A 43,305-nucleotide genomic window follows, 5' to 3' on the forward strand; every position below is an offset into this window, starting at 1 on the left:
ATAAAGCTGCATAGAATTCGATCCCCCCTAACCCCCCTTAAAAAGGGGGGAACCGGAAAAACATCTATCAAAGTCCCCCTTTTCAAGGGGGATTTAGGGGGATCAAGATATGTGCAACTTCACATTAAATTGGTATTAGATGTTTTGGTTTAACGTGGTAGTATGTAATACAATATACTTTACCCAAATAAACTGACATAATTAACAGCAAAGTTACGTCTGATTTTAACTAAGTATAAATACACTAAAATATACAGTTTTCATAAAATTTCCAATAAGTTGCTCTGGTCGCTACACACAAACAGATAATGTTCAGTTAAGCTGTAAGCGCTATGATTGAGCTTTATTAAACGTTTTATGCATTGGTTGTTATCTGGGCCGTTGAGTACAGAAGCATTGACGGTTAACATTGCAGGGTTGCCTGCATCGTTACAAGGTAAAAAGCTGGTGCAGTTGTCAGATTTTCACTACGATGGTTTGCGGCTGTCGGAAGAGATGTTAGAAAAAGCGATCGCACTTACTAACGAAGCTGAACCAGATTTAATTCTATTAACTGGGGACTACGTAACTGACGATCCTACACCAATTCACCAACTGGTACTTCGACTCAAAAATCTGCAAAGTAGCAGTGGTATCTATGCTATCCTTGGCAATCACGATATTTATTACAAACAGGCAAAAGCCGAAGTTACAGAAGCCCTTACTAGTATTGGAATTCACGTCCTTTGGAACGAAATTGCCTATCCATTAGGAAAAGAATTACCACTCGTTGGACTGGCTGATTATTGGTCACGGGAGTTTCACCCCGCACCAGTTATGAACCAGCTAAACCCCGACACACCCTGCATCGTTTTATCCCATAACCCAGATACTGCGGAGATATTACAAGCATGGCGAGTCGATTTACAATTATCTGGTCATACTCACGGTGGTCAAATCTTGATTCCCGGAATTGGCCCTGCGGCGTTGTTTTACGAAAAGCTTGTAGAAAAAATACCCAGAAAAGTGCGGCGTCGAGTCCCATTTTTAGAAGAAAATGTTTCTGTAGTCAGACATTGGGAATGGGTGCAGGGTTTGCATCGGCTAGGAAAAAATCAACTATATGTAAATCGTGGTTTGGGAACTTACCTCCCAGGACGCTTATTTTGCCGCCCAGAAGTTACTATAATCACCCTACAAGGTGAGTAGTTAATTACCAAATTTAACAAAAAAGAACGCAATTTCAGCAGGTATTCTGGCTAATGAGTGCCTGCAAACTCAGGCATAACCTGCTACTTTCATCGCCAAAATTTAAATCAATGAATTAATTGTATCTGAAGTAGATGACATAAATTATTGCATTTTATCAAGTTATATTTTTATTTTTGGTAAGCTGTAAACGCTGGTATGAGGAGTATCGGTTAACTTATGCATTGGTTGTTTACGGGACATTTAAGAGTAGATAAAATAACGGTTAAGATTGCAGAACTTCCTGCATCTTTACAAGGTACAACATTAGTACAGTTGTCAGATTTTCATTACGATGGTTTGCGACTGTCGGAAGAGATGTTAGAAAAAGCGATCGCACTTACTAATGAAGCTGAACCAGATTTAATTCTATTAACTGGTGACTACGTAACTGACGATCCCACACCAATCCATCAATTGGTACTTCGACTCAAACATCTGCAAAGTCGCTGTGGTATGTACGCTGTACTTGGAAACCACGATATCTATTACAGCCACTCCAAAGCAGAAGTTACACAAGCGTTAACCAGCATTGGAGTACATGTGCTTTGGAATGAAATCGCCTATCCACTAGGAAAAGAATTACCATTGGTAGGACTAGCTGATTATTGGTCGCAGGAATTTTACCCCGCACCAGTGATGAATAAACTAGATTCGCTTACACCGCGAATCGTTTTATCTCATAACCCAGATACAGCCAAGATATTGCAACAATGGCGCGTAGATTTGCAACTATCTGGTCATACCCACGGTGGTCACATCGTCATTCCAGGCATTGGCCCTCTAGTACTCTATTACAAAAAGCTACTCAAACAAATTCCCAAAAAATTACGGCGTTGGGTAACATTTTCATTAGGAGACTGCTCGAAAGTAGTTCGATATTGGGAGTGGGCGCAAGGGTTTCACAAGGTGGAAGAAAATCAACTATATGTCAATCGTGGTTTAGGAACTTATAAACCAGGACGTTTATTTTGTCCGCCTGAAGTGACTGTAATTACTTTAATTGGTCATTAGTTATTGGGCATTGGGCACTTGTACTGAGCGGAGTCGAAGTATTGGGCATTGGGCATTGGGCATTGGTCATTGGGCATTGTTGGTTGGCGTTGCTGAATCAGAGTATGAATTGACATTTTTCGATATAAATAAACAATGTTTCTTTGCACCTTTGCGTGAGCCTAATTCATACTTTCAATCAGCAACGCCCATTGGTATAAATAAATGACAAAGGACAAAGGACAAATGACAAATGACAAATGACAGAAACCGCCTGAAGCTACGATGGGTAAATCTCAATAGCTTGGGGCGGTTTCTTGAAGATTGGAGAATTCAGAAATGACTAACTCAAAATAAGGTGGACAGTATTTGCGATCGCTTTACTCAGAATTGCACATCCTTAATATTCCAACTAGGCAGGCATTTTCTGGCTGTGCGTCTTAAAACCTCCAAAACGAACTCATTGAACTTAAGGCAAAAACACATTCAATGGATGTCACAACTTCAGAGCGATCGCAATAAGATTAGAGCAGGAGGCACAGGCTCTAACTTGAAAGTTTTTGTTTAACTTTTAACCTGTTTGTACCTTGGTCTTAATCTAGCATTGTGTTTGTTTAGCTACAAGACACCTTTACTAAACTTGAATCCCATTAATTTATCGCAACAATTCAGAAATATTGCTTAAAATTTGTCCCACTTGGTAATATTGGCATTCACGCCAACATTACCAAGTCGGCTGAAAGTTCAGAAGCCGTTATTGAGCAGAACCACCTGCGGCAGAAGAATCGCTATTAGATGTACTGTTTGACTTGTCTACTCCTTGAGGTGTAGTACTTTTAGAGGTGTCACTTTTTGTACCAGGAGCAACAGTATTAGTAGAACTATCGTTCTGCGAAGCCGGACTATTAGTAGTTGGACTCGTCACCGGACTTTGTGTCGCTTTCGGGGCTGGCTGGATTACAGAAGGTGCTTTTTCTGCCGCAGGCTGCTGGGGTGGAATAGTAATGTTAATATCCGGTTGGCGAGGTGCAGATGGAGGTGTAACTTGCTGTTGGGGAACAGTAACAGGAACAGGAACAGTAACAGGAACAGGGACTTCCTTAGTGGTTTCTTTGATTATTGTTTGTGGTTGAGGAGATGCACTGGGAGTTGGATTACTCTTACTGGGTACAGGAACCGCGACCGGCACAATATTGTTAACTGCTGCGTTATTCTGCTGGTTGAAGTACCAGACCCCACCTATAACCAAACCAAGCAAGGAAGTAATGATAATACCCAACAACAAACCACCACTAGCATTGTTTTCATCACGCTGGGCTAAATCTGCTTGCTGGTAGCTACGCTCAACATTTCGACCATGTACGTAACCGTTAGTGTAAGAGTTGGGATTAGTTGTATTGTTCTTAAGTGTTTCAGTGGTTCGTGTCAAGTCAGTATGAGTATTACCATTAATATCAGTGTAAGATTCTTGCCTAACTTCACTGTTTTTGATTTCGCGTTCATTGGGAATAGACATAGCCGTTGATTTAACTCCTCAGATACGATATTGACAAACTAAAGCTTTGTGAAAACAAGGGATTTTAATGAACTAAAAATATATGTTGCTGATAAAGATTGAGTCTTATTTGCTACTCAACTGTTGGTAATCTCAGAATAACCTCTGCGATTAAACAACTGGCTCTATCTCCAGGGAGTTAATACTTAATCTTTAGAGAGTTAATACTTAATCAAGAGAAAGAGTATCCCAAAGATAGATGTTATTAAACTGTCAGATGATGGTTTGATAAAAAATCTAGCAATTTACTAAAATCATCTAAATTTTTAATTTGTCGTTAAATATCGCAGCGCCAAAGCTTGGTTGTCATATCTCGACTACCACTAACTAAAGTTTTGCCATCAGGACTGAAAGCGACGGAGTTAACCCAATCTGAATGGTTATCCAAAGTGTAAAGTTCTTGTCCCGTGTTAACATCCCATATCTTCACAGTACAATCTGCACTACCACTAGCAAGATGCTGACCATCGGGACTAAAAGCGATTGCACAAATATAGCTGCGATGTCCAGCAAGAGTGTTAATTAGCTTACCTGTACTACTGTTCCATAGCTTGATAGTCTGGTCATAACTGCCACTAGCTAAAATTTGCCCATCAGGGTTAATAGCGACACACATCACCCAACCTGAATGTCCGTTGAGAGTTTGCAGCAGTTTGTTACTCTTCAAATTCCACAGCTTAATGGTATTATCCGCACCGCCACTGACAAAAATCTGTTGTTTTGGGCAAATAGCAAGGGAGTAAACTAAGCCAGAATGACCTTTGAGAACTTGCAATAATTGTCCCATCTCTATATGAGAAACCTTGATAGTAGTGTCTGTACCCCCACTTAGGATAGTCTGATCATCTGGACTAATGATTACAGAAAAAACTGGGGTTGAATGTACTTTGAGTGTCTTGAGTAATTTACCTGTAGATACTTGCCAAATGACTATGCTGCTGTCATCACTGCTACTAACCAGAGTTTGGCTATCTGGGCTAAAGACTAGGCATCTTACCCATTTTGTATGTTCAGTGAGAGTATGTAGTAATTTACCTGTGTCGAGGTGCCAAATCTTGATAGTATTGTCACTACTTCCACTAGCCAAAGTTTGCCCATCTGGACTGATTGCAGTTGTCAAAACCCAGTTCAGATGAGTCAGGGTGTGTACACATTTCCACGGTAAAGGTTGAGACTGTGATTCAGGTGCTGGCGGCGTTGGTGGCTTTGGCGGTTGCGATGTCGGTTGAGGTGGTGGTGGTGACGTTGGTGGCTTTGGCGGCGGCGATGTCGGTTTGGGTGGTGGTGGCTTTGGCGATGCTTTTTTCTGTTTCAGTTCTAGTTCTCTGGCATTTTTAATATCTGACTTGGCTCTATTTTCATATCCTAGTTTCGAGCAAGCAAGCCCTCGGTATTTGTAGGCTTCAAAGTAGTTGGGGTTGAGACGAATCGCTTGGGTAAAGTTTTCAATTGCTTCAGTATATTTTCCTTTTTGAGCTTTCTCCATACCCAGTTTGTAGAAACTTTCAGCATTGGATGGAGTGAAATCAATTTTGGTAGAAGTGGAAGCAGCTTGATTTGTCTCATTTGGCTGATAAGACTTTAATCTTGCATAAGCTTGATTGATTTCTTTGATTTTTTCTTCTGCTTCTAGCTTTTGCTGCGGTTCAAGAAAACAATCTGGATGCCAAGTCTTAGCCATCTGGCGGTAAGCTTGCTTGACTTCATCAGCAGATGCACCTGGTTTTAACCCAAGGATATCGTAAATATAATTTATATCGAAGCGATCGCTCATACTCAGAAATCAGCAGCAAATCTTACTACACTTAGTATTCCCAAGTATAAGTAGTATTTAACTCTAGTCTGGTGTTGCCGCCTAAAGTGTCTTAAACTATATTCTTCGCTTCTTTATCTCCAACGCCGATTTAGCCGCAGGAAACTTTTTATTCTCTGACAAAATCTTTCTACTAGAGGTCTAGGTTTTGATACATATCTAGGCGATCGCGATCTTTGGGTACTCCCCGGATTTCTTAACTCTTCTTCTATTTGTGCAGCTTTATTTAAATCTGAAGCGGCTCTATATTCGTATCCCAATTGTGAGCAAACTAGTCCACGATATTTATACGCGTCAATATAGTGAGGATTGAGACGAATTGCGTGGGTAAAATCTGCGATCGCATCCTCATATCTTCCTTGAGTAGCATTTTCTACTCCTAAAGTGTAGAAAGTTTCTGCATCCCAACGATTGACAGATACTTTTGGGGGATTTTTAGGCGAAGATGAAGATGGATTTTTAGAAATAGGAGGCTCAGATGGAATTTCGGATTTGAGCCTGTTGTAAGCTGCGTTGATTGATTTGATTTTTTCCTCAGCTTCCTGTTTTTGCCTTTGCTCGACAAAGCGATCGGGATGCCAAATTTTCACCAGTTTACGGTAAGTTCGCTTCACCTGTGCTTGAGAGGCACCGGGTTTCAGCCCAAGAATTTCATAAGCATCATTAATATCGAAGCGATCGCGCATACTGAAAAAATCGGCAATTAGATAAATCTATGTTAACTATTCCCCAAAATTCTCTCCAAACGCCCCATTCTGGTTATCACTGGGATGGCAGTAGCCGTCGCTTCTTTGAAGGCTGGTATTACCGCGTCACCTTGCCGGAAATTGGGCAAACATTTGCTTTTATGTACTCTATTGAAGATCCCATCGGCGGTAAACCTTACAGTGGCGGTGCAGTCCAAATCCTCGGCCCGGATGATGAGTATCTCTGCCGTACTTTTCCTGATGTCAACAAATTTTGGGGTAGTCGGGATGTTTTGGGTTTAGGTCATTGGGGTAAAAATAATTTGCAAGTTTCTCCCTTATACTTACTCCCAGCAGAGTTTGAGTATCACGTTCAAGAGGGATATCAAGCTACAGCCACCTTGAATCAGGGAATAATTCGCGATCGCGCCACCAATAATTATTGCCGCTGGCAGTATGAAATTCAACCAGTATACGGTTGGGGCAATCAAAATGGCATTCAGCAATCAACCGCAGGCTGGCTGTCATTCTTGCAGATTTTTGAACCTGGATGGCAAATTTTGATGGCTCACGGTTTAGCCAGTGGGAAGATTGACTGGAATGGCAAAATCTACGAATTCACTAACGCCCCAGCCTACGGCGAGAAAAATTGGGGTGGTGCTTTTCCTCAGAAATGGTTTTGGATAAACTGTAATTGCTTCGAGGGCGAACCCGACTTAGCATTAACTGCTGGTGGTGGACGGCGGGGTGTGTTGTGGTGGATGGAATCTGTAGCGATGATTGGACTGCACTATCAAGGCAAGTTTTATGAATTTGTTCCCTGGAATTCAAAAGTTGAGTGGGAAATTCAGCCTTGGGGTAGATGGCAAATGAAAGCTAGCAATTCTAGTTATGAAATCGAATTAACAGGAACCACAGATTTACCTGGTACACCTTTACGTGCCCCGACAGCAGAAGGTTTAAGATACTGTTGTCGGGATACTATGCAAGGAAAACTAAATTTAGAGCTACGAGAACTAAATGGCAGAAAATCTAAAGTAATTTTAAAAGCAAAAAGTTTTCTTTGTGGTTTAGAAGTAGGCGGTGGCTCTTGGGATAATTTTTGGCAGTCTACCTAAAACTACTGCTATAATTATATATGCTTCGCAGTTGGGGTTGTAGCTCAGTTGGATAGAGCGGACGCCTCCTAAGCGTCAGGTCGTGCGTTCAAGTCGCACCAGTCCCGTTAGCTTTAGACAATTCATATATACAGCAATTAATATGGTAAGAGCATTGCTGTACCGATAAAAGTGGTACGCCAGTTCTCACAAGTCGGGATATTTGCCCATGCGATTGGCTCCTGTATCCGTGCAATTGAGAATTACTATATAAAGTGGTTAAAACCCTTTGATGAATCGTCCGATATCGGTTAGGATAATCCATCAATTAGAGGAAAAACTCCAAGCACGCTTAATCGCGCTGTTACACAAAAACCAACCAAATTTATATTTTGGCAGAATTTGTGCAGATTCTTGGGAAGTTTGCTACTCTACTATCAATTGTTTTTTCTTATAGCCAGAGAAAATTGTGTACCAAGTAAATTAAGTTATTGAGCCTTGAATAAGCTACTCTTTACAAATAAATCTTTTCGTTTTATGGCTTTTGTCCTACCAATATTTATGTGGTGGGGATACAAAGAAGTACAAAACCAATTTGTGCAGCCGCAAGCAGTCGTAGTGTTAGGTGGTTCAACGAGACATTTAGAGCGAGAAAAATTTACAGCAAAATTCGTTAGCGAGCATCCAAATATACCGATTTGGATTACAGGCGGCAGTCCACGTACATTCACCCAAAGAGTGTTTACCAAAGCTGGTGTCGATCCTCAACGTTTACACTTGGATTATGAAGCAGTAGATACAGTTACTAATTTTACTACTTTGGTAGATGATTTGCAAGCTCGCGGCATTAAGAGCGTTTATTTGATTACTTCCGACTTCCACATGCGCCGGGCTTGTGTCATTGGCGAAATTATTTTGGGTAGTCGGGGTATTTATTTAAAACCAGTGCCAGTTCCTTCCGAAAAACCCCCTGAATCTATCGAAAAATCTATTCGTGATGGAGCTAGAGCGATAATTTGGTTAGCAACTGGTTACACTGGTGTGGATGCCGCTAAAAATAAACGGTAAATCAAACTGATTTTGGATTTTTAATCGGTCAAAATCCAAATGACTAATGACAACCGTCACTAGTCACTTATATGGTTAGGTAAAAAACGCCCCAAATTTCCCCACAATTTGATACCCTAGCTTAAACAGATTTGAGTAAAGTTAAAGCGTGGAAATTCAACTTGGGCGGGGAAAAACAGCTCGCAGAGCTTACGGAATAGATGAAATTGCTCTAGCCCCTGGTAATAGAACGCTAGACCCCAGTTTGGCAGATACTAAGTGGCGTATTGGCAATATTGAGCGAGAAATCCCGATCATTGCTAGTGCTATGGATGGCGTAGTAGATGTTCGTATGGCTGTACGTTTGTCACAGTTAGGAGCATTAGGTGTCCTCAATTTAGAGGGTATTCAAACTCGCTATGCTGACCCAGAGCCAATCTTAGATCGGATTGCCTCTGTGGGAAAAGATGAATTTGTTGCCCTGATGCAAGAACTCTATGCCGAACCAATAAAACCGGAATTAATTGAAAAACGTATTCAGGAAATTAAAGAACAAGGCGGCATTGCGGCGGTGAGTGCTACTCCAGCAGGAGCAAGCAAATACGGTGAGGCAGTGGCCAAAGCTGGGGCAGATTTATTTTTTGTGCAGGCTACGGTAGTCTCTACTGCACATTTATCACCAGAATCTTTAGTACCGCTTGATTTAGCAGAATTTTGTCGTTCGATGCCCATTCCTGTGGTGTTGGGCAATTGTGTAACTTACGAAGTCACGTTGAATTTGTTGAAAGCTGGGGCGGCTGGGGTACTGGTGGGAATTGGGCCTGGTGCGGCTTGTACTTCTCGTGGGGTATTGGGTGTTGGTGTGCCACAGGCAACTGCGATCGCAGATTGTGCCGCAGCACGAGATGATTACTATAACGAAACTGGCAACTATATCCCCATTATTGCTGATGGCGGTTTAATCACCGGTGGCGACATTTGCAAATGTATCGCCTGTGGTGCTGATGGTGTGATGATTGGCTCCCCCTTTGCCAGAGCTGCAGAAGCCCCTGGACGAGGTTATCATTGGGGTATGGCGACTCCTAGCCCAGTCTTGCCCCGTGGCACCCGCATTCGCGTTGCCACCACTGGTAGCCTAGAGCAAATACTCATTGGTCCAGCAGGACTAGATGATGGTACTCACAATCTTTTAGGAGCCTTAAAGACCAGCATGGGTACTTTAGGAGCCAAAAATATTAAAGAAATGCAGCAAGTGGAAGTTGTGATTGCACCTTCTTTATTAACCGAGGGCAAAGTTTACCAAAAAGCTCAACAATTAGGTATGGGGAAATAGAATTGGGGCATAGGGGATAGGGCATAAGGTATAGGGCATAAGGCATAGGGCATAGGGCATCGGTTATTAATTCTTCTTCCCCTGCTCCCCCTGCCTCCCCTGCCTCCCCTGCCTCCCCTGCTCTCTACTCCCCACTCCCAAATTCTTCAATAATTTTTCCAGCCCCTAAACAATTGCTGGAAAAATCCGATATGTCGCTTACAATAGAGATAGCGGAGACGCATGTTTCCGTTCACTCCTCACACCACACTCCGCCCGGACTACTGTTCGGGCGGTTCCTTATGTTTGTAAATAAAATAAGAGAGCTTCTTTGCAAATGTACATCCTCGCATTCCCAAGCTGAGGTTTTTGCTATGGTAGAATTTTCACCAAGTTCAGATATTATTGGCGAAGGTTTTAGGCATGTCAACAGCCGCACAAGTTACCGATTCTAGTTTCAAGCAAGAAGTACTCGACAGCGATGTACCAGTTTTAGTTGACTTTTGGGCACCCTGGTGCGGACCATGCCGTATGGTAGCTCCTGTTGTCGATGAAATCTCCGAACAGTACAAAGGTCAAATAAAGGTCGTAAAAGTCAACACAGATGAAAATCCGAATGTTGCTAGTCAGTACGGCATCCGCAGCATTCCCACATTAATGATTTTTAAGGGTGGGCAAAAAGTGGATATGGTGGTCGGCGCTGTGCCTAAAACTACATTAGCTTCCACTCTCGAAAAGCATCTTTGAAACTCAATCGGTAATAAAATCCTCTTGAGTTATCCATTTTGTTCTAACTTTAAGTTAATTTTCATAAACAAGTTTGAGAGCCGCGAATTTCTCGTTTCTCAAACTTGTTTACATTTGTATACAGTTTTTAAAAATTTTAACGTGAGTTCGACAAGCCCTTTTTTGATCGAAGACAAAAAGGATACAGAGCAACTAAATTTATTTATGGGGATTTTATACCGTAAATTTTGAATTTTGAATTCCCCCTTCGCGTAGCGTCCCGTAGGGAAGGGGTTGACCTCTCCCCCAACCCCTCTCCGTGTCGGAGAGAAAAGCCAAAACCCTAATTTCTGGTTGCTCCTCCCTTTCCCCGTGGGGGGGAGAGGTTCATCGAACTCGCGTTATTTTAGGAGTTTTCTAGCTCAAAAACAACTCCCTAATTCCCGTACTACCAATTTCCACCGCTAGCGCCGCCAACAGAAAACCCAAAAGTTGAGTCACAATTACTCCACCTTCTGCACCAATCCACTGGTCAATCATATTTGCTAAACGCAAAATCAACCAAGTGATAAACATTGCCCCTAAGATACCCACTACCACAGCAATATGCGGACTTTGTGATTTCGACATCAGCAACATTACCGTCGTCAAAGTCCCGGGCCCTGCTAGCAGCGGTAAAGCTAGTGGAGTAATTGCGACATCGCGTCCTTCTTCAAGAATTGGCTGGTCTAATTCTCCCCGCAGCATTTGCAAAGCAATTAACAGCAACAATATTCCTCCTGCTATTTGCAAAGAGCCGATACTGATTTCCAAGTAATTTAAAATTATTTGCCCTGCAAAGGCAAATAGCAAAAGAACTGCGATCGCAATGATAATTGCTTTATCTATAACTTTGTTTCTTTGGTCTGGCATCATGCCCTTAGTCAAAACTAAAACAATCGGTATATTGCCCACAGCATCCGCCAAGACAAACACAGCGATAAATGTTTGAATGAGAATAGAAATATCCACAGTAGACAGTTTTTATCAGGGTTTGATCGCAATCTAATCTTTATCTTGCTCAGTTTACTACAACCCAGAGGAAGATTAAGATCGGCAATAAAACAAGTCTGTTAAAGAAAATCTTGGCTGATGAATTTCTAATTAAGTTCCACAGATTTGGAAGTAGCGATATATTTTGATAATCTATCTTCCATAAATCAACTATTCATTGTTGAATCTATGAAGTCTTATTTAGCCGCCGCTATTCAATTGACCAGTGTGCCCGATTTACACAAAAATTTGGCGCAGGCAGAAGAATTAATAGAGCTTGCCGTGCGTCAAGGTGCTGAATTGGTAGGTTTGCCAGAAAACTTTTCCTATATGGGAGAAGAAAAAGATAAACTCGCACAAGGTGATGCGATCGCTCTTGAAAGTGAAAAATTCCTCAAAAAAATGGCTCAACGCTTTCAAATTACCATCTTGGGCGGCAGCTTTCCACTTCCTGTAGATAATACAGGCAAAGTTTATAACACTACTCTACTCATCGACCCCAGCGGTCAAGAGCTTGCGCGCTACTACAAAGTCCACCTATTTGATGTTAATGTCCCTGACGGCAACACCTACCGCGAATCCAGCACGGTTGTGGCAGGTACGCAATTACCCCCCGTCCATTTCTCAGAAAAGCTCGGTAATTTAGGGCTTTCTATTTGTTATGATGTCCGCTTCCCAGAACTGTATCGTCATCTGGCAGATAAGGGAGCCGATATTATCTTTATTCCCGCCGCCTTTACCGCCTTTACAGGTAAAGACCACTGGCAAGTACTACTACAAGCCAGAGCCATCGAAAATACCGCCTACGTCATTGCTCCCGCCCAAACGGGGAATAACTACGCCCGTCGTCTAACCCACGGTCACGCGGTCATTATCGACCCTTGGGGTGTCATTTTAGCCGATGCTGGAGAAAAACCAGGAATTGCGATCGCAGAAATCAAGCCCACTAGACTAGAGCAAGTCCGGCGTCAAATGCCATCTTTACAGCATCGCGTGTTCTAAGGAGTAGAGAGCAGGGGAGGCAGGGGAGGCAGGGGAGCAGAGGAGCAGAGGAGCAGGGGAGTGAGGGAGTGAGGGAGTGAGGGAGTGAGAGACAAGAATTAATAACCAATGTCCAATGCCCAATACCCAATGCCCAATACCCAATACCCAATGCCCAATGCCCCATTCCCAACCCTGATGAATAAAACAAAAAACCGGGTGTTTACCCGGTTTCTGACAACATTAAAATCCTCAGTTTTTTAGCAGCATCGGAAAACTATGCTGCTATTTATTTGCTGTCAAAATTAAACTTTAGCAGCTGATTTGGTAATAACGTTAAGTTCACCTTTAGCATACTTAGCAGCAAAATCTTCCAAAGAAATTTGCTTAATCTTGCTTGCATTGCCAGCTGTGCCAAATTGCTGATAGCGTTCAGCACAAACCTTTTGCATGTATGTAATGGAAGGCTTGAGGAAGTGACGGGGATCAAACTCCTCTGGCTTTTTAGCCAAAGCTTCACGTACAGCAGCAGTAATAGCCAAACGGTTGTCGGTGTCGATGTTTACTTTACGTACACCACTCTTGATGCCTTTTTGGATTTCTTCTACAGGTACACCGTAGGTTTCAGGAATTGCACCACCATATTGGTTAATCAGTGCAAGCAAATCTTCAGGCACAGAAGAAGAACCGTGCATTACCAAGTGGGTGTTAGGCAAACGGCGGTGAATTTCTTCAATGCGGCTGATAGCCAAAATTTCGCCAGTCGGCTTGCGAGTAAACTTGTAAGCACCGTGGCTTGTGCCAATGGCAACAGCCAAAGCATCTACTTGAGTTGCTTCTACGAAGTCAACAGCTTCATCGGGGTCGGTTAGCAATTGGGAGTGGTCGAGTGTACCTTCAAACCCGTGACCATCTTCAGCTTCACCAGCACCAGTTTCTAGAGAACCCAAACAACCGAGTTCACCTTCAACGCTGACACCCAAGGCATGAGCTACATTTACAACTTCGCGGGTAACACTAACGTTGTACTCGAAGCTAGCGGGAGTTTTTGCATCAGCTTCTAAAGAACCATCCATCATCACGCTGGTGAAGTTGTTCTTAATTGCTGAGTAGCAGGTAGCAGGCGCATTACCATGATCTTGGTGCATGACAATGGGAATGTGAGGATAGGTTTCTACCGCTGCCAAAATCAGGTGGCGGAGAAAGTTTTCTCCTGCATAATTACGAGCGCCGCGTGAAGCTTGTAAAATTACGGGGCTATCTGTCTCGACAGCAGCTTTCAGGATCGCCTGAATCTGCTCCAAATTGTTAACGTTGAAAGCTGGGATGCCGTAACCGTTTTCAGCTGCGTGATCCAACAGCAGCCGCAGTGGTACAAGCGCCATAGATAGTCCTCCTAATGTGGTTGTCAGCTAGTCGGTCTGAGAGAAGCGCAATCATTACGCTAAATCTTAAGAGTTTTTTCAACTTACTTATAGGAAATTATAACTAGTGTGGTGTATCTATGTTGAAAAAGTTTACGCCATAGTTATTATAAATATGTTCTATACTTGTTCTCTACTGCTGTACTATGCCCTATAGTTGCTCTGTACTGCTGTACATTTAGCTACCCTAGAATTAGTAGCTCTGGTAGCTTATTATCCCAAATGCTTGTTTGTGCGTGCAATTACAAAGAGGAGCGATCGCTTCTTTACATCATTTAATAAACTTTTATATGGGTCGCCCGGGATTCGAACCCGGAACTAATCGGTTAAAAGCCGAGTACTCTACCGTTGAGTTAGCGACCCTTTCGCTACATTTCGCAACTTTGCCATCATAGCATACACATCTGTAGATTTGTAAAGGGGTTTAGAAAAAATTGGCAGTAAACCTTACAGATGCTGTATGACTAGCTCCTGGTGCTAACACAGTCAGGTTATCGCCAGTATTGAGAGAGTTACGAGTGGCACTCCACGGTTCTATACAGTAGAATTCTTTGCCTTTGACTGTCCAAAATACTAGGTAGGTAGAGAAATTATCATAATCCAAAGTGAGTTTTAACTTCCGGCTGCGGTTTATTGCAGTGGCCGATTGACTTGTTAGCTGTCCAAAGGCAAAATCAATTTCATCACGGCTAAAGTCAAAATTGCCGTCAAAAGAGTGAATTTCTTTAGTTTGATTATCTTGATACTGCTTAGAAGGAATTTCTACCTCTAACTGAGTTTTATCACCACACAGAAAGTAGGGATGGAAACCAGCCGAAAAGGGCATTGGTCTAGATGATAAGTTTTTATACTGCTGGCGGACTTCTAAGGTATTACCTTGAAGTTCGTAGGTGAAAGCCAGCTGAAAATCAAAAGGATACACAGCCTTAGTTTGCTCGTTGCTATCAAGAACGACAGTGAGACTAGCTTTATCTTTAGTTTCTTGTGCTGTTACTTTCCACGGCAATTCACGAGCGAAACCGTGTTGCTTGAGAGTATATTTTTGACCGTTGTAAATGTAAGTATTATCTGGTAGATTACCACAAATAGGAAACAAAATTGGATTCCCACCTCTGACACTCAACTCAGGATGAGTAAAGCGTTCAGTATCTAGGTAGAAAACTTCTTGCCCTTGAATGCGCCAACGGCTTATGATACCGCCGCGTTCTGGTACGACTTCCAACTGAGAACCAGCGCCTTCGTCAGAAAGAATATAAGTCTTGTACTGTTGCTGTTGAACTGCAATGCTAAACACAAGTTTTAGTCCTGGGTAAGGTGGAGTGCTGAGTACCTAGTGCTGAGTCCTGAGTAAAATAAAAAGTACTCAGCACTCAGCACTCATAACTCAGCACTGTTTATTCGTCTTCTGCAAACACGAAACGATATAACTCGCTGGGGTCTGGTTCGGGGCTGCTTTCGGCGAATTTAACTGCTTCGTCGATTACATCCTGAATTTTACGATCGATTGCTTTAATTTCTCCCTCATTCGCCAGGTTTTGCTCAACCAAATAAGCTGCCAACTTTTTAATTGGGTCGCGGGCGAACCAAAATTCTTTCTCCGCTTTGCTCCGCATTTCATCTGGGTCAGCCAAGGAGTGACCCCGGAAGCGGTAGGTAAGCGCCTCAATTAATGTTGGCCCTTCACCTGCGCGGGCACGGGCTACAGCTTCTTGAGCCACGGCTCGAACTGCTAGTACATCCATGCCATCTACTTCCACGCCCACCATGTTAAACACACTGGCTTTTTTATAAATCTCTGGCTGGGAAGTCGCTCGTTCGTGAGACATCCCAATGGCCCACTTATTATTTTCGACTACAAACAGAATTGGCAGTTTCCATAAAGCTGCCATATTTAGCGTCTCGAAAAACTGACCGTTATTAGCTGCACCATCGCCAAAAAAGCAAGCTGTCACTTGGTCAGCGTTTTTATCTCCCAGCACTTCGCGGCGATATTTGGTTTGAAAAGCCGCCCCAGCTGCTACAGGAATTCCCTCAGCCACAAAAGCATAGCCACCCAACAAGCGATGTTCGGCAGAAAACATGTGCATGGAACCACCGCGCCCTTTGCTGCAACCTGTGGCTTTACCAAATAATTCTGCCATTACCTCTTTTGCTGGTACACCGGCACTGAGAGCATGAACGTGGTCGCGGTAAGTACTACAAACGTAATCTTCACCCGGTCGCATTGACTGCACAACACCGCTGCAAACGGCTTCTTGACCGTTGTACAAATGGACAAAACCAAACATTTTGCCCCTGTAGTACATTTCAGCGCACTTGTCTTCAAACAAGCGCCCTAACACCATATCCTCATACAACCGTAACCCTTCTTCTTTTGTAATTTGCGTAGTAGCAGGATTAAAAGTGGGTAAAGTACGCTCTTGAACCATTATTTTTGAGTATCCCTGTTGTACAACTTAAAGTTACGGTCTTAAATAAGTTGGTCTGATAACACCTCAGCTTTTAACAGGCTAGCGTTTGTAAGACTCAACAATCAAACTTTATTTATGCACCAAAAAAGGGTCTTAGGGAATAGCTGAATTTTTAATTTTTGATTTTTAACTTTTCAGCTCATGCCCTGTGAGGATTTGACTCTAAGGGCAATATCTAGCGCTTTCGGTTTTCTCCCTCACTATTTCCCTTCACAGACTAGCAATCAAGATAGACTGCTTTCTGCATATCCATTAACAATTTAAAAAAAAGCAGGCAAAAATCTATAATACCGAAATAGGTAATTGTAATGAAGGGTAAATTATGATATAGTTTTTGTCTCCTGTTATCAGGGTAAAATCCCCAATAGTGGTATTTTTGTTACTGCTTGTGGGAAAGTACCAAAAAAATCAATCATCAATAGATTCTTCCAGCCACAACAATTATGCCGTGATTAAAAGCGGTAGTTGTGGTTTGTGGTATCGAAGGCTGATAATAGTTGTGTTAAACAAAAATACTAAGAATTAAAACAAACAATTGAGGCTTTCTAGGCGAAAGCAAAAAATTAGTACTAAAATGTGACTCAAAATTTCGGGAAGATACAAAACAAGTTGTTGCAATATACACTTGTAGAGTAAATTCTATACGGCATTTTTATGGCACGGTTTTACGGCCTGGAACGCTCTAGGTAAATTATGTTGATCGCGGTGCAGGGGAAGTAGGCTGTGCGAATTCCGCTAGATTACTACCGAATTTTAGGACTACCGTTAGCGGCAAGTGATGAACAATTGCGACAGGCATACAGCGATCGCATTGTACAATTGCCGCGACGTGAGTATTCTCAGGCAGCAATTTCTTCTCGTAAACAACTCATAGAAGAAGCTTACGTGGTTTTATCAGATCCAAAACAACGCAGTACCTACGATCATCTCTATCTTGCCCACGCCTACGATCCTGATAACCTTGCTGCTGCCGCAGTAGCACTGGAAAATCCTCCAGAAAGCACCAAAAGGGGTAGTGATACCCAGAGTCTGGGTATCGAAATTACTCAAGACGAATTAGTAGGTGCTTTATTAATTTTGCAAGAGTTGGGGGAATACGAACTTGTACTAAAACTAGGTCGTCCGTATCTGGTAAATAAAAATAATGCTACAAGTGCAAGAAAGGGTAATAATTTAGCAGAGGAAGAAATAGACAAAAGTGCTGAATACCCAGATGTTGTTCTGACTGTTGCCCTTGCTTGTCTAGAATTAGGTCGCGAACAGTGGCAACAAGGTCACTATGAAAATGCCGCCATATCCCTAGAAACTGGTCAAGAACTGTTAGTACGCGAAGGGTTGTTCGCCAGTGTCCAGGCCGAAATTCAGGCGGATCTTTATAAATTGCGGCCATATCGAATTTTAGAGTTGCTGGCACTACCTCAAGAAAAGACTGCCGAACGAAGCCAAGGTTTGGAATTATTACAAAATCTTTTAGAAGATCGTGGCGGGATTGATGGCACAAACAATGATGATTCTGGTTTAAACATAGATGACTTTCTGCGTTTTATCCAGCAGCTACGCAATCACTTAACAGTCGCCGAACAGCACAAGTTATTTGAAGCCCAAAGCAAACGTCCTTCTGCTGTTGCCACTTACTTAGCTGTTTATGCCTTAATAGCGCGGGGATTTGCTCAACGGCAACCTGCTTTAATTCGTCAAGCAAGGCAAATGCTCATGCGTCTGGCCAAACGCCAAGATGTACATTTAGAACAGTCGTTATGTGCTTTACTTTTGGGACAAACTGAAGAAGCAACTCGGGTTTTAGAACTTAGTCAGGAGTACGAAGCTTTAGCTTTTATTAGAGAAAAATCTCAAGACTCTCCAGATTTGTTACCAGGGCTATGTCTATATGCAGAACAGTGGTTGCAACACGAAGTATTTCCCCATTTTCGAGATTTAGCAAACCAGCAAGCTTTTCTAAAAGATTACTTTGCTAACCAACAGGTACAAGCTTATTTAGAAGCACTGCCAACGGATGCAGAAACAACTAATGAGTGGACTGTAATTAACCCCCAAAATTTTCCTCAGCCGCAGACAAATAATTCGCCTTTCCCTAAGAATTCAACTAAAACTCCAACGCAATTTAACCACAGCAGAACACCTGACTTAAATTTGCCAGACACACCAGAATATTCAAATTTCTCACCACCTACGTGGAATTCATCTGAAAGTGTAAAATCAGAGGTTCCTGCTGCTGAACGAACGAGCAGAGGCACTAATGAGCATTTGAACGGTTCAGCTAAAAGTGCTACACCTGCTCCTAACCAAAAGCGTCGACGGAGAAAACCGACTTCATCTCCTATCCGAGAGCGTTTACCGGACAATCGCCTCCATTCTCGTCGTCCTCGGCGGCGGCGAACTTTTGCTAACACCATTGAAGGAAAAACCCGGCTGGTATGGAGAGTGTTTATTTCTTTAGTGAGTATTTTAGTTTTCTGGGTGTTAGCCACAACAGCTTTTGGATGGTTAAAAAATCTGTTTTTTCCGACACGACCTGCACCTGTTTCACAGTTGTTTCTACAAATAAATCAACCACCAATATCTATTCCCCCTCCAAATAGTCCACCACAAGGACTAGATGGCCCTTTAACAAATACTGCGGCAGAGGAAATCATTCGCACTTGGCTATCTACTAAAGCCGAAGCTTTAGGGCCGAATCATGAGATTGATAACTTAGAGCAGATTTTAACTGGTTCGGCTTTGTCTCAATGGCAGCTGATTGCTCAACAGGCTAGCTCAGACAACCGCTACCGCAAGTACGAGCATAGCGTAAAGGTGGAATCTGTAGAGAAAATTGATTTATTCGCAGATCGTGCCGCAGTGGTAGCTACGGTGAAGGAAGCGACGCAGTTATATGAAAATGGTCAGTTTAAAAACTCTTCTAACGAGAATTTGCGAGTTCGCTATGATTTGATTCGACAACGAGGTAAATGGCGTATTCAGAGTACATCTGTTGTGAATCAGATAATTCGATAAATTAAGTTGTAATGGTTAGGTTTCCAATACCCCTAACAAACTCTTCAACATCAAGTAAGCAGAAGTTCCTCCTGGATCTGGATGTCCAATACTCCGTTCCCCCAGGTAGCTAGCCCGTCCCTTTTTCGCCTGCATTGGTATGGTTTCTTGTAACCCTTTGTGGGCTGCTACTACAGCCTGTTGCATAGCTTCCAGCGTTCCCTTACTTTCTTCTACAGCTTGCCCAAAAGTGGCTACAGCCGGAGACAGCACATCTACCATTGTTTTATCTCCTAGTTGCGCTTTACCACGTTGCAGCACACCGTCTAAACCTGCTTGCAGTAGTCCTAAAACATCTTGTTCTGTTAATTCTTGCTTACCAACTACTGCTGTACTGGCTCGTAAAAACCAAGTGCCATAAAGAGGGCCACTAGCACCGCCAATAGAAGAAATTAAGGTCATACTCACAGCTTTGAGAATGCTGCTGATGTCCTTGTCTGTAAGAGTTGGTAACTGAGCGCTTACCTTTTTGAAGCCGCGATCCATATTGATCCCGTGATCGGCATCTCCGATCGCAGCATCTAATTCTGTCAAATATGCTTTATTCTGCTCTATCTCGGTTGCATAAGCCTGCAACCACTGTAATATCTGCGACTGACTTAACATAATTCGTAATGACGCTCGAATACTCGCTAACGCTACGCTAACGTAATTATGAAATTCCCCAGCGCCAACTCGGCGTTTTGACTGGTGCATCCCATAGGCGGATCGTCTCATCATCTAATTTCAGCAAGGTAATGGAGCAACCTTGCATTTCTAAAGATGTGATGTAAGGGCCTATCAAGTTTCGCACAATTTGCAATCCTTGCTGTTCGCAGATTTGGGCGAGTTTGCGATAAACAATATACAGCTCAGAAATCGGAGTTCCACCCATACTATTGACAAAAGCTAATAAGCGATCGCCTTTGGCAAATGGTAGACTTGTCAGTTCTACATCTACCCATTCTCCTTTGTCTTCGTCCCATTCGCGGAGCGTACGGGTGTATGCTGCATCCTCAATGAGCGATCGCGTTAAAATTTCGGTAATCTCATCTACTGATTTTATGCTTGTGCGTTCTGTTCCTGGTTCACCGTGAATACCGATACCTAATTCAATTTCGCGATCGCTCAATTCAAATGTCGGCGTTCCATTCGCGGGCACTGTACAAGATGTTAGAGCAATTCCCATACTCCGCCCATTCAAATTTACTCGGCGACACAAATTTGCTATTTGTGCCAAATCATACCCTGCCTCAGCCGCTGCACCACAAATTTTCTCCGCCAGTATTGTTGTTCCCACACCCCGGCGTCCTTGGGTATAGAGACTGTCTTTCACTGCTACATCGTCATCAATCAAAATATTTAGCGATCGAATGCCCTCACTACGGGCTAACTCTGTTGCCATTTCAAAGTTCATCACATCGCCACTGTAATTTTTGACGATATAAAGGATACCAGAGCCTCCATCTACAAGCTTTGCTGCTTCTAGCATTTGGTCGGGAGTTGGTGAAGTGAAAACCTGACCAGGACAAGCTGCATCCAGCATTCCTTTGCCCACGAAGCCAGCGTGCATTGGTTCATGTCCACTGCCACCACCTGAAATAATTGCTACTTTACCGGGAATAGGTGCATTGGCTCGATAGACAAAGACAGGATCGTAGTTCAGTTTAATTAAATCGGAATGAGCCGCCGCCATACCTTCTAGACTTTCTTGCACAAAGTCTTCTGGCTTGTTGATCAGCTTTTTCATAATCCGTATTTGGTTAAAAGGGTGCTAAAACCCAGGTTATAGCGCTTTTGGTTTGTATGCAATAGAGGCTAACCTCTCTCTAAATCTCTCTCCTCTTAGGAGAGAGACTTTGAAATTTCCCCCTTCCCGCCACGGGTTGGGGGTTAGGGGGTTAGGTTTTTCGTGGGTTTTGCCATATAACCGAATAATTATAAATTATTTGGTCAATTCACAGATTCCATCCACTCAATACACTTGTGCATCTGCTGGCGGATGGTTTCTTTATCAGCATGAAACCTTCGTCCATGACCTGGTAGAACCCACTCAAAAGAATAATTAGCCAAGTTACGCATTGATTTAATCTGTTCTGACCAAGAATACCAGCAGAAATCGCGGAATGCAGCTAGTTGGTGCAAGCTTTCTGACCAAGCGAGATGATCGCCAGTAAACAGAAACTTATTTTTATAAAGTAGAACAGTTTGTCCTTTGGTGTGACCAGGAACTGGGATAATTAATAAATCTGGTGTCAAAGTAAATGGTTCAGAACCAGTTAGCTGTATTTCTACATTGCGAGTATCGGCAGTAATATCATCACTGTGGAGGATGCGATCGCACTGAAAATGCTCGGCAAACTTTTGATGATCTGCCACATCATCCTTATGAGTTAGGTACATATAACGAATTGGCCCCAGTTCTTCTAAACGCTTGACTAAAGGCGGCGTAAACCGGGGAGAATCCACCAAAATGTTACCTTCTGGAAGTTGAATTAAATAGCTAGCAGCACCGTAAGATTTTTCAGAATGATAGCCACAGTGATAAACATTTTCTGCTACTAATATTGGAAACTTTTCTTGAGCAACTTTGATATCTTTTGGTTTCTCAACAGTACCAATAGAACTAGTAGGACAAGCTAAAAGTGCTTCCAGCGCGGCTAATCTTTCCGCTTCATTCGTTGGTTGATGATAAACAGCCGATTGATCGTCAACATCATAAAATACTTCAGGAGCCATCCAGCGACAGGTATCACAATCAATACAGGTAGTATCTACATAAAAATCGCCGTTGACATTTTGAGGACGACGCTGATTTAAATGAGCCATATTAATTTTTTTGCTTCCACGCGCTCAAGGAGCGATAAACCTTATATCACTACGCTAGCAAAAGTAACTTGAGATTGTAGACTCCTGAAGGTTTGAGATAGGCTATCTGGACTTCAGGTCAAAGATTGATCGCACCTCTAGCCAACAGATGGAATAACATAAGCGCAATCAGTTTATTTGAGGAAATAATACATGAACTTTGCCTAGATTACTGACAAAATTCAATTGGGCTAACCATAAAAGGAAGTTCCTTAGTATCATCCACTGCCATTTTCCTCACCCAACTCTTAGCTTCAGGAATCCATTTAAAACCTGCCTTTTTTGCAAGTTCCCTATTGTCATAGGTTACAAGAGCTTTAAACCAAGCTTTGGGTCTTAACGCCATTTGAAACATGGCGTTCAGGTTCTCCATCCGATCAAAAAGATATGCGATCAATTGACAGTCTGTTAATGCCCTATGATTTCCAAAAATACCAACATCATGCGCTGCTGCTAACTCAATAAGAGATTGACCAGATCGGATTTGACGAGGCCATTCAAATTCAGTGCAGGTACAAACCCAACGAAGTGGTTCATTTTTAGAGTTCAACAAAACAGGTAGCAGACTCTTGCCATTATTTGAAGAACCAAACCACTTCTGATCAAACTCAGCATTGTGTGCCACAATAAATTGCGCCTTCTTTGCCATCTCAGTTATCATCCACACACTTTCAGCCACTTGTTCTTCTGTTATTTCCATTAACGGTGCTGGCTTAATCCGGTTTATATGCTCTGCCGGATTATTCTGTGCTGGAAGAAGAGCTGAATATTGTTTAATGGTGGTTTGATGTTTCACCGAATACAGAATAGCTCCTAGCTCTATAACCTGCCCTGTCTTAACGTCTAAGTCTGTGGTTTCTGTATCAAGAATTAGAACCTGCTCGGGTGTGGAAAACTGAGCATTGGGTGAAACAAAGGAATTTTGGGTCATAATAGAAATAGAAATAAATAATTGAAAACATGCCTACCAAGTTGAAAGCTTGGGGGCATTTTTTTGGCCTTTTGCAGCCGAATATATACACGTTACTTTGCTTGTATTATTTTGTCAACACTAGCGTGTATATCATCTTCTTTATGATTATTATGCTAGCGGCATTAATATCTACTAGTGTGTGGTACTATCTATATGCCTCGTAATCAAGTCTTAAAGAGAATTAATGAGAAAGATTAGCTGTAAGTTAAAAGACTTTATGGAAAAACGCCAGTTATCCCAGTACCAATTGGCTAAAAACACTCGTATTAGTGTCAATGCTATTAGCAGGCTTTACAAAGAAGAGTTTGATCGAATTGACTGCAACACTGCTGAAGCTTTATGTAATTACTTCGGCTGTGATTTGGGTGATTTGTTTATTATGCAAGCTGAAGGAATGAAAGAGGATGAGCTTATAGAACGGTATGATGCAGGAGAAAGAGATTTTTCTGGTGTAGACTTAGGCGGAGCTATTTTAAGTCAAGTAAGCTTGGCAGGAGCAAATCTAACAGGAGCAAACCTGACAGGAGCATACTTGTGTCAGTCCGACTTGAGCAAAACCAAATTAGATCAGACTGACCTGAGAAGAGCCGATCTTGAAGGGATAAACTTAAAAAGAGCAACACTCAGAGAGGCAAAACTCCTTTTTGCAAAGCTAGTGTCTGCAAAGTTATTTTATGCGGACTTGACTGAAGCAGATATCAGCCAAGCTTCTCTCCAAAATGCAGAGCTTGGGTGGGCAAACCTAAGTAGGACTGTTTTAAAAGAAGCAAATTTAGATAATGCAGAAATGGTTAGGGTCAACTTGAGAGGAGCAAACTTGACAAATGCCAAAGTGAGGAAAGCGAATCTCAAGTTTGCAGACCTGCGTGAGACAAAACTGATTGATACCGATATCGCTGATGCCAACTTAGAAGCAGCTTGTTTGGTTAATGCTGATCTGAGTAATGCTAACTTCAGTAAAGCCAAACTAAGAAAAGCTGATCTGAGTAGTAGCAACCTGAGATGTATCAACTTGACTGATACTGACTTGACTGATGCTGACTTGACTGATGCTGACTTGACTAATGCTGACTTGACTAATGCTAACTTGACTGGTGCTAACTTAACTGGTGCTAACTTGACTGGTGTCAGTTTACGGATTGCTGATCTAACCAATGCTAATTTGGAAGATGTTACCTTAAAGGGAGCAATCATGCCTGATGGTAAATTGCATCAATCTTTAAGCAGCGAAGAAGACAGATTCCTTGAACACTTTTAGCTTTTAAGCTTAAATTAGCTTGCACTGAGAGAACAAGCGTACTTATTTTTGATAGCTTTACAAGGATTAGGTAACTTCTTGATCAAGTATTGATAGAGTATGACCCAAACGCAATCCTAGTACAATCCATCCTTCAAGAGTATCTTGCAAATCCTCCCGGCAAGCTTCTAGTGTTGTAGCGTTTGCCCACACACCTTGACATTCTAGAATTTCGCCGTAGAAAGTTCCATCCTCAAGCAACTCATAAGTTGCTTTGTGCATTGCTGTACGAATGTAATTTGTCAACATTCAGCTTTTTAATCAATTTGGTTACAACTGAAATTTTATTTTTAATCGCAAATACGCAAAACTCTAATTATGTATAGCAACAGTCAAGGTGGTTAGGACATCAACAGAAAATAAAACTTAGACACAAAAAGGCTTTTCACCCAGTCCCCAGTCCCCAGTCCCTTGCTATATATTTTTTAATTTCCGAAAATGCGATCGCGCCCCTTTACCAAACGCGATCGCTAAATTTTCCATCCCCTAAGCTATAAAATGCAGATGATCGATCGCTGCATTAATTAAATTATGGGTAACGGGAAGACTATCAACTACCATCCCCAGACACAACAGCATCATATAGGAGATGGAATAGAGAAATAACTCTTTAGCTACAGCGCGATCCTCTGGATTTTGCAACAATCGCCAAGATTTGTGGATAAATAATCCTCCCAGAATTAGGGCGATCGCAGCATAAAGAATTCCACTTGCGCCCAAAGGATAAACCAATAACACGGTTGCAAATACTGTTACCAGCGTATAGTACCAAATCTGCTTCACGGTTGCCGTAGTACCTTCAATCACAGGTAGCATTGGTATCCCTACTTTTGCGTAGTCATCTTTAATCATCAGAGCTAGCGCCCAGAAATGGGGTGGTGTCCACAAAAAGACGATGGCAAAAATCAGCCATGCTGACCAGCTTAATGTGCCTGTGACAGCAGCCCAACCCACTAAAGCCGGAATTGCCCCAGCCGCACCACCAACAACGATATTCTGAGGGGTGTGGCGTTTCAGCCAGTGGGTATAAACCAAAATATAAAAGACGATGCCAGAGAAAGCTAGCAGGGCAGCTAACAAGTTGGCAAATACTGCTAGGAGTGTAAAGGAAATCGTCGCCAGTGCGATCGCAAAAATTAGAGCATCACGCGGCTGCACCTTACCGGATGGCATCGGACGATGGCGCGTCCGCTCCATGTCATAATCAATATCCCGGTCATAGACACAGTTAATCGTCTGGGCGCTTGCAGCAGCCAAAGTGCCACCAGTGAGAGTTACTAGCAACAGCAATGGGTCTACTTCACCCTTAGCAGCAATCCACATACTCCCAGCCGTGGTAATCAAAAGCAACGGAATAATCCGAGGCTTCGTTAGCTGGTAGTAACTTTGAATTACCTGTAAAAATGTTCCGTGGTGGCGAGAGACATTAGTCTCAATCATTTTGGCTCTGGTTCCTTATTTTTCAACAACTTATATGCAGCCCCCGCTCAAGCTGGCTCTTTTAAGCAAACAAAAACACAGATTTTCTGCACCTGCATGGGTCGCAATACTCGCCGTTGCGGCTTTCGTCGTTTAGTGGAGAGTGGGGAGCAGGGGGAGATGAGGGGGACAGGGGGGACAAGGGAGAATTATTGAACAAGTTTCTTCCTTGTCTCACCCCTCTTCCTTGTCTCCCTTGTCTTTTCCCAATGCTCAATGCCCCATTCCCTACTCAGCACTTAAAGCTCGTGAATCAGCACTAACTGAGTCACGCAGTGCGAGAACTGTGAAAACCACCAAAGTACCCAGCAAAGTAGCTCCTATAGCTTGGTGAGAGACGGTGAGAGGCTCGACTTGGAGGTGTAATTTGAAAGTGGCGAATCCCAACAAGATTTGTAAGGTTAACAACCCACCAGCCATATTTGCCAGTCGCCGTAAGGCTGGATGTAGTGCTGGTGTCCGCCAACAGATAAATACCATTGCCAAGGTTGCTACTGTTGGCGGCACCAAACCAGCAATATGGCTGTACATTACCGTACAAAGTTGAGAACCGCCGAGACATTGGTGTAGCGCCCAGCGAGAGCCTACTAAAGCACCTAGCAGACTTTGCAGGTAAACCAGAATAGCGGCAGTTAAACCGATCCAAGGCAACTTACCAACGGTTCCATTTCCCTGATAGGGTGTGAGTGCTGTGCCGATAATCAGCAGGGTGGTAAAAAACAACAGCGCCGTTCCTAAATGGGCGGTAACGATATCAAACCGCAAGAGTTCGGTAACGGTGAGTCCCCCCAAGATGCCTTGGAAGACAATTAAAAATAGGGCGAATGTAGATGCCCAAGGCAGCCATCTGGGTAAGAAACGACGATGCCACCAGGACAAACCAAAGAGTGCGATCGCGCTTACACCAATTAAAGCCGCATCCAATCTGTGAAACCACTCCAAAAACACTTGGAGATTCATTTGCTTGGCTGGCACGAGTTCGCCATAGCATAAGGGCCAGTCTGGGCAAGCAAGCCCAGCATTCATCACACGGGTGGCGCTGCCTATTGCCATCAAAATTAAGGTGGCTATGCATATTTTCCACACCAAGCGACGAATCATTTCCTTGGGCTTTTGCTGCTGAAGCGCCGCTTCATTTTGTTGTTGTAGGACAAATTCGCTCATGAATGATACCTTCTGCCCGTTCTTGGTGGCTCTCTTAAAATTTTCAATTTTCTTTTAGCGTCCTATCTTCACCCTAGCGTATAGGCTAAGGTTTTATAGATTAGCACTCACTTATACTTTGAATCACTCCAACAAGGTTTTGCCTGAAGCTTTAGGTATTTTTCAAGATGTGAGAAATTGATGAATGGCAATTAATTTAAACATCCTAAATTTTTCCTTAAATTTTTTTACTGATTTGCATCTATTTTTGGCGTTGTATGATAGTAAACTCATACTCAAAATTAGTGAAATAGCCAAAAAAATTAATAAAAATTTCAGACCTTTCTCTCCCATGTCTAACAGCCTAGACTACCTTAGTAAGTGAGCAGCTTTAAGATAACGTAGTAAATTCAATTAAGTAAGCCGTGAAGATTCCAAGTTCAATCTGGACATTACTCATTGGCATCGTGCTAACGCTCGCCAGCCTTTGGTACGGTCAAAATCACGGTCTGTTGCCAGCAGCAGCCACAGATGAAGCCGTCTTAGTGGATGGTCTGTTCAACGCGATGATGGTCGTTTCTACAGGTATATTCCTAATCGTCGAAGGTGTTTTAATTTACTCTGCATTTAAATATCGTCGGCGTGCAGGTGATAATGAAGACGGCCCACCAGTTGAAGGCAATATACCTTTAGAAATTCTCTGGACGGCGATCCCAGCAATTATCGTTATCGGTATTTCTGTTTACAGCTTTGATGTTTACAACGAAATCGGTGGCTTTGATCCCCATGCTATTCATGAAGCGCCGATGAATCAGGAGTCGATGAAAATGCCAGGGCATGGGAGTGCGATCGCCGCAACTTTAAGCGATACTCCACCCAGCACCGAACCCAACCTCAATCAAGAAAAATCTGATGAGGCAATGCAAGACCCAGCTACAGCAGAAGTCCGCAACGCTGACCAAATTCCCCAACTGCGGAATGCTCCAGGTGTCGGTAGTGTTGCTCCAACAATTGGGGGAACTCCTGATAAAGCAGGCAAACCAGCAGGATTACAGGTCAACGTCACAGGACTACAATATGCTTGGCTTTTCACCTATCCTGAAACTGGTATAACCACAGGTGAAATGCACGTCCCCATCGGGCGAGAAGTGGAAATTAATATGACAGCCAACGATGTCATCCACGCTTTCTGGGTTCCAGAGTTCCGCTTGAAACAAGATGCGATTCCTGGTAGGCAAAGCGAGATTCGCTTCACCCCCAAAACAGCAGGAGACTATACCCTAATCTGTGCTGAACTTTGTGGCCCCTACCACGGTGCGATGAGAGCGCCAATAGTTGTTGAGCCACAAGAAGCCTTTGACAAATGGATGCAAGAACAGCTAGTTGCCAGCAAAGAAACACTAAATCAAGCCGTTGCTGTTAATCCTGCCGATCTATCCCCAAATGAATTTCTCGCTCCTTACACCAAGGACATGGGAATTCAGCCAGAAATCCTCCATCAAGTTCACAAATAGTCATTAGTCATTAGTCATTAGTCATTAGTCATCGGTCATTAGTCATTAGTCATTGGTCATTAGTACTCATACCAATGACAAAGGACAAATGACAAAGGACAAGTGACAAAGGACAAATGACAAAGGACAAGTGACAAAGGACAAATGACAAATGACCCAAGCTCAAGTGCAAGAAACTGCCAACGCCCCTGCTCTTGTTGAGGAGCCAGGGATCAGAAAATGGCAAGACTACTTTAGTTTCAACACCGACCATAAGGTGATTGGGATTCAATACCTAGTCACTACATTCATTTTTTACTGTATCGGTGGCGTGATGGCTGACTTGGTTCGTACAGAACTGCGAACTCCAGAAGTCGATTTCGTCACCCCTGAAGTCTACAACAGCTTATTTACGCTGCACGCCACGATCATGATTTTCTTGTGGATTGTGCCAGCTGGTGCGGGTTTTGCTAACTTCCTCATCCCTTTGATGATTGGGGCAAAGGATATGGCATTTCCGCGCTTGAATGCTGTTGCCTTTTGGATGATTCCGCCTGCGGGTTTATTGTTGATCCTCAGTTTAGTGGTAGGCGATGCACCGGATGCGGGTTGGACTTCCTACCCTCCCCTGAGCTTGGTAACAGGTCAAGTCGGTGAGGGAATTTGGATTATGAGCGTCCTCCTACTAGGTACGTCATCGATTTTAGGAGCAATCAATTTCCTCGTCACATTGCTCAGGATGCGTATCCCCGGTATGGGTGTTCATCAAATGCCGTTGTTCTGCTGGGCGATGTTTGCTACCTCAGCACTGACTTTGGTATCTACACCAGTGTTAGCAGCAGGTCTAATTTTGCTGGCTTTTGACTTAATTGCCGGGACAACATTTTTTAACCCAACTGGGGGTGGCGACCCTGTAGTTTACCAGCACATGTTCTGGTTTTACTCCCACCCAGCCGTTTACATCATGATTTTGCCCTTCTTTGGGGCAATTTCAGAAATTATTCCCGTGCATTCCCGCAAGCCGATTTTTGGCTATAAAGCGATCGCTTATTCGTCTCTGGCTATTAGCTTTTTGGGGCTAATTGTTTGGGCGCACCACATGTTTACTAGCGGTATCCCCGGTTGGTTGCGGATGTTCTTTATGATCACCACCATGATCATTGCCGTACCTACGGGAATTAAAATATTTAGCTGGTTAGCAACCATGTGGGGCGGGAAAATCCAGCTTAATACTGCCATGTTGTTCGCTATTGGCTTTGTCGGCACCTTTGTCATCGGCGGGATCAGTGGCGTCATGTTGGCAGCAGTGCCTTTTGATATTCATGTCCACGACACCTATTTTGTGGTAGCACACTTACACTACGTGCTCTTTGGCGGTAGCGTCTTAGGGATTTATGCAGGCATTTACCACTGGTTCCCAAAAATGACGGGACGAATGGTGAACGAATTTTGGGGCAAGGTTCACTTTGCCTTAACAATAGTGGGTCTAAATATGACCTTCTTACCAATGCACAAGCTGGGATTAATGGGCATGAACCGCCGCGTCGCTCAGTATGACCCCAAATTTACCTTTATCAACGAAATCTGCACTTACGGCGCTTACATACTAGCAGTTTCGACATTCCCCTTCATCATTAATGCGATTTGGAGTTGGTTATACGGCGAGAAAGCTGGTAATAATCCTTGGAGGGCGCTTACCTTAGAGTGGATGACTACATCACCACCTGCGATCGAGAATTTCGATCGAACCCCAGTACTAGCTACAGGCCCCTACGACTACGGTTTGGAAAAGGCTGACGAAGGTGTACCTTTATCCGATCCCAATCCAGTCTTATCTGGCGGGCCGAACTCAGTATTAAGAGCAGAACCCGACTCTGCGGTTGCTGCTAATCCCGAAGACCGGAAATAAAGTTAGGAGTTATGAGTTATGACTTTAATAAAGTTGTTAGTTCAAAATTTTTAACTCCTAACTTTTAACTCCTAACTTCTAACTCCCCATTCCCCATTCCCCACTTATAAAAATTCATGCAAAGTCAAACTATTGACCCAGCTAAAACCGAACTAAATCATCACCATGCAGCGGAAGCGTCCGTCGGTCATCATGAAGAACATCCAGACCATCGGATGTTTGGGCTAATTGTCTTCCTGATTGCTGAAGGGATGATTTTTATGGGGTTGTTCGGAGCCTATTTGGCTTTCCGTGCTACCTTACCTGCATGGCCGCCAGCAGGTACTCCAGAATTAGAACTTTTGTTACCTGGAGTCAACACCATCAATCTAATTTCTAGTAGTTTTGTCATGCACAATGCCGATACTGCTATCAAAAAGAACGATGCGCGGGGTGCGCAAATCTGGTTAGCAATTACCGCTGCAATGGGTGCTATCTTCTTGGTGGGTCAAGTATATGAATATACCCATTTAGAATTTGGTTTAACTACCAATTTATTTGCGAGTGCATTTTACGTTTTGACTGGTTTCCACGGATTACACGTTACCATCGGCGTTTTGGCAATCGTTGCCGTGTTGTGGCGATCGCGCCTTCCGGGTCACTACAGTAACGAAAAGCACTTTGGCATTGAAGCAGCCGAAATCTATTGGCACTTCGTTGACGTAATTTGGATTATTTTATTCGGATTACTGTATCTACTGTAAGTATTAATTAACTAGTTGTTTAATCCACGCGGACAACTTAATAAGCCCCCACTAGGGGGCTTTTTTAATTAACAGAATAAAAATACCAGTGAAAATGAATATAAAGACGTAAATGTTGGGTTTAAAAAACTCACAAAAACCAAAATCTAATCATTAACAGAATTATTCAACCTAATAAATTCAGCTTGCTGCGCTAGTAAATTTTTTTTGTATTGCCTTATACAAAGGTAAGAAACATAAATAAGGCATATTTATTAGCTGCCAAAAAAGTTATACCAATTCTCTAAAATGAGACAACACATTCAAACCCCGAAAGCCATGCTATATCTGACTTTATTAATTACAAATTGGTATTAAATAAAAACATATAAAAATCAGCTTCGACTATTTATTCCAACTATTACTTTTGCTAGATGCAACTGAGTGATTGTAAATGATATAAAGACGAGTAAAGTAAAAAGTGGGAAAAGTGGGAAAAGTAGGATGTTTTAGAGAAAGTATTGAATAACCAGTTAATATACTGTAAATTAATGTTATAAGGACTGAGTAAACCAATAAATAAACAAAGTTCGCAAATTTATACGGATTTAATTTAAGGAAATCCAGTTATAATATTTATTCTAGTCATAAAAGTAGAAACTTGAAGTTATTGGAGAGATTGCAAGTATTGTAATTCGCAATTTTGCTTTTTCATTCAAGTATTTGGTACCAATTCTAAAAATAAATGCTTACGACAGATAACCCAACCTGCACTGACGCACACCCTTCTCTTGCTAAGGGTAGGTAGGGATGGATTTTTTTAACAATTGGTATCATACATATTAATTGTGGCATTTTGTGGAAGCGAATACGCATTAAAGATTTGCCAGAATTATTAGGAAATCGAGAGCGTAAAATGTGTGAGCGATCGAGAAGTTACACCTAACTATCTCAAAAACTTACCCAATCTTTTTTAGTTTTTTCGTCAAATTCACATCGCTCTGATAACGCGATCGCAGTTAGTAACGACTAGAATCTGATGACAAAATGGTAGCGAACACTTTAAGTGCTATTTGTGCCTTTAAATTTCACTGCTCAAGGTTTCGTCAGTAATCAGACTTAACAGTTAAAAGAATTAACCATTTTAACTCATAAATATTATTCTCTGTCCATAGCTTAAATACTGTGGACTAGTGTTAAATTTACTTAAGTGATAATATGATTACAGAAGTATTTCATAAATTAATTTTGTATTAAGATATTTGTAAGGGTATTCAACAAAGCAGTCAAGCAACTAAGCACCAAAGGTATCCAAAGCATAGGTCGCACGATGGCTAACTGCCGCAAAGATCGGCAAATTTAACGGTAAGCAGTTATTCATAACCTCATTCAAGCTCTGAATGGTCAGTAAATTAAAAAGTAGTATACGCCACATGAGCCAGAACCCTCTAGTTAGAAAAACACTCCGAAGTCGCTTTGAAACTGTCAAAGTGATGGGAAGCGGAGAATCTGGTAATACTTACTTAGTAGGGGTTGCTACACGTAACAGACATCGCTCCTCTTTCAACAGAAAAACACTTCGGAATCGCTTTGAGATTGTCAAACAGTTAGGAAGTGGCGGTTCTGGTGATACCTACTTGGCCATTGACTTGGATTTACCAGGACAACCTCATTGTGTGGTCAAACATTTTCATCCAAAAGATTCCAACCCTGCTGTTCTACCCATTGCTAAAAAGCTGTTCGATCGGGAAGCAGAAGTTTTATACCAGCTAGGCAACAACCACGAGCAAATTCCGAGACTGTTTGCTCATTTTAATGAAGACGGGGATTTCTATTTAGTTCAGGAATATATTGACGGTCATGCCTTGACTCAAGAAATTGTCCCAGGTCAGCGTCTCAACGAGAATACAGTCGTAAATTTATTAAAAGACATCCTAGAAGTACTGGCTTTCGTCCACCAACACGATATTATTCACCGAGATATTAAGCCTCAAAACTTAATGCGGCGGTACTCGGATCGAAAGATTGTGCTAATTGATTTTGGCAGTATTAAGAAAATTGGTGCTTTGGGAGCAGGCTTAACAATTGCGGTTGGGACTCCTGGCTATATGCCAAGCGAACAGGCTAAGGGAAAGCCAAAACTTTGCAGCGATATTTATGCAGTCGGGATGATTGGCATCCAAGCTTTAACAGGTTTAATGCCTGAACAATTACCAGAAGATCCCACTACTGGAGAAGTTATCTGGCGCGACAAGGCAGAGGTAAGTGATGCTCTGGCAAATATTTTAGATATAATGGTTCGCGATCGCTACAACCAGCGTTATCAGTCTGCCACAGAAGCTTTACAAGCACTTAATTCTGATGATGTAGCGTTATCACAGTCTTCACAATCTGCTGACATCAACTACAAGGCTGATGATACCTATTTGCTAACTTATAGAAACTTTATTTTGCTACTGGGCATTGGTCTTGGTGCAACTACGAGTTTGATAGTAATAGTTTTAATCTATACATTCATTAATACGGGGACATCGCTTCCAAACCAACCTACTCAACTAAAGAGTTTTATAGGAAGGTTGAGTTCCCATTATTAACTAATACAAGTAGTCTACTAGCTAAATCAGTACCTAACAGAAGAATCTGTCAAAGCAATTGCACCATTGCAAAAACTACCAAAGAGTAAATTTAATTTCACTAAACTAGAAAAGTTAATTATCTAGCAGCAATCATCAAACTGTCTATTAACTAGCTATTACAGATTTAGTTTGAATTTAAATATTTCATGATTACCATAGGATAAATACTTAGATATTCCTGTAAGATAAATACAATGAAACAATATTTAAAAATATGGACAATACAAATCAAAGAAAAGCTTTAATTAACAGCGAAATCTCCCTCTTTCTTAGAGGTTTGATTATTGGTAAAGTTCTCACACTTATGGTTATTGGCGGATTACTTTGGTGGTTATTGAAGCCAAATTTATTGTTCCGCAACAGTGTTAACTCTTCCTCCAATCAAAATTTCAATCGCGTCTCTAAGAATGAATCAACTTTTCAGACAGTTGCTGATGTTCCCCCTGCATCATTCAACTACGGAGGTAGTACCGCTTGGGCATCTATTCGGCAATTGGTAGATTCTCAGATCCAGAGCGATCGCCCGGAACTAAGATTACGCTACGTAAACCCTGTTAATGCTAGTCCTGGTTCTAGCTCTGGCATTCGGATGTTGCTTGATGGGAAAATAGACTTTGCTCAGTCTTCCCGTCCCCTCACAGATGAAGAACAAGCTATGGCAAAAGAGCGAGGTTTTACCCTTGAGGAACGCCAAGTGGGTAAAGATGGGATAGCAGTGGTAGTCAACCCATCACTCAATGTGCCTGGTTTAACTGTTGACCAATTGCAGCAAATTTATTTGGGGAAAATTACTAACTGGAATCAAGTCGGCGGGCCAAATCTACCCATCACAGCTTTTTCGCAACGACCAGAAGACGCAGATACAGTAATATTTCCTAACAATAGCGACTTAAAAGGGCAAGCATTTGGCTCTAATGTGCAATATGTCTACTCAACTACAGAGGCAGTGCGCCAACTCAGTAAAACCCCTGGTAGTGTGTATTATGCTTCTGCCCGTTCGGTAGTCTTTCAATGTACCGTGAAGGCTTTACCATTGGGTCAGAGTTCCAATCGGCTAATTACCCCCTATCAAACGCCGATGGTTTCGCCTGAACAGTGTCCGCGTCAGCGCAACCAACTAAATACTCAGGCGATCGAAAATGGCAGCTATCCGATGATTGCTAATTTGTTTGTGATTATTAAGCAGAATAAAGGACGGGAACAGCAGATTGGAAATGCTTATGCCAATCTTTTATTAACCGATCAGGGACAAAGAGCAATTGAGAAAGCTGGTTTTGTTGGCGTTCGCTAGTAGATTTATTTGAAGGACAATTGAGCAAGCTTTCCAGAGATACCCGACTTCTTAAACAAGTCGGGTATCTCTGGAGAGGGATCGCTTTTCTATTTATTTACTACTTGTTCAATATTCATTTATTCATCGCTTGAGTTGAAGTTCACTCGACAGCATAAGAAGTAAACTGGCGCTTAAAAGGAGAATGGAACCCAATAACAATATCAGAAGGGGGTACACCTAACTCAACCAATCGTTCAGCAACAGACTCTTCTGTACCATTATACTGTATCCATATTTTCCCATCTTGAATATCAAAATGTATGACTGGACCAAACACCCGCTTATCTCCTTGCCAGCCAACGTAAGCTAGTTGATAATGGTTGTTTTCATTGTCTAAAATTAATTGTGATTTGACAGTATCGGTATTAGACGTGATTTGTTGATGTTCGCTGAGAATTTGTTTGATAAATTGTCGATAGCGTTCTATTTTATCCATAGCCGAATTTCCTCACGCTTGGGGTCGTAAATTATCAATTTAACTTGGTAACGATGAAGGGTGCGTTGGACAAAAGAAAGTTGGAAAAAGTCTTAATATGTTTCGATAGGAACAGCTAAATAAAGCACTCTGTCTGCTTCTTTTTCTTCAAGAGCTTGGCAGTAATTCAAATATTGTCCGAGTGCAGTATGAAATTCACTGATATCTGAATCTGCAATAAAACTCTTAATTTCAACAGCTATTTTCTCTGTATTCCGTTCTGCGGCAATGGCATTTTCAGCGGCTAAGTCTATTTGTAGTTTAATCGCTTCACTAACACGAATTGTAAAAGGGTCGTGAGTAATTATCCACCCATCTTTGATTAATGCTTGTTTTACCTGTTGATGAAAAACATCTTTAGCCATTTTGCTATCTTTAGATTAGAGTCTCAAAATGAAAACATTCTATTTTTATGATATTTTAACGTTTAGCTGAACCCAAAATTAGATTTTTGCTTTATGCAGTGCTTTCCCCGAAGGGGTTGTCGTTCGCGCAGCGTGTCGTAGACAAGACATCGCACTCTCCATTATTCTGCATTGCTGCGGCAAGTTTATCTAAATTTTGACGAACAGTAACACTACGATGATGATTTACACCCCACACTCGTTCGCAAATATCCAAAGCTTGCAAATAAAGCGGTTCAGCTTCACCGTAACGTCCAGTTTCACGATAAATTTCTGCCAGATTATTCAGACTTTCGGCAACATTGGGATGATTTTCTCCCAATAGGTGCTTATCAAGTTCTAAGGCTTTTATACATAAGGGTTCCGCTTCATTGTAACGTCCCTGTTCTCTGTACATATAACCAAGAGCATAGATCGTGTCTGCTAATAGCGGATGCGCTTTTTGTAATACACGCTGCTTGAGTTCTAATGATTCCAAAAATAAAGATTCTGCTTCACTGTAGCGTCCTTGAGCGCGGTATATTAAACCTAAATTGTGCAAATCTGTAGCAACATCAGGATTTTCTTCTCCCAAAAATCGCTTATCTAATTCTATTGCTTGTTGCGACAAAGGTTCAGCTTCACTGTAACGTCCTTGATGATAATAAAGTAGCGCTAAATTATTTAGTATAAGAGCAAAAGAAAGATGATTTTCACCCAGCAGACGTTTTTCGAGTTCTAATGATTGCAAATACAAAGGTTCTGCTTCGTCATAACGTCCTTGTTCATCATATAGTAATGCCAAATTGTTCAGACTAGCGGCGACATCAGCATGGTTTTCTCCTAACAATGCTTTCCTCAGTTCTAAAGCTTGTTGATATAGGAGTTCTGCTTTACTATATTGTCCAGTAGATTTGTAAAGTCCTGCCAAATTATTCAGGCTAGTAGCAAAAGCAGGATGATTTTCTCCTAACAAGCGTTTTCTCAGTTCTAAAGCTTGTTTATATAAGGGTTCGGCTTCACTGTAGTTTCCTGTTGCGCGATATATTCCTGCTAAATTGTTGAGGCTATTAGCTAAGTCTATCTGCAAACCTAATTCATTTTGTAACTCACTCGCTTTCCGCAAATATTTAATTGCTAATTCCTGTTCTTCTTGATAGTTTTGAGATTCACCCCGATCTAATCTGCTGTGGTAAATATCACCCAATCTTGAGTATAAAGTAGCCAAGGTGGGGTCTTTAGTTCCCCGTTCTTGTTCTACTTTCTCGATTAACCTTTGTAAATCTTGAATGGGTAAGAAAAAGCGATTAGTTTCATTAGTATCTGTGCTAGCTAATTCTGTGTCTCGAAAAACAAAGCGGATATTTTCTAATTCTTTACCAGGAATAGCATTTGTCTTTTGAGATTCAAACCGAAATACACCGTTGCGCCAACTCCAAAAATCAGGAGCTTTTTTAATTAAGTTGACTAAAATTTGATTAGTTACCCAAAGCACGATCGCAAATGGAAATTCGCGCAATCCTTCCCTTGTCCACTGTAAGTAACCAAAAAATTTCTCCTGTTCTGATTGCTCATTTCCCAACCTAAGAAAATACAATTGTTCAGCACCCATCACAGTGATTACCGCCGGGTTCTGCTGACGGAGATATTCTTCTTGTTGTAGCAGTTGGTTAAGAGCAGCTTTGATACTAGGTTCTTGACGTGCTAAAGTTACTCGATATGCACCGAAGGCGGGTTGGAGTTCAGCTTCATATTGAGCAATAATCCGATCGCGAAAGCTAGCATCATCGCAAACCGCAATCAGTAAATTTAATCCCCGCTTTTGAGCTTCAATAGAAACAATTAAATCATCATACGCATCTTGATTTTCTCCTTCATCAAATAATTCCTCATTTAACATTAATGGCTCCCTGTCTTCTCAAGCTTTCGATAATAATTGGATGAACATCATACCAAGTTTCATCAGTGCGATATTCTAGAACATACAGCCCGTGTAACAAATCTAAAAACTCTGCTTGTTTGGGGTCGTTGGGCATAAATTGTTCATAAACGCTCTGCAAAATATCGATATCAGTTTTTCCTAAACGTATCGAAAAATCATTGCGAATTTTATTGATTGCTTGCAGAAGAATTTTATCATCAATGATAACTTCGGCTGAGGGGTTTCGCCGGATAGTTCGCAAACAAATGCGGCAACATTCTTTAGAAATCCGAATTAATTCTCGCAATACACCACCACTGTAAATCACAATTTTCTCAGCCGTTGGTGCTGCGATTAATTCACTGGGAATCCGCTTTTGTAAAACTTCTCCGAGAATCTTTGTTGCTTCCGGGCGAGGTTGGGCATTTGGGAAGCGATTTTTACCTTTATCAAATATTTTTAATACAGGCATTGCCACAACTTGGTCGTTAGTTTCAGTGGCAATTATTGTGCTAATAAATGTTTCTCGAAGGACTGCGATCGGGATAGTGTAGATAATTTGAAAGTTAGGTTGACAAAGAGCTTTAATGTTATCTCGATAAATTTCGTTAACTCTGCCTAAATCCAGTTTATCTAAATCATCAATAATAACTAAAACGTTTTGTTTAGTTGCAGCTTGAATTAAAGCAGCTATTTCGTTAATTCTCGCAACTAAATCTGATAACTTGCGTTCAAATTCTTGCTTAATTTCATCCCGAACGCTTGCATCAGCTTTTAATTTCGAGCTAATCAACTTTAAGAGGTCAAAACCTATACTTACTTCTGCTTGCAAATTTGATTCTTCAGTGCGAGTGCGAGTAGCGAACCACTTATAAAGAGCTTCTTTTGTCGATTGTGGAATATCAACTTTGCGAGCTTCTGCCTCTGTCATTAAATTAACTGCGATCGCAAACAGTATATTAATATGATTAACTGCCGACATTTCAATTTTATCGGCAATAGAAAACAGAACTACAAAATATTTATCTTGAATTTGTCGGCTCAACTCAGCTAACAAAGTAGACTTACCACATCCTCGATGTCCTGTAAAGACTATTTTGCCATCTCCATTAGGACTATCTTCTACTAATTGGTTTAGGTCTGCAATCAAATCATCACCATATTCGACTCGAAATCTTTCCATTTCGTTCCGTTCCATTAACGGAAACAGTTCGAGATTGCTGTATGCTTCTTGAAAGGAGTTTAATAAGTCTTGAGACATTGGATAGTGCTGTTAACGTGCTAACTATTCATATAATGGCTCATGATTTTTGAAGCACAAGTTTAGGTCATGTCTAGGATAGAGTCTGCCTACATAACTTCTCAAATTCCGTTAATAAATAACTACTAAGTGAGTAGTATGTTATGTCTGAAAAATGGATGCCCTAATTCCCAAATTTCAACCTATCAATAAGTAACAGAGGTTAATAATCAATCAGACTGAATGATAGATTATACATTCGATAATTCAGACTGAATGATAGATTATACAGATAACATCCTAAAACTTACTTAACATATAAATAAAATAAAATTTTCAGTTATAAAAATAAATTTTTAGTGTGCTTCGTCTCATTTCCCTCTAGCCGATGCGATGGTAGCTGTTGTTACTATTAGTTAGTAGTCTGTCAAGGAATAATTAACGAGTACATTCTTTGTAGAGACGGCGATTTATCGCGTCTGTCTAACGCGTCAATTTTTTAGACGCGATAAATCGCGTCTCTACATGAGATAATAAAGCTCCGCGACATCAAAACCAGCTTTTGCGACATCAAAACCAGCTTTTGTGACATCAAAACCAGCTTTTGCGACATCAAAACTAGCTTTTGCGACATCAAAACTAGCTTTTGCGACATCAAAACTAGCTTTTGCGACATCAAAACTAGCTTTTCTCAACGAATTTCAGCAAATATACCCGCATCTATCTAATTGGCTAATGCCATCCAATGCTTTTATAATTCTGTAACTTCACTGTGGCTGGTGCATCTGCTTGTTGCGTATCTTGATGATATATAAATAACTCAGTGTATAAAGTCAGGGTTATTTATAAATTAATCCAAATAGGAAAACTATATGCAACGGAAACGAAACTCCATCTCACTGACTAAAGCTGAACGACGGATTGAAGGAATGCAGACAATTAACCCTCAGTTAGACTTTAGTAATGGGTTTTCAATTGCTACTTACAACACTAAAGTAATTGAGTTACGAGAAAAGTTAGCCGCTTATAATCAAGCACAAATAATAGTAGATAAGACACACAATGCATTAATAGAAGCAGAACGAGAGTTGAATACTTATTCTGAGCAAATGCTGTTAAACGTTGCATCTCGCTATGGCAAAAATAGTGATGAATATGGGATGGCTGGTGGAACGCGCAGGTCAGACCGCAAGAAACCACGTCCAGTAGTAAACCAAACAGTGACATCTGTGAAGTAATTGTTTGGACTCGCCGCTTCTTTAGATAAGGGTGCGTTGACCTTTGTGACAACGCACTATTAAATAATTCGTAATTCGTAATTCGTAATTCGTAATTAAGTTTTATGACGGGGATTTAGACCTGATATTTGATGGCGAGATTGAAAAACACTGCCTTATCAATAGACCTCTTACAAAAGTAATTTTTGCACTCTTGTGGGAAAAGCGGAAAGGTTAAAGGGAAAAGGTTTTTTATTGTTCCTTTCCCCTTTCCCCCTTACCCTTTTTCCTACTTTTGCAAGAAGTCTAATTTACAACATAGATGGTTTGATATTTTCTCCTTACCTGCTATTCTGATTCCAAGCTATGGGGTTATGAGGTATACAAATCTTGCCAACTGCTGAACAAGGCATCAGGTGTGTCATACTATGTCAATCTTTGACCAATACATTCACTCCTATTTACATTATCCGCCTCGATGAACAAACAGGTAATGTGTTTATTTTGGCAGGAGATAACATAGAGATAGAAATCTATCGCAATGGTTTTTGGAGGTTCTTGTGATTGAGCCAGACTTTAGCAGCATGAGCAAAACCAAGTTAAGAGCCTTCGTCATTGCTCACCCCGATAACAAAGCAGCGTTTCGTGCTTTTGTTGACCGCTTTACATCTGAAGCATCTCCAGAGACTTTTGACATCCCAAAATCGAATGCTGAGATTGAAGAAGTTGAGATTTTGATTAAACAAAAATTAGAACAATTAAAAATGAGCTAAATTTTAGAGGTTGTTTGAAAAGTCCTCTTCTTGGTAGCAAAACGTTTTAGATCCCCCTAAATCCCCCTTAAAAAGGGGGACTTTGATTCCGGTTCCCCCCTTTTTAAGGGGGGTTAGGGGGGATCAATGAGTGCCTAAAATCACAGCCAAGCACTTTTGAAACATCCTCTTAGCTCGACTTTATCCATTTTTTTCACAACGCGATCGCTTAATCTGAAACCTTTGTAGGACAGGAGTTTTACTTTTTTAGCTTCATCGACTATCTATCACGTGGAAAAAGTATTTGCCAAAAAGCTAGGGTTTTTGCCGGATAAAGAAAGCGAGTTCTTAATTTTGGATAAAGTCGAGCTTAGAAGTTTCTTTTAAATGTCGCAAAATTAATTGAGTCGAACAACTGTTCGGTTTTGCAACTTACCAAGCTATCCGACTCGGTTTTATATTCGGAGGTTGTCGCCTTCCTCGCTGGTTCAGGTCTGGGCTCCCTGGTGTACGCTCGATAAATTCCCACTTATCAACTCTGACTTTGGGGAGTACTCACGCCACAGCCACCGCCACCACGCGAAAACCAACATCGTAGTCACGATTCGCACGCGCGCGCCTATTGCGATCGGCAGAACGGCAACCCCTGGCATAGCCGAACCAACTACCGCCACGCAGCAGCTTTAGGTCATTATTTTTACCAGTCAGCCACGCACTACCATCTTTTGGCGCACCCTGGTAATTGTCATTATATATATCTTGACACCATTCCCATACATTACCATGCATGTCGTATAAACCGAAAGAGTTTGGTGAAAATTTTCCTACATCTGTTGTTTGTTGACGATATTCCCTTTTTGGTGCAGAGCCGTAAGGATAGTTACCGTTGTAGTTAACTAAACCTGTGGTAATCGTTTCACCAAAATAAAAAGGTGTTTTGGTTTCAGCACGGCAAGCATATTCCCATTCGGCTTCGCTGGTTAGTCGATAGGTTTTTCCTGTCTTTTGACTCAACTTTTTACAAAATTCTACTGCATTATCCCAACTCACCTGTTCTACAGGTCGTTTCTCACCTTTGAAACTAGAAGGGTTACTACCCATAATTGCTTGATACTGTGCCTGGGTGATTTCATATTTACCCATGAAGAACCCAGGCACTTTTACCTGATCCTGTGGACTTTCATCTTTCTCTCTTTCTGCTTCTTTTTCCAGTGAACCCATCATAAAGGTTCCCCCTGGTATCTGCACCATTTCCAAGGTGACATCATTCCCTAAGTTTTCAACAAAGTATTTCGCTTCATTATTACTACGGTTGGCGATATTTCCCTGTGCATTGACAGTCACCGTTTCAAATGAAAAGCTTTTTAAGCTATTGGAGGAAACGTCAAACGGGTTCAGGTTACTAGGAAGTCTTGTTATTTCTGGTGTAGATGCTGGTGTAGTTTCTCCTGAATCAGACCGCCAGATACGAGGTACTACAATTGCCAAACCCAACCCAGCACCCGCAAACCCAACAGTTATCACTCTTCGCCGCGACCAGTTAGGTAATATTAGTTTTTTTGATGGCGTTGAAGGTGTTGCAATTGTAGATGTTGCAAATTGTTCCGCACCAGAAGCCTGAGTATTATTAATCGGGAATGGTGAGATTGGCTTGGGAGGTGTTTGAGAAGGTTTACTTATAGGTGTATTTGTGACTGACTTAGATGCTTGTGGAATTGTTTGCTGGGGTAAATCAGGATTTGCAGAACTATTTCGCAACCGTTCAATTCTTTGTAAACCTCTCACTGCGTCCATATCTTGCCCTAAAGCCGCAGCTAATACCCGAATCCATAGTTGCTCTGCTAAATCCAAATTGCTGTTTACTTCTGCTTGGTAAGCATCATTTTTCAACGTGGCGATATCTGCTAGAGTTGCATATCGTGGTACAAGTATTAACCCAAGTTGCTAGTTATGCTTGCAGGTGTTCAGGTGGCATTGCATAAGCAATAAAATCCCCTCCAGAGGAAAAATTAGGAGGGGTAATGTTAAACGAAATAATTACAATTTATGCTATCACTGATGACCTAT

At 41.7% G+C, this 43,305-nt stretch carries 35 protein-coding genes, 2 tRNA genes and 2 pseudogenes; 18 read left to right on the plus strand and 21 right to left on the minus strand.

Annotation, left to right across the window (positions count from 1 at the left end; all coding sequences use genetic code 11):
- Positions 1-357: 357 nt before the first annotated feature.
- Positions 358-1,188, plus strand: coding sequence for a metallophosphoesterase (locus RMY32_RS08740; RefSeq protein ID WP_322709764.1), 831 nt, complete (start codon positions 358-360; stop codon positions 1,186-1,188).
- 219 nt (positions 1,189-1,407) lie between these two features.
- A complete protein-coding gene (locus tag RMY32_RS08745) occupies positions 1,408-2,241 on the plus strand; it encodes a metallophosphoesterase (protein WP_322709765.1) in 834 nt (277 codons plus the stop codon).
- A gap of 733 nt (positions 2,242-2,974) precedes the next feature.
- Here RMY32_RS08745 and RMY32_RS08750 read toward each other — a convergent pair.
- From RMY32_RS08750 to RMY32_RS08760, 3 genes are all read right to left on the minus strand, one after another.
- The gene (locus tag RMY32_RS08750; RefSeq protein ID WP_322709766.1) at positions 2,975-3,736 is read right to left on the minus strand and encodes a hypothetical protein; all 762 of its coding nucleotides are present in this window, start codon (positions 3,734-3,736) and stop codon (positions 2,975-2,977) included.
- A 316-nt stretch (positions 3,737-4,052) separates the two neighbouring features.
- A complete protein-coding gene (locus tag RMY32_RS08755; protein ID WP_322709767.1) occupies positions 4,053-5,549 on the minus strand; it encodes a DnaJ domain-containing protein in 1,497 nt (498 codons plus the stop codon).
- Positions 5,550-5,662: 113 nt separating this feature from the next.
- The gene (locus tag RMY32_RS08760) at positions 5,663-6,274 is read right to left on the minus strand and encodes a DnaJ domain-containing protein (RefSeq protein ID WP_322709769.1); all 612 of its coding nucleotides are present in this window, start codon (positions 6,272-6,274) and stop codon (positions 5,663-5,665) included.
- A gap of 29 nt (positions 6,275-6,303) precedes the next feature.
- Here RMY32_RS08760 and RMY32_RS08765 point away from each other — a divergent pair, with 29 nt between their 5' ends.
- From RMY32_RS08765 to trxA, 5 genes are all read left to right on the plus strand, one after another.
- The gene (locus RMY32_RS08765; RefSeq protein WP_322709770.1) at positions 6,304-7,392 is read left to right on the plus strand and encodes a tocopherol cyclase family protein; all 1,089 of its coding nucleotides are present in this window, start codon (positions 6,304-6,306) and stop codon (positions 7,390-7,392) included.
- 33 nt (positions 7,393-7,425) lie between these two features.
- Positions 7,426-7,499, plus strand: a tRNA-Arg gene (locus RMY32_RS08770).
- A gap of 409 nt (positions 7,500-7,908) precedes the next feature.
- Positions 7,909-8,439, plus strand: coding sequence for a YdcF family protein (locus RMY32_RS08775; RefSeq protein WP_322709771.1), 531 nt, complete (start codon positions 7,909-7,911; stop codon positions 8,437-8,439).
- A 148-nt stretch (positions 8,440-8,587) separates the two neighbouring features.
- Positions 8,588-9,751: a GuaB3 family IMP dehydrogenase-related protein gene (locus tag RMY32_RS08780; RefSeq protein ID WP_322709772.1), complete on the plus strand. Its 1,164-nt coding sequence runs from the start codon at positions 8,588-8,590 to the stop codon at positions 9,749-9,751.
- 402 nt (positions 9,752-10,153) lie between these two features.
- Positions 10,154-10,477 (plus strand): thioredoxin, encoded by a 324-nt coding sequence (trxA, locus tag RMY32_RS08785; protein ID WP_104909616.1) that lies wholly within the window; start codon positions 10,154-10,156, stop codon positions 10,475-10,477.
- A gap of 396 nt (positions 10,478-10,873) precedes the next feature.
- Here the strand turns inward: trxA and RMY32_RS08790 are convergent, their stop codons facing one another.
- A complete protein-coding gene (locus RMY32_RS08790) occupies positions 10,874-11,467 on the minus strand; it encodes a MarC family protein (protein ID WP_322709774.1) in 594 nt (197 codons plus the stop codon).
- 210 nt (positions 11,468-11,677) lie between these two features.
- On the opposite strand from RMY32_RS08790, the gene RMY32_RS08795 reads away from it, so the two are divergent.
- Positions 11,678-12,490, plus strand: a complete 813-nt coding sequence (locus tag RMY32_RS08795) for a carbon-nitrogen hydrolase family protein (RefSeq protein ID WP_322667744.1) — start codon at positions 11,678-11,680, stop codon at positions 12,488-12,490.
- Between the two features lie 284 nt (positions 12,491-12,774).
- On the opposite strand, the gene fba is transcribed toward RMY32_RS08795, so the two are convergent.
- The 4 genes from fba to pdhA all read right to left on the minus strand — a co-directional run bounded on the left by fba (position 12,775) and on the right by pdhA (position 16,322).
- Positions 12,775-13,854 carry a class II fructose-bisphosphate aldolase gene (gene fba / locus RMY32_RS08800; protein WP_322709775.1) on the minus strand — a complete coding sequence of 360 codons (1,080 nt, stop codon included), beginning with the start codon at positions 13,852-13,854 and terminating at the stop codon, positions 12,775-12,777.
- A gap of 330 nt (positions 13,855-14,184) precedes the next feature.
- A tRNA-Lys gene (locus RMY32_RS08805) sits at positions 14,185-14,256 on the minus strand.
- A 61-nt stretch (positions 14,257-14,317) separates the two neighbouring features.
- Positions 14,318-15,187 carry an aldose epimerase gene (locus tag RMY32_RS08810; RefSeq protein WP_322709776.1) on the minus strand — a complete coding sequence of 290 codons (870 nt, stop codon included), beginning with the start codon at positions 15,185-15,187 and terminating at the stop codon, positions 14,318-14,320.
- Between the two features lie 100 nt (positions 15,188-15,287).
- Positions 15,288-16,322 (minus strand): pyruvate dehydrogenase (acetyl-transferring) E1 component subunit alpha, encoded by a 1,035-nt coding sequence (pdhA, locus tag RMY32_RS08815; protein WP_322709777.1) that lies wholly within the window; start codon positions 16,320-16,322, stop codon positions 15,288-15,290.
- A 765-nt stretch (positions 16,323-17,087) separates the two neighbouring features.
- On the opposite strand from pdhA, the gene RMY32_RS08820 reads away from it, so the two are divergent.
- Entirely contained in the window at positions 17,088-19,379 is a 2,292-nt protein-coding gene (locus tag RMY32_RS08820; RefSeq protein WP_322709778.1) for an IMS domain-containing protein, read from the plus strand.
- Positions 19,380-19,394: 15 nt separating this feature from the next.
- Here the strand turns inward: RMY32_RS08820 and dhaL are convergent, their stop codons facing one another.
- The 4 genes from dhaL to RMY32_RS08840 all read right to left on the minus strand — a co-directional run bounded on the left by dhaL (position 19,395) and on the right by RMY32_RS08840 (position 23,196).
- Positions 19,395-20,024, minus strand: a complete 630-nt coding sequence (gene dhaL / locus RMY32_RS08825) for a dihydroxyacetone kinase subunit DhaL (protein WP_322709780.1) — start codon at positions 20,022-20,024, stop codon at positions 19,395-19,397.
- Between the two features lie 46 nt (positions 20,025-20,070).
- The gene (dhaK, locus tag RMY32_RS08830; protein WP_322709781.1) at positions 20,071-21,147 is read right to left on the minus strand and encodes a dihydroxyacetone kinase subunit DhaK; all 1,077 of its coding nucleotides are present in this window, start codon (positions 21,145-21,147) and stop codon (positions 20,071-20,073) included.
- 203 nt (positions 21,148-21,350) lie between these two features.
- A complete protein-coding gene (locus RMY32_RS08835) occupies positions 21,351-22,226 on the minus strand; it encodes an MBL fold metallo-hydrolase (RefSeq protein WP_322709782.1) in 876 nt (291 codons plus the stop codon).
- A 208-nt stretch (positions 22,227-22,434) separates the two neighbouring features.
- Positions 22,435-23,196 (minus strand): 3'-5' exonuclease, encoded by a 762-nt coding sequence (locus RMY32_RS08840; RefSeq protein WP_322709783.1) that lies wholly within the window; start codon positions 23,194-23,196, stop codon positions 22,435-22,437.
- A gap of 226 nt (positions 23,197-23,422) precedes the next feature.
- Between RMY32_RS08840 and RMY32_RS08845 the strand changes: the two genes are divergently transcribed.
- Positions 23,423-24,496, plus strand: coding sequence for a pentapeptide repeat-containing protein (locus RMY32_RS08845; RefSeq protein WP_322709785.1), 1,074 nt, complete (start codon positions 23,423-23,425; stop codon positions 24,494-24,496).
- Between the two features lie 66 nt (positions 24,497-24,562).
- Here the strand turns inward: RMY32_RS08845 and RMY32_RS08850 are convergent, their stop codons facing one another.
- From RMY32_RS08850 to RMY32_RS08860, 3 genes are all read right to left on the minus strand, one after another.
- Positions 24,563-24,784, minus strand: coding sequence for a type II toxin-antitoxin system HicB family antitoxin (locus RMY32_RS08850; RefSeq protein ID WP_322709786.1), 222 nt, complete (start codon positions 24,782-24,784; stop codon positions 24,563-24,565).
- A 237-nt stretch (positions 24,785-25,021) separates the two neighbouring features.
- Positions 25,022-25,975, minus strand: a complete 954-nt coding sequence (locus RMY32_RS08855) for a heme o synthase (protein ID WP_322709787.1) — start codon at positions 25,973-25,975, stop codon at positions 25,022-25,024.
- A 267-nt stretch (positions 25,976-26,242) separates the two neighbouring features.
- A complete protein-coding gene (locus tag RMY32_RS08860) occupies positions 26,243-27,178 on the minus strand; it encodes a heme A synthase (RefSeq protein WP_322709788.1) in 936 nt (311 codons plus the stop codon).
- A gap of 404 nt (positions 27,179-27,582) precedes the next feature.
- On the opposite strand from RMY32_RS08860, the gene RMY32_RS08865 reads away from it, so the two are divergent.
- From RMY32_RS08865 to RMY32_RS08885, 5 genes are all read left to right on the plus strand, one after another.
- Positions 27,583-28,671, plus strand: coding sequence for a cytochrome c oxidase subunit II (locus RMY32_RS08865; protein ID WP_322709789.1), 1,089 nt, complete (start codon positions 27,583-27,585; stop codon positions 28,669-28,671).
- 151 nt (positions 28,672-28,822) lie between these two features.
- Positions 28,823-30,559, plus strand: a complete 1,737-nt coding sequence (gene ctaD, locus RMY32_RS08870) for a cytochrome c oxidase subunit I (protein ID WP_322709790.1) — start codon at positions 28,823-28,825, stop codon at positions 30,557-30,559.
- 116 nt (positions 30,560-30,675) lie between these two features.
- A complete protein-coding gene (locus RMY32_RS08875; protein ID WP_104909637.1) occupies positions 30,676-31,302 on the plus strand; it encodes a heme-copper oxidase subunit III in 627 nt (208 codons plus the stop codon).
- A gap of 1,412 nt (positions 31,303-32,714) precedes the next feature.
- Positions 32,715-33,875, plus strand: coding sequence for a serine/threonine-protein kinase (locus tag RMY32_RS08880; protein WP_322709791.1), 1,161 nt, complete (start codon positions 32,715-32,717; stop codon positions 33,873-33,875).
- 256 nt (positions 33,876-34,131) lie between these two features.
- Complete coding sequence (locus RMY32_RS08885) at positions 34,132-35,208, plus strand: PstS family phosphate ABC transporter substrate-binding protein (RefSeq protein WP_322709793.1); 1,077 nt, start codon at positions 34,132-34,134, stop codon at positions 35,206-35,208.
- Between the two features lie 142 nt (positions 35,209-35,350).
- Here RMY32_RS08885 and RMY32_RS08890 read toward each other — a convergent pair whose 3' ends face one another.
- The 5 genes and pseudogenes from RMY32_RS08890 to RMY32_RS08910 form a co-directional block, all read right to left on the minus strand.
- The gene (locus RMY32_RS08890) at positions 35,351-35,686 is read right to left on the minus strand and encodes a XisI protein (protein ID WP_322709794.1); all 336 of its coding nucleotides are present in this window, start codon (positions 35,684-35,686) and stop codon (positions 35,351-35,353) included.
- Positions 35,674-36,090: pseudogene (locus RMY32_RS08895) on the minus strand (XisH family protein). The gene RMY32_RS08890 and the pseudogene RMY32_RS08895 overlap by 13 nt, the downstream one beginning before the upstream one ends.
- A 91-nt stretch (positions 36,091-36,181) precedes the next feature.
- Positions 36,182-38,008, minus strand: a complete 1,827-nt coding sequence (locus RMY32_RS08900) for a tetratricopeptide repeat protein (RefSeq protein WP_322709795.1) — start codon at positions 38,006-38,008, stop codon at positions 36,182-36,184.
- Positions 37,998-39,290, minus strand: coding sequence for an ATP-binding protein (locus RMY32_RS08905; protein WP_322709797.1), 1,293 nt, complete (start codon positions 39,288-39,290; stop codon positions 37,998-38,000). Before RMY32_RS08905 ends, RMY32_RS08900 begins: the two co-directional genes overlap by 11 nt.
- A gap of 500 nt (positions 39,291-39,790) precedes the next feature.
- Entirely contained in the window at positions 39,791-39,964 is a 174-nt protein-coding gene (locus RMY32_RS08910) for a hypothetical protein (protein WP_322709798.1), read from the minus strand.
- Between the two features lie 177 nt (positions 39,965-40,141).
- On the opposite strand from RMY32_RS08910, the gene RMY32_RS08915 reads away from it, so the two are divergent.
- From RMY32_RS08915 to RMY32_RS08925, 3 genes are all read left to right on the plus strand, one after another.
- Positions 40,142-40,507 carry a hypothetical protein gene (locus tag RMY32_RS08915; RefSeq protein ID WP_322705138.1) on the plus strand — a complete coding sequence of 122 codons (366 nt, stop codon included), beginning with the start codon at positions 40,142-40,144 and terminating at the stop codon, positions 40,505-40,507.
- Between the two features lie 369 nt (positions 40,508-40,876).
- Positions 40,877-41,050 (plus strand): DUF6888 family protein, encoded by a 174-nt coding sequence (locus RMY32_RS08920; protein ID WP_322705137.1) that lies wholly within the window; start codon positions 40,877-40,879, stop codon positions 41,048-41,050.
- Positions 41,047-41,259, plus strand: coding sequence for a DUF6887 family protein (locus tag RMY32_RS08925; RefSeq protein ID WP_322709799.1), 213 nt, complete (start codon positions 41,047-41,049; stop codon positions 41,257-41,259). Before RMY32_RS08920 ends, RMY32_RS08925 begins: the two co-directional genes overlap by 4 nt.
- A gap of 534 nt (positions 41,260-41,793) precedes the next feature.
- Here the strand turns inward: RMY32_RS08925 and RMY32_RS08930 are convergent.
- Positions 41,794-42,774, minus strand: a pseudogene (locus tag RMY32_RS08930) (formylglycine-generating enzyme family protein); the annotation flags it as partial.
- Positions 42,775-43,305 lie beyond the last annotated feature (531 nt).

Origin of the sequence: Nostoc sp. ChiSLP03a (assembly GCF_034531215.2) — a bacterium.
Lineage (GTDB): Bacteria > Cyanobacteriota > Cyanobacteriia > Cyanobacteriales > Nostocaceae > Nostoc.

What these genes read in the sequence shown, in the direction of transcription:
- RMY32_RS08775 (WP_322709771.1), top strand. Translation starts at nt 7,909, where the DNA reads ATGGCTTTTGTCCTACCAATATTTATGTGGTGGGGATACAAAGAAGTA.
- RMY32_RS08860 (WP_322709788.1), bottom strand. Translation starts at nt 27,178, where the DNA reads ATGAGCGAATTTGTCCTACAACAACAAAATGAAGCGGCGCTTCAGCAG.
- dhaL (WP_322709780.1), bottom strand. Translation starts at nt 20,024, where the DNA reads ATGTTAAGTCAGTCGCAGATATTACAGTGGTTGCAGGCTTATGCAACC.
- RMY32_RS08850 (WP_322709786.1), bottom strand. Translation starts at nt 24,784, where the DNA reads ATGTTGACAAATTACATTCGTACAGCAATGCACAAAGCAACTTATGAG.
- RMY32_RS08760 (WP_322709769.1), bottom strand. Translation starts at nt 6,274, where the DNA reads ATGCGCGATCGCTTCGATATTAATGATGCTTATGAAATTCTTGGGCTG.
- RMY32_RS08740 (WP_322709764.1), top strand. Translation starts at nt 358, where the DNA reads ATGCATTGGTTGTTATCTGGGCCGTTGAGTACAGAAGCATTGACGGTT.
- RMY32_RS08835 (WP_322709782.1), bottom strand. Translation starts at nt 22,226, where the DNA reads ATGGCTCATTTAAATCAGCGTCGTCCTCAAAATGTCAACGGCGATTTT.
- RMY32_RS08765 (WP_322709770.1), top strand. Translation starts at nt 6,304, where the DNA reads ATGTTAACTATTCCCCAAAATTCTCTCCAAACGCCCCATTCTGGTTAT.
- pdhA (WP_322709777.1), bottom strand. Translation starts at nt 16,322, where the DNA reads ATGGTTCAAGAGCGTACTTTACCCACTTTTAATCCTGCTACTACGCAA.
- trxA (WP_104909616.1), top strand. Translation starts at nt 10,154, where the DNA reads ATGTCAACAGCCGCACAAGTTACCGATTCTAGTTTCAAGCAAGAAGTA.
- RMY32_RS08840 (WP_322709783.1), bottom strand. Translation starts at nt 23,196, where the DNA reads ATGACCCAAAATTCCTTTGTTTCACCCAATGCTCAGTTTTCCACACCC.
- ctaD (WP_322709790.1), top strand. Translation starts at nt 28,823, where the DNA reads ATGACCCAAGCTCAAGTGCAAGAAACTGCCAACGCCCCTGCTCTTGTT.
- RMY32_RS08875 (WP_104909637.1), top strand. Translation starts at nt 30,676, where the DNA reads ATGCAAAGTCAAACTATTGACCCAGCTAAAACCGAACTAAATCATCAC.
- RMY32_RS08915 (WP_322705138.1), top strand. Translation starts at nt 40,142, where the DNA reads ATGCAACGGAAACGAAACTCCATCTCACTGACTAAAGCTGAACGACGG.
- RMY32_RS08750 (WP_322709766.1), bottom strand. Translation starts at nt 3,736, where the DNA reads ATGTCTATTCCCAATGAACGCGAAATCAAAAACAGTGAAGTTAGGCAA.
- RMY32_RS08855 (WP_322709787.1), bottom strand. Translation starts at nt 25,975, where the DNA reads ATGATTGAGACTAATGTCTCTCGCCACCACGGAACATTTTTACAGGTA.
- RMY32_RS08795 (WP_322667744.1), top strand. Translation starts at nt 11,678, where the DNA reads ATGAAGTCTTATTTAGCCGCCGCTATTCAATTGACCAGTGTGCCCGAT.
- RMY32_RS08880 (WP_322709791.1), top strand. Translation starts at nt 32,715, where the DNA reads ATGAGCCAGAACCCTCTAGTTAGAAAAACACTCCGAAGTCGCTTTGAA.
- RMY32_RS08900 (WP_322709795.1), bottom strand. Translation starts at nt 38,008, where the DNA reads ATGTTAAATGAGGAATTATTTGATGAAGGAGAAAATCAAGATGCGTAT.
- fba (WP_322709775.1), bottom strand. Translation starts at nt 13,854, where the DNA reads ATGGCGCTTGTACCACTGCGGCTGCTGTTGGATCACGCAGCTGAAAAC.
- RMY32_RS08755 (WP_322709767.1), bottom strand. Translation starts at nt 5,549, where the DNA reads ATGAGCGATCGCTTCGATATAAATTATATTTACGATATCCTTGGGTTA.
- dhaK (WP_322709781.1), bottom strand. Translation starts at nt 21,147, where the DNA reads ATGAAAAAGCTGATCAACAAGCCAGAAGACTTTGTGCAAGAAAGTCTA.
- RMY32_RS08905 (WP_322709797.1), bottom strand. Translation starts at nt 39,290, where the DNA reads ATGTCTCAAGACTTATTAAACTCCTTTCAAGAAGCATACAGCAATCTC.
- RMY32_RS08890 (WP_322709794.1), bottom strand. Translation starts at nt 35,686, where the DNA reads ATGGATAAAATAGAACGCTATCGACAATTTATCAAACAAATTCTCAGC.
- RMY32_RS08885 (WP_322709793.1), top strand. Translation starts at nt 34,132, where the DNA reads ATGGACAATACAAATCAAAGAAAAGCTTTAATTAACAGCGAAATCTCC.
- RMY32_RS08745 (WP_322709765.1), top strand. Translation starts at nt 1,408, where the DNA reads ATGCATTGGTTGTTTACGGGACATTTAAGAGTAGATAAAATAACGGTT.
- RMY32_RS08845 (WP_322709785.1), top strand. Translation starts at nt 23,423, where the DNA reads ATGAGAAAGATTAGCTGTAAGTTAAAAGACTTTATGGAAAAACGCCAG.